The organism is Nonomuraea sp. NPDC049607, assembly GCF_040675375.1.
Lineage (GTDB): Bacteria > Actinomycetota > Actinomycetes > Streptosporangiales > Streptosporangiaceae > Nonomuraea.
On record NZ_JBFAOV010000039.1, the window covers coordinates 1 to 57,671 of the forward strand.

A 57,671-nucleotide genomic window follows, 5' to 3' on the forward strand; every position below is an offset into this window, starting at 1 on the left:
TCCTTGCCGAGGGGTGGTTGCTGTCCGCAGGCGAGCCAGGCCCAGGTGGTCAACGAGGTGCGGTAGATCCGCTGGGATGACTCACCGATCCCCGTCCAGTGACGCACACGACAGGGGATCACGTGCTCCGCGCCAGTGGCTCCTCCCTGGTCTCCGCGTCGATCGCGACGTTGCCGCCGGACAGGATCGCGACCACCGGGCCCGGTGGCAGGTGTGCCTGGTGGGTGAGGTAGGCGGCTGTGGCGGTCGCGCCGCTGGGTTCGGCGTGTTCGCCCAGCTCGCGCCAGAGCAGGTCGGCGGCGGCGTCGATGGCGTCCTCGGTCACGGTGAGCATGTCGTCCACGTGACGGTGGATGTGTTCCCAGGCCAGGGCGCCCAGTACCGGGGCGCGCAGGCCGTCGGCTCGTGTGCGGTAGGTCAGTTCCACCGGCCATGCGGTCCGCGTGCCCGTCCGGAAGCTGGCCGCACCGTCGGCGGCCAGTTCGGGTTCGACGCCGATCACCCGGATCGTCGGGTCGGCGGCCTTGACCGCCACCGCGATCCCGGCCAGCAGGCCGCCGTTGCAGACGGGCACCAGGACGGCCCCCGCGTCCGGCAGGTCCAGGCAGAGTTCGGTCCCGGCGGTGCCGTGCCCGGCGATGACGTCGTACGCGTCGGAGCCGACGACCGTCGCGCCGAACCGGTCGGCCAGAGCGAGGCACGCCTCCTCCCGCAGGGCGGGCGGCACGATCACCACCTCGGCGCCGAGCCGGCGGGCGGCGCGCACCTTCAGGTCCGGGGCCGTGTCCGGCAGGACGACGGTCGCCCGCACCCCGTGTTCGGCGGCGGCGTACGCGATTGCCTGGGCGTGGTTGCCCGACGACTGGACGATCACGTGCCGGACGCCGCGCCCGGCCAGCCGGCCCACGGCGTTGGCCGCGCCGCGCACCTTGAACGAGCGGGTCGGCTGGCGGTTCTCCGGCTTGACCCAGAGCCGTTCGCCGGGCACCCGCAGCAGCGGCGTGCGCCGGACGTACGGCGCGATACGGTCACCGGCGGCCCGGACGTCGGCCGCGGTGACAAGCCCGGTGACAAGCCCGGTGCCGGGCCCGGTGTCGAGCCCGGTGACAAGCCCGGTGTGAGTCGTGCCGTCCGCGCCTTCCGTGGGTTCCGGGTTCATGCGCTCAGCAGCCTCTCCTGGATGGCGTCCAGGTCGGCCGCGGCCTCCGACGGCGGGGCGGCGTCCGGGACGAGGTCCTCCAGGTGATGCAGCGGCCGGTGCCGCAGCCCCACCAAGCCCCACAGCACCAGGAACACGCCGCTGGCGAGCAGCACGACCCCCGCGCCCCCGCCGGGCCCGCCGGCGAACCGTCCGGCCCACTCCGCCAGCGGTCCGGCGGCGAGGAAGCCGATCGGCTGCATGGCCGTGGCGATCATGATGTTCACCGCGAGCACCCGTCCCTGCAGCTCCGGACCCACCTTGACCTGGATGATGGACAGCCAGTGCGCGTTGCCGATGCTCATGCACGCCAGCCGGACGAACAACCCGGCCGCGACCAGCCACACGACCGGCCACACGCCCATCAGCACCACGCCGAGCCCGGACCCGACGACGAAACCGATCATCCCGGTGGCCCGTCGCCGGGTGCCGCCCCACACCAGCACCACGCCGGTGCCCACGGCCGCGCCGACGCCGCCGACGGCGGTCACCAGGCCCAGGTCCGCGGAGGTGCCGATGGCCAGCACGACGGGGGTGACGAGCACCCACATCAGCGCGGTGCAGAAGTTCACGACCGCGAAGTAGAGCGCCATCACCATCAGCGGACGCCGCCTGCGCAGGAACCGCCACCCGCCGGTGAGCGCCGCCGTGAACGTCTCCTCGCGCCGGTGGAACAGCCGGTCGGGGAAGCGCACCAGCAGCAGCGTCAGCACGCCGATCGCGAACGTGGCCACGTCCACGGCCACCACGGCCGACAACCCGAACAGGCCGATCAGCGCGCCGCCCGCGAGCGGCGCGACCACGTTGCCCGCGCCGAAGCCCACGTTCGCCAGCGCGTTGGCCTGCGGCAGGTACGGTTTCGGCACCAGTTGCGCGATCGCCGCCAGCCACGCGGGCTGCTGGAACGCCGACACGACGGAGGTCACGCCCACGATGAGGCAGACGTTCCAGAACTCCAGCCGCCCGGTGGTCAGCAGCAGCACCAGCGCCACCATGGACAGCCCGGACAGCGCGTCGCAGGCCAGCATGATCCTGCGCCGGTCCACCCGGTCGGCCAGCGCGCCGCCCAGCGGGGTGAGCAGCACGGCCGGGATCTGCGCCAGCATCGTGACCAGCGCCAGGTCCAGGATCTCGCCGCTGCGCTGGTAGGCCCACACGCCGAGCGCGAACGAGCTCAGCGCCGTGCCCAGCGCCGAGACGATCTGCCCGCCCGCGACCGTGTAGAAGGGCCGCAGCCTGGCGCGTTCGGGCGGACGCACCGGGTCGGGCAGCGTCCCGGCCGCCCAGCGGGTCAGGTGCGCCAGCACCAGGGCGGCCAGCGGCTCGGCCTGGTGACGCAGGAAGTAGTGCCCGGCCCTGGGCAGCACGGCCCGCTCCACCCGCGGCGCGAACGCCGCCCATTCGGTGTGGCGCTCCTCGTGCAGCTCGGTGGCGCGGTCGCGTTCCCCGACCAGGCTCAGGATCGGGGCGCGCAGCGGCGCACCCTCGCCGGCCAGCTCCTGGCCGAACCACTCCTGCGCCTGGTCGGCGTCGTGCCGCATGGCGCGTACGGCGGTGCGCTTGGCGGCCTCGTCCATGTCGTCGAGCAGCCCGCCGGAGGCGCGCAGCGCGTCCCGGAACATCCGGTCCGACACCCAGCGGTCGCCGCCGAACAGCCGCCTGACCGGACCGGGCAGCCGTGCCGCCGGGAAGCTCGCGGCGGCGATCACGCCCAGCACGGGCACGCCGTCCGCCTCCAGCCGGCGTGCCAGCGCGACGGCGGTCGCGGAGCCCACGCAGTGGCCGTAGACCGCGACGGGACCCGACGCGGTCGCGGCCACCTCGGCGGCCAGCACGTCCACGAGCTGCTCCAGCGGGAGCGGCGGCTCGTCCGGGCGTGCGGGGTCGTGGCCGGGCAGTTCGGCGGAGAGCACCTCGACCCGGTCGCCCAGCGCCTGGGCCAGCGGCTGGTACACCGCCGCCGACCCGCCGCCGTACGGCACGCAGACCAGCGTGAACTCGCCGGCCCGGCCGCCGCCCAGGCGGTGCAGCAGCCCGCCGGTGTCCTCGCGGCCCAGGAACGCGGCCAGCTCGGCCACGGCGGGCCGGGTGAACAGGTCGATCACCCGCAGCCCGCGGCCGATCTCCTTGACCGCGCGCACCGCGGCGAACGAGTCGCCGCCGAGGGCGAAGAAGTCGTCGCCCGCACCCACCCGTTCCACGCCGAGCACCCGGGCGAAGGCCCCGGCGACCAGCTCCTCGTTCGGCGTCGAGGGCGGCGCGTACGCGGCCTGCTCGGCCACCGGCTCGGGCAGCGCGGCCCGGTCGATCTTCCCGTTCGGGTTGAGCGGCAGCCGGTCCAGGGCCATGACGTGCGCCGGCACCATGTAGTCGGGCAGCCGCTCGCGCAGCGCCGACCGTACGGACGCGGCCTCCACGGTCGCGGGCGTCACCCACGCGGCGAGCTGCCTGGCCTTCCCCTCGCCGACGGGCAGCACCACGGCCTCGGCGACCTGGGGCAGCGCCCGCAGCGCGGTGGTGACCTCGCCCAGCTCGACGCGGTAGCCGCGCACCTTGACCTGGTCGTCCACCCGGCCGCGGAACTCGATCCGCCCGTCGGAGGTGACGCGCAGCAGGTCGCCGCTGCGGTAGCAGCGTCCCTCGGCGGTCAGCGGGTCGGGGACGAACCGCTCGGCGGTCAGCTCGGGCCGGCCGATGTAGCCGCGGGTGACGCCGGGGCCGCCGACCACCAGCTCGCCGGGCACGCCGGGCGGCACCGGCCGTAGTGCGGCGTCCACGAGGTGCCCGTACACGCCGGGCAGCGGACGGCCCAGCGGCACGATGCCGGTCCGCCGGTCGGCGGGGATCTCCTCGGTGTCGCAGACCAGGCAGATCATCGTGGACTCGGTGTGGCCGTAGTGGCTCTGGATCCGCAGTCCGGGCCGGGCGGCCCGAGCCCGCTCCACCAGGTCCCACGGGCAGGCCTCGCCCGCCAGGATCAGCAGCTCGCGCGGCAGCACGGCGGCCAGGTCGCCGCCCGAGGCCAGCAGCTCCAGGTGGCTCGGGACACACTTGACGACGTCCACCCGGTGCTCGGCCAGGTAGCCGGCGAACGCGGCCGGGTCCATGGCGGTCTCGCGGGGGACCAGGTGCACCGTCCCGCCCGTGGTCAGCGCGCCGAACACGCAGGTCAGGCCGAAGTCGGCCGCGGGCGTGGAGACCACCGCGAACGACCCGCCGGGCACGCCGATGCGCGGCAGCATGCCGCCCAGGTAGTTCAGGACGCCGCCGTGCTCGGCGGCCACCGCCTTGGGCGTGCCGGTGGACCCCGACGTGAAGATCACGTGGTGCAGGTGCTCCGGCAGCACCTCGACCCGGGGACGGGTGTCCGGCAGGGACGGCGGCCGGTCGAGCGCCAGCACCCGCCGGCCGTCCCCGATCAGCGGCGCGAACTCGCTCACCGTCACCACGGCCCGCACCCCGGCGGCCTCCAGCATCGCGGCGATCCGCGCCGCCGGGTACGCCGGGTCCATCGGCAGGTACCCGCCGCCCGACTTCTGGATGCCGAACAACGCGCACGCCAGGTCCGCGCCCGGCTCCAGCAGCACGCCGACCGGCTCGTCGGCGCCCACCCCGGCCTCCAGCAGCCAGTGCGCGATCCGGTTCGCGGACGCCTCCAGCTCCGCGTACGTCAGGGCGCGGTCGGCGCCCACCACGGCCGGCGCGCCGGGCGTCTCGTCCACCCAGCGCTCGATCAGGTGGTGCACCGCCCCGGCGGGCGGCTCGGGCGGCGGCCCGCCGTCCACGGCGGGGCCGGTCACCGGCTCCAGCGGCACCGCGCCCACCGGCGCGTCCAGGTCGGCGAGCAGCCCGTCGAGCAGGGCCGCGTACCAGCGGGTCAGCTTGGCCGCGGTGCCCGGCTCGAACAGGTCGGTCCGGTAGGCGAGCCCGCCGCGCAGCGGCGCGCCCGGCCCGTCGTCGACGACGTGCCAGCTCAGATCGAACTTGGTGGTCAGCTCCGGCAAGTGGATCTCGGACGCCTCCAGGCCGGGCAGCTCCGGCCCGGCCCCGCCGGGGATGTAGTTGAGCATCACCTGGAACAGCGGCGTGGCCGCCAGGTTCCGCTCCGGCCGCAGCCGGTCCACCACCCGGTCGAACGGCGTGCCCGCGTGCGCGAGCGCGCCCAGCGCGGACTCCCGCGCGCGGGCCAGCAGGTCGCGCCCGGTCGGGTCGCCGCCCACGTCGGTCCGCACGACGACGGTGTTGAGGAAGCAGCCCACCACGCCTTCGGTGTCCGGGTGGTCGCGGCCGGAGACCGGCACGCCGACCGCGACGTCCGCAGTGGCCGACAGCCGGGCCAGCAGCGCCTGCAGTCCGGCCAGCAGCACGATGAACGGCGTGGACCGGTAGGCGGCGGCCACCGCCCTGATCCGCTCGCTCAGCCCGGCCGGCAGCTCCAGGTCGAGCGCGGCCCCGCCCGGGTCGGGCACCGCGGGACGCGGCCGGTCGGTGGGCAGGTCGAGCACCGGCGGCAGGCCGTCCAGGTGCCCGGCCCACCAGTCCAGGTCGGCCGGGTCGGGGACGGGGGACACCTCGGCGTACTGCGCCGGCGGCGGGTCCAGCGGCGGGCGCAGGCCGAGGCGGGCGGCGTACAGGCCGGACAGTTCCGACAGCAGCAGTCCGCGCGTCCAGGCGTCGGTGGCGATGTGGTGGAAGGTGAGCGAGAGCACGTGCTCGTCGTCGGCCCCAGGCTCGCCGACGGTGAGCAGCACCGCCCGCATCGGCGGCTCGCGGTCCAGCGCGAACGGCGTCGCCAGGTGCGCGGCCAGCACGTCCTCGACCTCCGAGCGGTCCACGCGCGTGGTGGACACGGGCACCTCGGCGGCGTCCCGGACCACGATCACCGGCTCGGGGCCGGAGTCGTCGACCACGCCGCGCAGCACGTGGTGCCGCTCGGCCAGGTCGCGTACGGCGTCGAGCAGGGCGTCCGCCCGCAGCGGGCCGCGCAGCCGCAGCGCCACCGGCACGTTGTAGGCGCTGCTGTCCGGTTCGAGCTGGGCCAGGAACCACAGCCTGGCCTGCACGCCGGACAGCGGCACCGGCCCGTCCGCCGGCGCGCGCCGCACGCGAACGGCGTCCGCCGGACGGGGGAGCGCGGCGGCCAGGTCGGCCAGCACCGGGTGCTCGAACAGCAGCCGTACCGGCACCGCCGCGCCCAGCCGCTCCCGCAGCCGCCCTGCCACCCGGGTCGCCGCGAACGAGTGCCCCCCGAGGGCGAAGAAGTCGTCGTCCGCCCAGACCTCGGGGAGCCCGAGCACGTCGGCCCAGACCTCGCCCACCAGGCGCTCCCCGGCGGTGCCCAGCGGCACCCGCACCGCGGGCCCCGCCTCGGGCACGGGCAGCGCCGCCCGGTCCACCTTGCCGTTCGGGGTGAGCGGCAGCGCCTCCAGCACGCCGATCGCGGCCGGCACCATGTAGTCGGGCAGCCGCTCGCGCAGCGCCGCCCGCACCTGGGCCACGTCCACCGGGTCCATCGCGGCCGGCGTCACCCAGGCGGCCAGGCGCCGCTCCAGGCCCTCGCCGACCGGCTGCACGTACGCCTCCGCGACCTGCGGCAGGGCCCGCAGAGCCGCGGCGACCTCGCCCAGCTCGACGCGGAAGCCGCGCACCTTCACCTGGTCGTCGATCCGCCCCAGGAACTCGACCAGCCCGTCCCCGGTCACCCGGACGCGGTCGCCGGTGCGGTACCAGCCGCCGGTGAAACGTTCCGCGGTGAGGTCGGGGCGGCCCAGGTAGCCGCGGGCCACGCTGGGCCCGCCGATCCACAGCTCACCGGGCACGCCGGGCGGCAGCGCCCGTCCGGACGGGTCGGCCACCCGGCACAGCACGTCGGCCAGCGGCCGGCCCAGCGGCGCCCGGCCCGGGCCCAGCCCGGCCAGGGCCTCGGCCGCGTCGCAGGCCAGCACCGACACCGTGGTCTCGGTGGGGCCGTAGTGGATCTGCACCTCCAGGTCCGGCCGCGCCTCCCGGACTCGCGCCACCAGGTCCGCCGGCACCGCCTCGCCGGCCAGGATCAGCAGCTTCCCGGGTAACGCGGCCGTGCCGAGGAGTTCGAGCTGGCTGGGCACCATCTTGATCGCGTCCACCGGGTGCGCCGCCAGGCGGGCGGCGAACGCGGCCGGGTCGGTGGCCGTCTCGTGGTCGATCAGGTGGAGGGTGGCGCCCGTGGTGAGCGCGCACCACACGTTCGTCATGCCGAGGTCGGCGGCGGCGGTGGAGACCAGCGCGAACGACGTCATCCCGGCGGGGACGACCTCGGCCACCGCGCCGAGGTAGTGCGTGATGTGCCGGTGCTCGACCGCGACGCCCTTCGGCCGTCCGGTCGAGCCCGACGTGTAGATCACGTACGCCAGGTGCTCCGGCCGCACCGCCAGGCCGGGACGCTCGCCGGCCGCCTCCGCCGCGGCGGAGAGCTCGGCGTCCGTGAGCACGAACCGCGCACCGGCGTCGGCGATCACCGCCCGGTTGCGCCGCTCCGGATAGACCGGGTCGAGCGGCAGGTAGGCCGCCCCCGCCTTGAGCACGCCGAGCATGGCGACCACCAGCTCGGGACGCCGCTCCAGCAGCACCCCGACCGGCTCCTCCGGACGCACCCCGCTCGCCAGCAGCCAATGGGCCACCTGGTTGGCGCGGCGGTCCAGCTCCGCGTAGCTGAGCGAGCCGACGGCGACCGCGTCCGGGCGGGCGTCGGCCACCCGCTCGACCAGCGTGTGCAGCGGCACGTCCACCGGCAGCGCGGCGTCCCGGCCGCGCAGGTCGTCGCCGGCCGGCAGCCGCACCGGCGCGGCGGGGTCGGTGAGCAGGCCGTCCAGCAGTTCCAGGTACCAGCCGGCCAGCCGGCTCACGGTGGCCTCGTCGAACAGGTCGGTGCGGTACCGCAACTCGCCCGAGAACCGGGTGCCGTCGTCGCCGAGCTCCAGGTTCAGGTCGAACTTGGCGGTCGGCGCGGGCGGCGTCCCGGCCACGACCTCCAGCCCCGGCAGCGACATCGGCGCGTCGGTCTCGTAGACGTTGAGCATCACCTGGAACAGCGGCGTGACCGCGAGGTTCCGCTCCGGCTGCAGGCGCTCCACGACCCGCTCGAACGGGGTGCCGGCGTGCGCGAACGCGTCCAGCGCCGCCGTGCGCGCCCGCGCCAGCAGCTCCGCGCCGGTCGGGTCGCCCGAGGTGTCGCCGCGTACCACCAGCGTGTTGATGAAACAGCCGACGACCCGCTCGGCGTCGGGGTGGTGGCGGCCCGCGTGCGGCACCCCGACGGCGATGTCGTCGACGCCGGACAGGCGGCTCAGCAACGCCTGCAACCCGGCCAGGAACACCATGAACGGCGACGTCCCCGCCACCGCGCGCACCTTCGCCGACAGCGCCTCGGGCACCTCCACCGCGACGGCCGCCCCCTCCCACGTGGGCACGGACGGGCGCGGGCGGGCGAGCGGCAGGTCGAGCACCGGCGGCAGGCCCGCCAGGCGCCCTGCCCACCAGTCGAGGTCGGCGTCCGGCCGTCCGGCCTCCCAGGCGGCCACGTCCGCGTACTGCAGGGCCGGGGGAGCGGGGGGCGGCTCCAGGCCGAGGCGGGCGGCGTACAGGCGGGTGAGGTCGTCCAGCAGCACGCGTTCCGACCAGGCGTCGGTGGCGATGTGGTGCAGGGTGAGCGCGAGCACGCACTCCTCGTCGCCGAGCCGGAACACCGTGGCCCGCAGGGGCGGCTCGGCGTCCAGCCGGAACGGCCGCCAGGAGTGTGCGGCCAGCTCCCGGTCCAGTTCCGTCCCGTCCACGTCCACCACGGGCACCGGGACGGCGGCGACGGGTCGTACGCGTCCCTCGTCGATGACGCCGCGCAGGACCCAGTGCCGTTCGGCCAGGTCCGCCACCGCGCCGGTGAGGGCGGCGACGTCCACCGGGCCGCGCAGCCGCAGCGTCAGCGGCACGTTGTAGGCGGGCGTGTCCGGTTCGAGCTGGGCCAGGAACCACAGCCGTTCCTGCGCCGGCGACAGCGGCATGTCCGCGGCCGACGTCGCCGGGATGCCGGGGGCGGCCTTCTTCTCCTTCTGCTTCAGGGCGGCGTCGATCCTGGACCGGACGAGTTCGGCGATCCGGTCCTCACGTGTCTCGGTCATCCCTCGTCCCCCTCCATCAGGTCGGCGGCCAGCAGCTCTTCGAGCGCGGCGGCGAAGTCGGCGAGCACCGGACGGTCGAACAGCAACCGCACGGGCACGGTGACCTGCAACATCTCGCGCAGGCGGGCGGCCACCCTGGTCGCGGCGAACGAGGCTCCGCCGAGGGCGAAGAAGTCGTCGCCGGCCCAGACCTCGGGCCGTTCGAGCACCTCGGCCCAGACGGCGGCCACCAGCCGCTCGGCGCCGGTGTCCGGCGCGACCCGCGCCGGGTCCGGGCCGGTGTCCGGCTCGGGCAGCGCGTGGCGGTCGACCTTGCCGCTGGGCAGCGTGGGCAGGGCGGGCAGGGCGACCCAGCGGCGCGGCACCATGTGGCCGGGCAGCCGGGACCGGGCGTGCCGCTCGATCGCGGCCAGGTCCGCCGTCTCCGGCGCGACGTAGCCGACCAGGTGGGCGTGCGCGTCCGTCCCCGCGACGGTCACGGCGGCCTCGGTCAGCTCGCGCAGCACGGCCTCGATCTCGCCCAGCTCGATCCGGTATCCGCGGACCTTCACCTGGTGGTCGCGGCGGCCATGGAACTCCAGCGTCCCGTCCGGCCGCCATCGGGCCAGGTCACCGGTGCGGTAGCAGCGGCCGTCCGGCGTGAACGGGTCGGCCACGAAGGCGGTCGCGGTCAGGTCCGGCCGGTTCCGGTAGCCGCGGGCCACCCCGGCGCCGCCCAGCAGCAGTTCGCCGACCGTGCCCGGCGGCACCAGCCGCAGCCGCGCGTCGACCACGTACGCCCGCTCGCCCGGCATCGGCGACCCGATCGGCACCCGGTCGCCCTCGTGCGCGCGCACCCGGTGCAGCGTCGAGGTGACGGTGGTCTCGGTGGGCCCGTAGGCGTTCCACAACTCGCCGACGCGGCGCAGGATCTGCTCGGCCAGCGCCGGGTCCAGCGCCTCCCCGCCCGCGACGGCGCGCAGCGCCGGGCCGCCCGCCCAGCCGGCCGCGATCAGCATCCGGTACGCGGTCGGCACCAGGTCGATCACCGTGGCCGCGCTCGTGCCGATCAGCTCGGCCAGCGCGTGCCCGTCGGTGGCCGTGGCCCTGTCCACCACCACCGACGTGCCGCCGGCGGTCAGGACGCTCCACAGCTCGGAGGCGGAGGCGTCGAAGCTCAGCGGCGCGACCGCGAGTTGCACGTCGGCCGGGCCGAGGCGGAGCGTCAAGATCATCCCGGCCACGAGGGCGGCCAGGCCGCCGTGGGTGACCTCGACCCCCTTGGGGGCGCCGGTGGAGCCGGAGGTGTAGGTGACGTACGCCAGGTCCTCGGAGCGCACCTCGGGCAGGTCCGCGAGCGGGCCGGCCGCGAGCCGGTCCGCGTCGAGCACCACCGGCCGGTGCCCGGCAGGGGTCGCCGGGCCGTTCGGGGCGGGCGTCGCCGGGTGGTGCGGGGCGGGCGTCGCCGGTTCGTTCGTGGTGGACGGCGGGGCTGGGTCGAAGGGGGTGTCGCCGCGCGTGAGCACCACGCGGGCGCCCGCGTCCGCGGCCAGCAGGCGCAGCCGTTCGGCCGGGTGTTCGGGGTCCAGCGGCAGGTACGCCGCCCCCGCCCGCCACACGCCCAGCAGCACCACGGGCAACATCCGGTCCCGCGGCACGTGGACGCCGACCACGTCGCCCCGCGACACCCCGTGCGCCAGCAGCCCGGCCGCGATCCGGTCGGCGCGGTCGTTCAGCTCGGCGTGGCTCAGCGCGGCGCCGTCCGGGCCGACCACCGCCGTGCCCACTGTGCCCGCCCTGCTCGCCGTGCCGGTTCTGTGGGCCGCGAGGGCCCGGGGCACCGGCGGCAGGTCGTCCGGCAGCCGCGGGCCGGCCGCGCGGGCCAGCAGCGCGGCGCGTTCGTCCGGGGTGACCGGCTCGAACGCCGCGATCAGCAGGTCCGGCTCGGCCACCGCGCGCCGCAGCAGCCACAGCAGCCGGTCCAGGTACGCCCCGGCCGCCTCCCGGCCGAGCAGCGCGACCGCGTACTCCAGGTGCAGCTCGGCGCCGGCCGCCGTGCGGTTGACGAGCACGCTGAACTCGTGCACGGCAGCGCCGGAGCCGACCTCGGTCAGCAGTTCGAGGCAGCCCGCGCGCACCGGCACCTCGGCGTGCTGCATGGCCAGCAGCACGGGGGCGCGGGGCAGGTCGGCGGGCGGCGCCTCCTGGTGGACGAGCGCCCGCGTGGTGGCCTCCCCGGCCTGCCTGACCAGGTCGCGGAAGGTCGGCTCGGCGTCCGGCCGCAGCCGCACCGGCACCGTGTCGATCAGCGGCCCGACGACCCGGGCCAGCTCCGGCCTGGCGCGCCGCGCCGCGACCATGCCGACCAGCGTGTCCGGCTCCCCGGCGGCCAGGGCGACGGCGGCCACGTACACCGCGAACGGGGTCGCGCCGCACGCGCGGGCCAGCGCGGCCACGCCGTCCGTGAGCTCTTCGGGCAGCGGCCTGGTCACCCGGCACGTCGTCAGGTCGCGCGGCGGCGGCCCCGCCACCGGCGCCCCCGCCAGCTCGCCGCGCCAGAACTCCCGCAGCCGCGCGAGGTCGGGCCGTTCCTCCTGCTCGCGCACCGCCACGTCGCCGAGCTGCACCGCGGGCTCGGGAACGGGCTCGCCCGCCAGCTCGGCGGCCAGCTCGTCCATGAGCACGCCGACCGAACCGCCGTCGAAGGCGAGGTGGTCGGTCACGAGCACCAGCTCGGCCACGTCGTCCCCGACGGGGCACAGGCTCGCGCGCAGCAGCGGCACCTCGTTCGTCACGTCGAACACGTGCTCCGCCGCGGCCCGGGCCACCTTCACCGGGTCCGCGCCCGCCGGGTGCTCGACCAGCGGGACGGCGACGGGCGGGTGCACGACCGCGTACGGGACGCCGTCCTCGCCGACGGAGACCGTGCTGCGCAGGGCCTCGTGCCGGCGCAGGACCGCGTCGAGTGCCGGGCGCAGCGGCGCGCTCCCGCTCAGGCCGCGCACGCGCAGCCGGACCGACACGGTGGTGACCGGGCTGTGCGGGTGGAGCTGGCGCAACGTCCAGAACTCGCGTTGCGCGGCGGTGAGCGGGTGCCGGGTCCGGCCGGTCCGCCGCACCGGCGCCGATCCCGGCTCGCGCAGCCGGGCCGCCAGCCCGGCCGCGGTCGGCTCGGTCAGGAACGACGCCAGGGGCACGGTGTGCCCGAGCCGCCGTGACAGCTCGGTCACCACCCGGGCGGCGGCCAGCGAGTGCCCGCCCAGGTCGGCGAACCGGTCGTGCACGCCCACCTCCGGCAGGCCCAGCACGTCCGCGATCACCTCGGCCACCTGGCGTTCGTCGTCCGTGCGCGGCGCGACCGGGGCCGCGTTCCCCGTCCGGGCGGCGCCCAGCTTGGGCAGGGCCGCGCGGTCCACCTTGCCGGTGGGGCCGATCGGCAGGTCGCCGGTCACGCCGATCCTGGCCGGGACCAGGTGGTCGGGCAGGCGGTCGCGCAGCCAGTCGCGCAGGTCGGGCTCGGTCACGCCGGAGGCGGCCACGTGCGCGGCGAGGTAGGCGATGCCGTCGTCGTCGGTGTGGGCCAGCACGACCGCGCGGCGCACCGCGGGGTGGCGGTCCAGCGCCGACTCGACCTCGCCCAGCTCCACCCGGTAGCCGCGGATCTTGACCTGGTCGTCGGCGCGGCCCACGTACCGCAGCTCGCCGTCCACCCGTCGGACCAGGTCGCCGCTGCGGTAGACGCGGGTGCCGTCGGGCTCGGTGCGGAAGGCCTGCGACTCGTGGCCGAGGTAGCCGCGGGTCACGCCGGGGCCGCCGATCCACAACTCGCCGGTCTCTCCGTCCGGGACCGGCCTGCCCGCGTCGTCGCGCACGCTGAGCAGCGCGCCCGCCATCGGCTCGCCCAGCGGCGGTTCGCCCTGGTGGTCGCGGGTCACCTCGAACATGGTGGAGCCGGTGGTGCACTCGGTGGGGCCGTACATGTTGAGCACCCGGCGTACGCCCGGGTTGGCGAACATGCGCGCGACCAGGGCCGCGGTCAGCCGTTCGCCGCCCGACAGCACCATGCGGACGCCGTCCGGCAGCGGCTCGCGCAGCAGCACCGACAGCGCGGACGGGACGCCGAAGACCGTGCGCACCTCGTCGCGGGCCGGCAGCGTCGGCAGCGCCAGCACGGTGTCCGCCATGATCACGGTTCCGCCGGCGAACAGCGGCGTGAAGATCTGGGTGATGGAGGCGTCGAAGCAGATGGAGGAGCCGGCCAGCATGCCGCTCAACTCCTCGGCGGTGTAGGCGGCCGCCTCCCAGCGCACCAGGTTCAGGGTGTTGCGATGCTCCACGACCACACCCTTGGGGCGGCCGGTCGAGCCGGAGGTGTAGATGACGTACGCGGCGTCGCCCGGCTCGCCGGGCACCTCGGGCCCGGACGCTGCGGGCGTCACGTCGTCGACGAGCACCGTGGCGGCGCCGGTCAGCGACGCGGTGTCGCGCCGCGCGGCCGAGGTGACCACCGCGCTCACGGCGGCGTCCTCGGCCATGAAACGTAACCGTTCCGCCGGGTAGGCCGGGTCCAGCGGGACGTAGGCCGCCCCCGCCTTCAGCACCCCGATCAGCGCGGGCACCAGCCACTCGCCGCGGTCCAGGCAGATCCCCGCCAGGTCGCCGCGTCCGACGCCGCGCGCGGCCAGGGCGTGGGCGACCCCGTTGGCCCTGCGGTCGAGCTCGGCGTAGGTCAGCCGGCTCGTGCCCGCGACGACGGCGAGGCGATCGGGCGTCCGCCGGCACTGCGCCTCCAGGGCCTGGTGGAGGCGGCTGGGCGAGTCTGTGAGAGGGCGGTTCGCGCCCGTCACATCCGTATTCATGTGTCCTCTTTCCAGCAAAGATCGAACGTGCCCGGGTGGGCGGTCTCGAACGGGCCCGCTCCTCCGGGACGGCACGCGGGCCCGGGCGAGGTCGTCGCTGGGCGCGCGGGGGGTCGTGCGGGCGGCTGTCGCATGGCCGGCGGGGCCGGCGGGGGCGGCGGGGAGTGTCTTCTACGGTCACCTGCTCCCTTCACCGAAGACCGGGTCCTCCGCACAGCAGCATCGGTGACCCGGCTTGCCGCTGACTTGGAACCTGCCGTGATCTTGCTTGCAGCAGGGCAACGTCGACGGCCGATCGGCTCGGGACGGCTCGGCGGGCGGTCAGGGACCTCGGCGCGCGGCGTGGGCCAACACGCGCAAACCTCCTGGACCGGCACCGGGCTGATCGTGCGGCTCCGGACCTGGGCGAGGCGTGCGGCCTTCTCTCCACTGCTCCGGGGCGCCGGGACACCGTGATCCTCTCGGCCGGGGCCGTCCCGCAAACGGGCCTCCCCAGGGGAAAAGGACTGGACGCGACGACGGCCGGGCTTGTAGCTTGCAGGCGACCGTGACACCGCCCGAGGAGGTGAGCCCCATGAACGCAGTTCCGCTGTGGGTGCTCCCCCATTCCGTCACGGCCGGGCGGCTGACGTAGGCGTCGCCGGGAGCGCCTCCGACAAGGCACTCCCGAAAGGCAACGCCATGCACTCTCCGCACGCCAACGCCACAGAGCCGCCGTCGAACGCCGGCGCCGACCGCGTGCCCCTCGCGTACGACGTGATCATCGCCGGATGCGGGCCGACCGGCGCGATGCTGGCCGCCGAACTGCGGCTGCACGACGTACGGGTACTCGTCCTGGAGAAGGAGACCGAGCCCAAGTCGTTCGTCCGCATAGTCGGGCTGCATATTCGCAGCCTTGAGATCATGGCGATGCGCGGCTTGCTGGAACGCGTTCTCGAACACGGAAGACGGCGTCCGGCCGCCGGTTTCTTCGCCGCCATCGACAAACCCGTGCCCAAGGGCCTGGATTCCGCGCACGCCTATTTGCTGGGCATTCCGCAGCCGGTCATCGAGCGCCTGCTCGAAGAGCACGCGATCGACCTCGGAGCGCAGATCCGCCGCGGTCGCGCGGTGACCGCCCTCGAACAGGACGACGAAGGCGTGACCGTCGAACTGGCCGACGGGGAACGGCTGCGCGCACGCTTTCTCGTCGGCTGCGACGGCGCACGCAGTACGGTGCGCAAACTGCTCGGCGTCGGCTTCCCCGGCGAGCCGTCGCGTACCGAGACGCTGATGGGCGAGATGGAAGCGGGCGTGCCGCAGGAGGAGATCACCGCCAGGGCGGCCGAGCTCCACGAGCCCCACAGGCCGTTCTGGATCCGGCCCTTCGGCAACGGGGTCTACAGCGTCGTCGTCCCGGCCGTCGGAACAGGCGACCGCGCGGAACCGCCGACCCTTGAGGACTTCCGGCAGGCGCTGCGCGCCCTCGCCGGAACCGATTTCGGCGTGCACTCGCCGCGCTGGTTGTCCCGCTTCGGCGACGCCACCCGGCTGGCCGAACGTTATCGGCTCGGGCGGGTGCTGCTGGCCGGCGACGCGGCGCACATCCACCCACCCATCGGCGGACAGGGCCTCAACCTCGGCGTCCAGGACGCGTTCAACCTCGGCTGGAAGCTGGCCGCGCAGGTCCGCGGCTGGGCGCCGGCCACACTGCTGGACACCTACGAGGCCGAACGCCACCCGGTCGCCGCGGACGTGCTGGACAACACCCGCGCCCAGAAGGAGCTGCTGTCCCCCGAACCGGGCCCGCGGGCCGTGCGCAGGCTGCTCACCGAACTCATGGACATCGACGAGGTGAACCGCCACCTGATCGAGAAGATCACCGCGGTCGGCGTCCGCTACGACTTCGGCGAGGGCCCCGACCTGCTCGGCCGCCGCCTGCCCGACCTCGACGTGAAGGAGGGCCGCCTCTACGGCCTGCTGCGTCACGGCCGCGGCCTGCTGCTGGACCGCACCGAACGCCTGACCGCCGGCGGCTGGTCGGACCGGGTCGACCACGTGGCGGATCGCACCGCGGCCCTGGACGTCCCGTGCGTCCTGCTGCGCCCCGACGGCCACGTGGCCTGGGCCGGCGACGACCAGCACGACCTGGACGCCCATCTCTCCCGCTGGTTCGGCCCGCCCGCGAGCCGATGAAGGCGCGGCCCTGTCGGGGATGAAGAGGTTCGGGTGATCACGACGCCGCCGCCGTCGTGAACCGGGACGACGGCGGCGCCGTCAAGATCGTGCAGGGGGGCGCCGTGTTCGTATAGGGATGGCGTCAAAACGTCCCCGGTCACGGGCGCGGGGGGTGAGGCTGGGGGCGTCAACGATGCGGACGAAAGCGACACATGCCTACCAATCCCACTCCTCAACAGCCCCCCACCCCGTACGACGTGGAGATCGAGCGCGCCCGGCTCAGGGAGATCAGGTCCCGGCTCCCCGACGCCGTCCGGCCGCTCGGCGGCGTGCTGCCGAGCCTGGCCGGGCTCACGGTGGCGGAGTCCGCCTTCACGTCCTTCACCTATTCGCTCGCCCTGGCCTACAACGAGGTCGAGGCGTTCACGATGGTGGAGGCGCGCCATCGGGTCGAGGACGTGGCACGCATCCAGGACGGCCTGACCGCGTCCATCGCGACCTGGGAGAGCGCCGAGCGTGCCAGTTCCGTGAGCCGGTGGTGAACCTCGCGGCCCTGGGGAGGCACGGCCTCATGGTGGGCACGGGCGCGGCGCTGACGCTGTCGGCCCTGGGCGTTCCGGCGGCCTGGCCGTTCATCGGCAAGATGTACGTCCACCAGTACGACCCGCAGGCGTTCTTCGACGCCGCCACCACCTGGTCGTCGGTCCACGACGACGTCGTCGCCGCCCGGCTGGACGTCGAGGCCCTCGTCGCCGGGGTGGCCGCGACGAGCTGGCGCAGCGAGGACGGACGCGCCTTCCAGCGCCGCATGGACGCCTACCTGGCCGACCTCCGCGGCATCGAGCTCCGCGCGCTGGTCACCGCGCTCACCCTGTTCACGGCGGGGGCCGCACTGGCGGCGATGGTGCTGTTCCAGTTCCTGGTCGCGGCGGCCATGGCGGCGGTGGCGTTGTGGACGCTGACCGCGGCCGTCACGCCGCTCAGCCTGGCCTCGGCCCGGCTCCTGGCCATGCAGTGCCTGATCAAGCTCTTCGAGGGCTACCAGGCGGTGGAGTCGATGCTCGACGCGCTGCTGCACGGCTGCGCCGCCGCCCTGACCGCGGCGGTGGCGGCCGACCTGGGCGTCCGGACCGTCCGCGGTGACCGCGACGGCCTGAACGACCTCGCCGCGGCGACCTTCGCCCAGGGGCCCATGCTGGTCTGGGGCACGGCCGACCGGATCGAGCGCGACCTGACCGCGCACGGCCTCAGCGGCCGGTTCCCGTCCTCCGGCCCCTGGTCGGGCGGGCGGGCGGGCGCGGCTCTGCCGCCAGGACTGCCGCAGGCGGCGGGCGGCAAGGCGGTCAACGATCTCATGACCGGCGGCCAGACGCTGACCGGCCGCCTCACGCCGGAGCAGAACGCCGACGGCTCGTACCTCTTCCCCTGGGAGTGACCAATGGGAGCGTCCATGAACTTCGAGGACGAGCTCGGGATCGACCCCGAGCGGCTCGCGGCCGACGCCGACCGCCTCTTCGGCCTGCTGGGACGGCCGCCCGGCGAGGCCGCGACGGCACGGGCCGAGTCCCGGGACGGCTGGGTGAGCGTCGAGTACAGCTGCGCGGCGGGCGTGCTGGACCTGCGCCTCGACCCGCGGGCCATGCGGCTGGACTCCGGCCGGCTCGCCGGGACGATCCTCGACCTGATCCAGCAGGCGCGGGAACGGGCCGAAGCCGAGGAACGTGCCAGAACCGAGGCCCTTCTCGGCGGCAACGCGCTTCTGGCCGACCGCCGGCTCGTCGCCGAGCACCTGCGCGCCGCGAACGGCGCCCTCCAGGAGAACCTGGAACGCGCCGCCGCGACCATCGACCGGGTACGCGCCCTGCTCCGCCCCTGACCGGGCGGCGGCACGTCCGCGGTCAGGGTCTGAAGCGGTAACCCATCCCGGGTTCGGTGATCAGATGGACCGGCCGGGACGGGTCCCGTTCGAGCTTGCGGCGGATCTGCGCCATGTACTGGCGCAGGTAGTGGGTCTCCTTGACGAACGTCGCGCCCCACACCTCGGTGAGGACCCGGCGCTGGCTGATCAGCTTGCCGGGGTGGCGCAGCAGCAGGTCGAGGATGTGCCACTCCGTCGGCGTCAGCCGGACGTCGCCGGAGATCGTCTTGTTCGTCAGGTCGATGACGTGGTCGCCGATCCGGATGCTCGCCAGCTCGGCCTCCTGGATGGCGGTGCGCCGGGTCACGGCCCGCACCCGGGCCAGCAGCTCGTCGATGCCGAACGGTTTCGTCACGTAGTCGTCGGCGCCGGCGTCCAGGGCCTCGATCTTGTCCTGGTTCCCGGCCCGGCCGGACAGCACGATGATCGGGATGCCGCTCCAGCCGCGCAGGCCGTGGATCACCTCCACGCCGTCCAGGTCAGGCAGGCCCAGGTCGAGGATGACCAGGTCCGGGGCGGCGTCGACGGCGGCCCTGAGCGCGGACGCGCCGTCGGCCGCGACGGTGACGTCGTAGTGCCGGGCGACCAGGTTGATGCGCAGGGCGCGCAGGATCTGCGGCTCGTCGTCCACGACGAGGATGCGGGTCACCGGGTCGTCCTCCGCGGGGTGGCGACGGGCAGGGTGAGGATCATGGTCAGACCGCCCCCAGGCGTCTCTTCGGGTACGAGCGTGCCGCCCATGGCCTCGGCGAGCCCGCGTGACAGGGCGAGCCCGAGCCCGACGCCGGAGTGGTTGTCGCGGTCGCCGAGCCGCTGGAACGGCTGGAAGACCCGGTCGTGCGCCTCCGGCGGGATGCCCGGGCCGCGATCGATCACCCGGATCTCGACGTGGTCGCCGTGCCCGCTGGCGGTGATCAGCACGGTCCGGCCGGGCGGGCTGTAGCGCACGGCGTTGGACATGAGATTGACCAGGACGCGTTCGAGCAGCGCGGGGTCGGCCAGGACGTCGGGCAGCTCGACGGAGACGTCGCCGTCGATGCGCTCCTGGAGCGGGCCCAGGTCGTCGATGGCCCGCGGCACGATCTCCTCAAGTGCCAGGGGCTGCGCGCTCACCCCGAGCACGCCCGCCTGCAACCGGCTCATGTCCAGCAGGTTCGCCACCAGCCGGTCCAGCTTGTCCAGCGACTCCTCCGCGGTGGCCAGCAGCTCCGAGCGGTCCCGTTCCGACCAGGCGATCTCGGTGCTGCCCAGGCTCTCGACGGCGGCCTTGGCCGAGGCGAGCGGCGTGCGCAGGTCGTGGCTGACGGCGGCCAGCAGCGCGGTGCGCATGCGGTCGGCCTCGGCCAGTGGGCGGGCGTGTTCGGCCGCCTCCTGGAGGCGTTCCTGGCGCAGCGCGACGGCGGCCTCGGCGGCAAACGCCTCCAGCACCGCGCGGTCGGAGGCCTCCAGCGGGCCGCCCTTGGCCGCCAGGACCAGGTCCTCGCCGATGACGACGTCGGTGTCGGACTGGCCGGGGCAGGTGGAGGGGGCGCCGCCGGAGGTGGCGACGATCCGCCAGACGTCCGGGTCTGACTGGTCGTCGGGGGTGTGGGCGGCGTCGGGCCGGCGTTCCAGCAGGGTGACCGAGCTCAGGCCGAACGTCTCGCGGGTGCGTTCCAGCAGGGACGGCACGGCGGCCTCGCCGCGCAGCACGTGCCCGGCCAGCGTGGACAGCAGTTCGGCGTCGGCGCTCGCGCGGGCGGCCTGCCGGGTGCGGCGGGCCGCGATGTCCACGATCGTGCTCACCGCCGCCGCCACCAGCAGGAACACGACCAGCGCGAACAGGTTCTCCGGGGCGGCGATGGTGAACTCCCCGACCGGCGGCGTGAAGAACCAGTTGAGCAGCAGCGACCCGCCGACGGCCGCGGTGATGGCCGGCCACATGCCGCCGGCCAGCGCCACGCCCACGGTCAGGCAGAGGAAGAACAGGATCTCGCTGGGCAGCGACAGCAGGTCCCGGAACGGCCACAGCGCGGCCGTCAGCAGCGGCATCCCGGCCACCGCGAGCACCCAGCCGGTCGTGCGGCGGGCGCGGGTGAGCGCGGCGCGCGAGCGGCCCGGCCGCCGGCCCTTCTTGGCCTCCTCGTGCGTGATCATGTGCACGTCGATCGAGCCGGACCGGGCGGTGGTCTCCACGCCGACGCCGCGGGAGAAGATCTGCGCGAACCGCCCCCTGCGCGAGGCGCCGAGGACGAGCTGGGTGGCGTTGACGCCGCGGGCGAAGTCGAGCAGCGCCCGCGGGACGTCGTCGCCGACGACCTGGTGGTAGGTGCCGCCCATGTCCTCCACCAGTGTGCGCTGGCGGGCCAGGCTGCCCGGGTCGGCCCCGGCCAGCCCGTCGGCGCTGGTCACGTGCACCGCGAGCAGGTCGGCGCCCTTGGTGCGGGCGGCGATGCGGGCGGCCCGCCGGACCAGCGTGTCGCCCTCGGGGCCGCCGGTCAGGGCGACGACGACGCGTTCGCGGGTCTCCCACGTGGTCGCGATGCCGTGGTCGGCGCGGTAGCGGTCGAGCTGGTCGTCCACCTTGCCGGCCACCCACAGCAGCGCCAGCTCGCGCAGCGCGGTGAGGTTGCCGACGCGGAAGTAGTTCGACAGCGCCGCGTTCACCTTCTCGGGGGCGTACACGTTGCCGTGGGCCATCCGCCTGCGCAGCGCCTCGGGCGACATGTCCACCAGCTCGATCTGGTCGGCCCGGCGCACGACCTCGTCGGGCACGGTCTCGCGCTGCGGCACACCGGTGATCTCCTGAACGACGTCGTTGACCGACTCCAGGTGCTGGATGTTCACCGTGGAGATCACGTCGATGCCGGCGTCCAGGATGTCGTCGATGTCCTGCCAGCGCTTGGCGTTCTTCGAGCCGGGCACGTTGGTGTGGGCCAGCTCGTCGATCAGCGCCACCCGCGGCCGGCGGGCGATCACGGCGTCGGTGTCCAGCTCGGTGAAGGTGGCGCCGCGGTGGACGAGCGTCCGGCGGGGGACGATCTCCATGCCCTCCAGCAGGGCGGCGGTCCGGGCCCGGCCGTGGGTCTCGACGAACCCCACGACCACGTCCCGGCCGCGCTCGTGGGCCCTGCGGCCCTCGCCGAGCATCGCGTACGTCTTGCCGACCCCGGGCGCCGCCCCGAGGTAGACCCGCAGCCGGCCCCTCACCTCACGCCCTGTCGAGCGCGAGGTTGAGTTCGAGCACGTTGACCGCGGGCTCGCCCATGAAGCCGAGGACGCGGCCGGTGGTGTGCTCGCCGATCAGCCCCTTGACCCGGGCGAGGTCGAGGCCGCGCTCCCTGGCCACGCGGGGCGCCTGGAGCTCGGCGTAGGCGACCGAGATGTGCGGGTCGAGGCCGGAACCGCTGGCCGTGACCGCGTCGGCGGGGACGACCGCCCTGGCGTTCCCCCTGACGGGCACGGTTCGCCCGGCGGAGTAGTCCTCGCCCGGCCTGCCGCACTCGACCGTGACGCCCTGGTAGGAGGCGACGAACGGGACGGCGGGGCACGCCTGGTTGACGCTGACGACCCGGCCGGGGAAGACCTTCAGCACCGCGCCGACCCCGTCGGCCGTGCAGTACGGGCGGGCGCCGCTGACGCCCTCCAGCTCGCCGGCCGCCCTGGAACGGGCGCAGACCCGGGTGAGCAGCGACTGCCTGCCCTCCCCGCCCGCGCCCGGCAGCGTGTCCACGACGTCCTCAGGACCGAGGTTGCTCGCCCCCGACGAGGTCGGGTCGTAGCCGTCGCCGGCGGCCGAGGGACGGGACTGGAAGTACGTCCTGACCGGGTTGCCGTCCTTGTCGGTGAAGGACTGGCCGATCAGGGCGCTGCCGTGGCCGCCGTCGACGATCGAGCCGTTGGCCCGGCCGTTGAACAGCGCCTGGGCGACGCCGGTGGTGACCAGCGGGTAGACGACGCCGAGCAGCGCGGTCAGGACGGCGACGGCGCGCAGGGCGGCGAGGTGCTGGCGGACCCAGCTTGGCAGGCGTTCCATTTATGACATCCCCGGAAGGAACTGGATCAGCAGGTCAATGAGCTTGATGCCGGCGAAGGGGGCGACGATGCCGCCCAGGCCGTAGACGTACAGGTTGCGGGAGAGCAGTTTGGAGGCGCTGGAGGGCCGGTAGCGCACTCCGCGCAGGGCCAGCGGGATGAGCGCGACGATGACCAGCGCGTTGAAGACGACCGCCGACAGGATGGCCGACTGGGGGCTGGCCAGGCGCATGACGTTGAGCGCGTCCAGGCCCGGGTAGACGGCGGCGAACATGGCCGGGATGATCGCGAAGTACTTGGCGATGTCGTTGGCGATCGAGAACGTGGTCAGCGCGCCCCGGGTGATCAGCAACTGCTTGCCGATCTCGACGATCTCGATGAGCTTGGTCGGGTTGGAGTCCAGGTCCACCATGTTCCCGGCCTCCTTGGCGGCCGAGGTGCCGGTGTTCATGGCCACGCCGACGTCCGACTGGGCCAGGGCGGGGGCGTCGTTGGTGCCGTCGCCGGTCATCGCGACCAGGCGGCCGCCCTCCTGCTCCTTCCTGATCAGGGCGAGCTTGTCCTCGGGGGTGGCCTCGGCCAGGAAGTCGTCCACGCCGGCCTCGTCGGCGATGGCCTTGGCGGTGAGCGGATTGTCGCCGGTGATCATGACGGTGCGGATGCCCATGCGGCGCATCTCGTCGAAGCGTTCGCGCATGCCCTGCTTGACGACGTCCTTGAGGTGGATGACGCCGAGCACGCGGCCCCGCTCGGCCACGACCAGCGGGGTGCCGCCGGAGGCGGAGATGCCGTCCACGATGTGGCCGACGTCGTCGGTGGGGTGGCCGCCGTTGTCGCGCACCCACTTCATGACCGCGGTGGCCGCGCCCTTGCGGACCTCGCGGCCGTCCAGGTTCACGCCGGACATGCGGGTCTGCGCGGTGAACTGCACCCATTCGGCGCCGTGGATCTCGCGCTCGCGCAGGCCGTACCGCTCCTTGGCGAACACCACGATCGAGCGGCCCTCGGGGGTCTCGTCGGCGAGGCTGGAGAGCTGGGCGGCCTCGGCGAGCTCCTGCTCGCCGATCCCCTTCACGGGGACGAACTCGGCCGCCTGCCGGTTGCCCAGCGTGATCGTGCCGGTCTTGTCCAGCAGCAGCGTGGACACGTCGCCCGCGGCCTCGACCGCGCGTCCCGACATGGCCAGGACGTTGCGCTGGACCAGGCGGTCCATGCCGGCGATGCCGATGGCCGACAGCAGCGCCCCGATCGTCGTCGGGATCAGGCAGACCAGCAGCGACACCAGCACGATGCCGGTGACGCCGTTCGCGTCGAGCGCGACCGAGTCGGGGACGCCGGGGTTGATCTGCTTGGAGTAGATCGCCAGCGGCTGCATGGTCACGGTGGCGACGAGGAAGACGATCGTCAGGGCGGCCAGCAGGATGTTGAGCGCGATCTCGTTCGGCGTCTTCTGCCGGTTCGCGCCCTCGACCAGGGCGATCATGCGGTCGATGAAGCTCTCGCCGGGCTTCTGGGTGATCTTGACGACGATCCGGTCGGAGAGCACCTTCGTGCCGCCGGTCACCGCCGAGCGGTCGCCGCCCGACTCGCGGATGACGGGCGCGGACTCGCCGGTGATGGCCGACTCGTCCACCGAGGCGATGCCCTCGACCACGTCGCCGTCGCCGGGGATGACCTCGCCGGCCTCGACCACCACCAGGTCGCCCTGCCGCAGGTCGGGCGCGCCGACCCGGTCCCACTCGGTCCCGCCGTCGGCGCGCAGGCGGCGGGCCTGGGTGTCGGTCTTGGCCTTGCGCAGCGTGGCCGCCTGCGCCTTGCCGCGCCCTTCGGCGACGGCCTCGGCCAGGTTGGCGAAGACCACGGTCAGCCACAGCCACACGACGGTCGCCCAGGCGAAGAACGACGGCTCGACGACCGCCAGGACGGTGGTGAACACCGCGCCGACCTCGACGATCAGCATGACGGGGTTGCGCCACAACGTGGCCGGGTTCAGCTTCCTGACCGCGTCGGGGAAGGACCTGACGAGCTGCCGGGGATCCAGCAGGCCGCCGCCCACGCGGCCGTCCCGGCGTGCGGGGGAGGGTTTGTCCAGTACGGGGGTTGACATGTCAGGACAGTCCTTCTGCGATCGGGCCGAGCGCGAGTGCCGGGAGGAAGGTGAGGGCGACGAGGACGACCGTCACGCCGACGACCATGCCGACGAACTGCGGCCGGTGCGTGGGCAGCGTGCCGGCGCCCTCCGGGACGGGCGACTGCGCCGCCAGCGAGCCGGCCAGGGCCAGCACCAGGATGATCGGCAGGAACCGGCCGAAGGCCATGCACAGGCCGAGCGCCACGTCGTACCAGGGGGTGTTGACGGTCAGGCCGGCGAAGGCCGAGCCGTTGTTGTTGGAGGCGCTGGTGAAGGCGTAGAGGACCTCCGACAGGCCGTGCGGGCCGCCGTTGAGCATGCCCGCGCGCTGCTCCGCCGAGCCCATCGCGGCGGCGGTGCCGATGAGCACCAGGGCCGGGGTGACCAGGAAGTACAGGGAGGCGAGCTTGATCTCGCGGGCGCCGATACGCTTGCCCAGGTACTCGGGGGTGCGGCCGACCATCAGGCCCGCCACGAAGACGGTGATCACGGCGAGGATGAGCATGCCGTACAGGCCCGCGCCGACGCCGCCGGGCGCGACCTCGCCGAGCATCATGTTGACCATCGTCATCATGCCGCCGAACGGCGTGTAGGAGTCGTGGAAGGAGTTCACCGCCCCGGTCGAGGTGAGCGTGGTCGCCGCGCCGAAGGTGGCCGAGTTGGACACCCCGAAGCGCAGCTCCTTGCCCTCCATCGCCGCGCCCACGGCCTGCGGGACGGTGGCGTTCCCGGACAGCTCGAAGACGTTGGTGAGGATCACGCTGGTCAGCGCGAGGACGCCCATCACGGCGAGGATGGCGTACCCCTGGCGGACCTGGCCGACCAGCCGGCCGAAGGTACGGGTGAGCGAGAACGGGATCACCAGGATCAGGAAGATCTCGAACCAGTTCGTCCAGCTCGTGGCGTTCTCGAACGGGTGGGAGGAGTTGGCGTTGTAGAAGCCGCCGCCGTTGGTGCCCAGTTCCTTGATGACCTCCTGGGAGGCCACCGGGCCGCCGGTGATGCCCTGCGTGCCGCCGGTCAGCGTGGTCAGCTCGTGCACGCCGGAGAAGTTCTGCACCAGGCCGCCCGCGACCAGCACCAGCGCCCCGACGAACGCGATCGGCAGCAGGATGCGCAGCGTGCCGCGGACCAGGTCCACCCAGAAGTTGCCGATCGTGCCGGACCTGCGGCGGGCGAACCCGCGGACGAGGGCGACCGCGACCGCCATGCCGACGGCCGCCGAGACGAAGTTCTGCACGGCAAGGGCGGCCATCTGGGTCAGGTGGCCCATCGTGGACTCGCCCGAGTACGCCTGCCAGTTGGTGTTGGTGACGAAGCTGATCGCGGTGTTCCAGGCGATGTGGTCGGTGACCGGTTCCATGCCGAGGCTGAGCGGCAGCTTGTCCTGAAGGCGCTGGAGGCCGTACACGACCAGGACGGAGACGACCGAGAAGGCGAGCAGGCCGCGCGCGTAGACCGGCCAGCTCTGCTCGGCGTCGGCGCGCACCCCGAGCAGCCGGTAGATCCCGCGCTCGACCGCGTTGTGCCTGGTCGTGGAGTAGACGCGGTACATGTGGTCGCCGAGCGGCTTGTGCACCAGCGCGAGCGCGGCGATCAGCGAGGCTATGAAGATCATTCCTGCGACGGTCGTGCTCATCAGAACCGCTCCGGGAACAGCAGGGCGGCGACCATGAAGATCACCAGGGCCGCGGCCACCACGAGACCGGTGGCGTTGATCGCGCTCACAGGCGCTCCACCGCCTTCACCACGAGCCCGAAGACCACGAAGACCGCGATCGTCAGGGCGACGAAGATGACGTCTGCCATCCCCACTCCTCAGCTCTGGAACATTTCCTTACCGCCCGGAATGAGCGGTTCCAGACCAAGGAAAACCCGGGAAAAGCCCTGTTTGGCGTTTCTTGACGGCTTCCCTACGGCGGCGGCCCGATTCTTCACGCGATCCATACGCGGACCCCTCCGCGAGGCGCGTCAGCCCACGTGGACGTGCGGGCGGCGCTCCAGGCCCGGCTCCGCCTGGCGCAGCACCTCCCGGGTCAGCGGCGGCACGTCCCCGCCGCCGAAGACCAGGTAGCGCAGCATCGCCACGACCGGGTTGCCCTCGGTCCAGTGGAAGTAGATGTGCGGCACCGAGCCGGTCCGGTCGCGCAGGTGGAGCAGGAGCGCGGCCAGCGAGTTGGGCACGGCCGAGCTCTCGATGGTGAGGATCCGGTGCCCGTACCGCTCCTCGCCCCTGACGTGCAGCTCGGTCTCGAACTCGGACGCGTCCGGCACCGAGACCTCCACGAACAGCACCGGCTCCGAGCTGCGCAGCCGGTGGTTGAGCCAGGTCTCGCGTAGTTTGTCGTGGTACTCGTCCTGGTCGCGCTGGTGGGGCTCGTTCGCGATCAGGTGGAGGTCTCCGCAGGCGTCGTTGACGTACTGCTCGGCCAGCGCGTCCAGGCGCACCTCGGTCACCCGCAACTCCGTGGAGCGGGTGGCGCGGGAGATCAGCGAGGTGACGACGATGGCCGCGATGAAGAACGAGGCGATCTTCACGCCGTCCGGCCGCTCGATCACGTTGTCGACCAGCGTGTAGACGAGCACAGCCGTGATCACGGAGAAGCCGGCCGTGGCCCCGCGCTGCCCCTTCTTGTACGCCGACAGGGTCACCGCGACCGCCGCCGACAACATGAGCACCAGCACGCCCGTGGCGTACGCGCCTCCCTGGGCCTCCACGTCCGCGTCGAAGATGATCGTGATGGCGAACGCGATCACGGAGAACACCAGGACCAGCGGACGGACCGCGCCGGTCCACTCCGGGGCCATGCCGTAGCGGGGCAGGTAGCGCGGCACCAGGTTGATCAGCCCCGCCATGGCCGACGCCCCCGCGAACCACAGGATCGTGATGGTGGAGACGTCGTAGACGGTGCCGAACCAGTCGCCCAGGTAGCCGTGCGCCAGATAGGCCAGGGCCCGGCCGCTCGCCCTGCCGCCCTCCTCGAACTCCTCGTGCGGGATCAGCACGGTGGTGACGAAGCTGGAACAGATCAGGAACACGCTCATGATGGACGCCGCGACCGTGAGCATCCGCTTGGTGCCCTTGATCCGCTGCCCGACCTCGCCCTTGACCACCGGCATCACCGCCACGCCGGTCTCGAACCCAGACAGGCCGAGCGCCAGCTTGGGCATCACCAGCAACGACAGCCCGATCATGGTGAGCGGGCTGCTGAAGTCGAGGCTCAGGGCACGCTGCCAGTCCACGACCACCTGCGGCGCCTGGACGACCCGGGTGAGGGCGGTGGCGACGACGACCGCGTTCAGAGCGAGGTAGACGAGGACGAGCAGCACCGCGATGCCGATCGCCTCGCTGAAGCCCATCAGGAACACCCCGCCGAGCGCGGCCAGCAGCACGAGGGTGACGATCACCCGCCGCCCGGCCAGGAAGTCGGGCACGAAGGGGTTCTCCAGGATGTGCGCCGTGGCGTCGGCCGCCGACAGCGTCATGGTGATGACGAAGTCGGTGGCCGCGAACCCGAGCAGTGCCAGGACGAAGATCTTGCCCCACCACTGCGGGGCGAGCTTCTCCAGCATCGCGATCGAGCCCTGGCCGTACGGGCTCTCGGCGGCGACCCGGCGGTAGACCGGCAGCGCGCCCAGCAGGGTGAGCGCGACCAGGAACAGGGTGGCCAGGGGCGACAGGAACCCGGCCGCCAGGGCCGCGATGCCGGGCTGGTAGCCCAGGGTGGAGAAGTAGTCGACGCCGGTCAGGCACATGACCCGCCACCACGGGTGCTTCACATGGGGGCCGTGCTCGATCTGCCCCCGGTCGGTCTGCAGGCCCTGGAGGAGCCAGGAACGCAGCGTTCCTTCCGTAGCCGCCGGCCGTTTCGCCAGCACCATTTCCGGTCATCCCCCCGTCAAGGCCGCGTAAATACGCATCGCACCCTAGCGACGGTTTGAGGGGGTTTGGCCGAGTCAGGGCGTCAAGAAAACGTATGGATGCGTATGGAGACGGGGGCCGTTCGGCCTGGAGTTTCAGCGCTCGGGGACGACCGGAGGAACCAGCCCATGGCCCCGGCGGCCAGGCCCGTGGCCAGGCTGCGGGACCAGAGCGAGTAGGCCAGGACCGCGGCCCCCATCACCGCGACCCGCAGCGCCTTCGCCATGACGTCGATACGGGTTCCGTACGCCTTCCGACGCGATGTTGACGCTTCGCCGATCGCCGATCGCCGATCGCCGTCGCCGGTCGGGGGTCAGGCGTCCCAGGCGACCGGGAGGCTCTTCATCCCGTAGATGTCGGCGGTCTCCGGGCGCAGGGCGACCTCCTCGGCCTGTACGGCCAGCCTCAGCGTGGGGAAGCGGTTGAGCAGGGCGGGGAAGGCGACCCGCATCTCGACGCGGGCGAGCTGCTGCCCCAGGCACTGGTGGATGCCGTGGCTGAAGGCCAGGTGGCCGCCGTCCTGCCGGCGCAGGTCGAGCGTGTGCGGGTCGGGGAAGCGCTCGGGGTCGCGGTTGGCGGTGCTGAGGGACAGGATGACGGTCGAACCGGCCTTGACGGTGTGGCCGACCAGCTCGACGTCCTCCAGCGCGACCCGGTGGAACTGCTTGGCGACGCTCAGGTACCGCAGCAGCTCCTCCACGGCGTCGTCCACGAGCCCGGGGTCGTCGCGCAGCGCGGCGAGCTGGTCCGGGTTCTGCAGCAGCGCGAACGTGCCCAGCGCCAGCATGTTCGCGGTCGTGTCGAACCCGGCCGACAGCAGGATCAGGGCCATCCCCTGCAGCTCCTCGTCGGTGAGGTCGCTGTCGAGCAGGTCGCTGAGCACGTCGTCGGTCGGGTTGGCGCGCTTGGCGGCGACGAGCTGGGCGAGGTACTGCTGGGTCGCGAGGTAGGCGGCGATCAGCTCGTCGTCGCCGACCTCCCCGCCGAGGAACTTGTCGATGTTCTCCTGGAAGAAGCCCCGGTCCTCGTACGGAACCCCGAGCAGCTCGCAGATGACGACGGCGGGGATGGGCTTGGCGAACGCGGTCACCAGGTCCGCCTGGGTGCCGGCCTTCTCCATGGCGTCCAGGTGCTCGGCGGTGACCTGCTCGACGCGTTCGGTCAGCAGGCGCATGCGGCGGACGGTGAACTTGCCGACCAGCGGCTTGCGGTACCGGCTGTGCTGCGGCTCGTCCATGAGCAGGAACTCGCCGGGCGGCGCCGGGGGCACCTCGATGTCGCCGTAGTCGATCAGCGGGTGCTGGACCATGAGCTCCTTGCGGGAGCTGAAACGCGGGTCGGCCAGGACCGACCGGGCCAGGTCGTAGCCGGTGACCAGCCAGCCCTCGTGGCCGCTGGGGAAGGTGAAGCGGCTGATCGGGCCGTGCTCGCGGGCCTCGACCAGGGCCTCGGGCGGGTCGAACGGGCAGCCGCGGCGGCGCTCGGTCGGCATGGAGGCGAGGGTGTGGAGGGAGTCGGTCATGGTCGTTCCTTCACGTCCTAGGAGATCTTGCGGCGGTAGGTGTTCATGGCGAAGAAGTAGGCGACGACGAGGATGCCGACGCACCAGGCCAGGGCGATCCAGATGTCGTTGCCGACCGGCTGCTCGCTGAACAGGGCGCGGACGGCGTTGACGATGGAGGTCACCGGCTGGTTCTCGGCGAAGACCCGCACCACGGTGGGCATGGTGTCGGTGGGCACGAACGCCGAGCTGAGGAACGGCAGGAAGATGAGCGGGTAGGAGAACGCGCTCGCGCCCTCCATGGTCTTGGCCGACAGGCCGGAGATGACGGCGATCCAGGTCAGCGCCACGGTGAACAGGATCAGGATGCCCGCGACCGCCAGCCACGCAAGCGGTCCGGCCCCCGAGCGGAAGCCCATGAGCAGGGCGACGAGCACCACGACCACGAGGGAGATCAGGTTGGCGATCAGCGAGGTCAGCACGTGCGCCCACAGCACGGACGAGCGCGCGGTCGGCATCGACTGGAAACGCTCGAAGATGCCGCCCTTCATGTCCATGAACAGCCGGTACGCGGTGTAGGCGATGCCCGAGGCGACCGTGATGAGCAGGATGCCGGGCAGCATGTAGTTCACATACGAGTCCGACCCTGTTCTGATCGCGCCGCCGAAGACGTAGACGAACATGAGCATCATGGCGATCGGCATGATCGCGGTCGTGATGATGGTGTCCGGGCTGCGCGTGATGTGGCGCAGTGACCGTCCCAGCAGGACGGTGGTGTCACCGAAGAAGTGCTTGCTCATCGTGGTTGTCCTTAGGCTTTCGTGCCGACGAGGGTGAGGAAGACGTCCTCCAGGGTCGGCTGCTTCTCGACGTACTCGACCTTGGCGGGCGGGAGGAGCTGCTTGAGCTCGGCGAGGGTGCCGTTGACGATGATCCGGCCCTCGTGCAGGATCGCGATCCGGTCCGCGAGCTGTTCGGCCTCGTCCAGGTACTGGGTGGTGAGCAGCACCGTCGTGCCGCGTCCGGCGAGCTCCTTGACGGCCTGCCACACCTCGATGCGGGCCTGGGGGTCGAGCCCCGTCGTGGGCTCGTCGAGGAAGATGACCGGTGGGTCGCCGATGAGGCTCATCGCGATGTCGAGGCGGCGTCGCATGCCGCCCGAGTACGTCGCCACCTTCCGCCCGCCCGCCTCGGTCAGCGAGAACCGGGTGAGCAGATCGTCGGCGATCTTCCCCGGGTTCTTCAGGTGCCGCAGCCGGGCGACCAGCACCAGGTTCTCCCGCCCGCTGAGGATCTCGTCCACGGCGGCGAACTGGCCGGTCAGGCTGATGGACTCGCGCACGTCCGCGGCCTGCTTGGCGACGTCGAGGCCGTTGACGGTGGCCGTGCCGGCGTCGGCTTTGAGCAGCGTGGCCAGGATCTTCACCATCGTGGTCTTGCCGGCTCCGTTGGAGCCGAGCAGGGCGAAGATGCTGCCCCGCGCCACCTCGAAGTCCACGCCGCGCAGGACGTGCAGCTCCTTGTACGACTTCTCCAGGCCCCGCACGCGGATCGCCTGGACCGGCTGTGCCGTCATCGGACGGTCCCTCCTTCTTCTCCGGTTCGCCATCTACCTAGCACTGCTGAGTACTGCTACATAGTGACACGGACTAGCGGTACTTAGCAACGCTGAATAGCCGAGGCCGATGCGCGAGTGCCGTGTCCGGTGAGCTGTTCATGCGTAGAGCATCGTCGGGCGCGCTGACACGGCGCCGACGTCGTGCTGACACGGCACCGCCACGGACCCGCCGGATGTCAGGACGAAATGAACCTTTCACCGCCTCCGAGACGTTCGCGCTGGTCGCCGCGGTCCGTCGAGGGCCGATCTTGCGGTGGGGGCGAGCCCTGTCGTGCAATTCACGGTGATCGCTTCTCACACCTTCACGAGGGGAGAGCTGGTGCGTCGCAGAATCACCGCCTTGGCGCTTGTCGCGGTCACTGCCCTGGCGCCTGTCCTGGCCACGAGTACGCCGGCACACGCCACATCCACGCTCCAGGTCGTCTACACCAACCTGCCCTACGACATCTGCCTCTCCTTCGGCCGCTCGGGCCAGGAGAACGGACGCTGGCAGACCTGGTGGTGCAGCACGCACTATCCGCAGAGCTACCCGGGCTCCTCCACCTACGACCTGTGGGCGTACGTGGACTGACGCCTTCTCCCCGGGCTCGTGGCCGTCGGCCGAGCTCGGGGGGTGGGGTGTTCGGGTGGATATTTAGTCAAAAAGTTGCGCACATGGGCAATTAGGCCCGAATCTATGATCTCGGGGTCGGGTGGCACAGAGATCATGAGGGCACATGGGGACCAAACGGGGCGCGGGGGCAGCCATCGGCTGGGCGGCGCTGTCGATCGTGATTCCGGGCGCGGCCCATCTGCGGGCCGGGTACCGCGTGCTCGGGCTGGCGCTGCTGGGGCTGTTCCTGGCCGCGGGCGTCGCGGTGGCCGCCGTGACGATCTCGGCGGGCGGCTGGGCCGTGGCGACGCAGGCGACCTGGGCCAAGGCGATCGGCGGCGGCGCGATCGGCGTCGGCGTCGCGTGGGGGCTGCTGGTGGTCGCCTCGTACACCGTGCTGCGGCCGCGGCGGCGGCTGATCTGGTCGGACGGCCTGGCGCTGCTGCTGGTCGTGGCCGTGGTGTCGCCGTTCGTGGTGGCCTCGCAGACGGTGTCGCAGATGGACGCCGCGCTGACCGACGTGTTCGACGCCCCGGAGCCCACCCCCATCAACCACGAAGACCCCTGGGCCGGACGTACCAGGGTGAACATCCTGCTGCTCGGCGGCGACGGCGCACGCGGCCGCACCGGGACGAGCATCCGCACCGACAGCCTCAACGTGGCCAGCATCGACGTCAGGACCGGCGAGACCGTGCTGTTCGCGCTGCCCAGGGAGATGGAGAACGCGCCCTTCCCCAAGGACAGCGTGATGGGCAGGCTGTTCCCGCCGCCCAAGGGCTTCTACGTCCAGGGGGCGGGCCGCGGGTCGGAGGACCTGCTGAACGGCGTCTGGGCCTACGCCGACACCCATCCCGCGCTGTTCCACAACGCCCCCACCCGGGCGCCGGAGGCCGTCAAGGGCGCGGTCGGCCAGATCCTCGGCCTCAAGATCGACTACTACGTGCTGGTGAACATGTGGGGCGTGGCCCGGCTGATCGACGCGCTCGGCGGCGTGCGCATCCACGTCGAGCAGGACATCTGCTACGGCGTCGGCCGCAGCGACGGCGGCGTCATCAAGGCGGGCACCCGCCGGCTGAACGGCAACGACGCGCTCTGGTACGGCAGGGCACGCGACCACGACGGCTCCAGCTGCGCCGGCGGCGACAACCACGCCCGGATGCGGCGCCAGCACTGCGTCATCTCCGCCATGCTCGACCAGCTCGACCCGGCCACCGTGCTGCTGAAGTTCAAGCAGCTGGCCGGCGCGGCCCGGCAGACGTTCAGGACCGACATCCCGCGCGGGCTGTTGCAGGACCTGGTGCCGCTGGCCGACAAGGTCAAGGGCGGGCGGGTCGGGACGTTGTCCATCGTCCCGCCACGCTACAACCCGGCGTATCCGGACTTCCCGCGCATCCGCGCCGACGTCCGCAAGGCCATCGCCCGCTCGCACCGCGCCCCCGTCGCCATGGGCACGCCGTCCGCGGGACCGTCGAGCACGCCGTCCGGTACGCCGTCCGCCAGGCCCACCAGGACGGCGATGGCGTCGTCGGGGAAGTTGTCGGACTCCTGCGCGGCCTAGTCGATCCAGGCCCACAGGCAGACGTCGAGCACGCACACCAGCGCCCACACGATGAGCGCGGCGACCCTCCGATGCTCCCCTGCACGCATGTGTTCGCCCTAGCGGTCCGGCCCGGCATGACGGTTGCTACATTGCGCAACTCTACAACTGTCTGCGGCGGTTCAGTACGGCGAGCACCCCGCCGTACAGGACGGCCACGAGCGCCAGCCACAGACAGCTCGTGACGGACAGGGCGGTCAGGCCGACGGGAGCGGCCAGCGGCGAGAGCGGCAGCAGCAACGCGATCGCCGCGAGCGACCCCGCGGCCAGCCACAGCGGCGGGGAGACCGGGGCGACGGGCCGCAGCAGCAGCATGATCACGGCCTGGGTGAGCAGATTCTCGATGAACCAGCCCGTGTGGAAGGACCGCTCGTCGACCACGCCGACGACCTGGGTCAGGACGGTGAAGGTGGCCAGGTCCACGCCGGCGTTGAGCGCCCCGAAACCGGCGATGAACCCGAGGATGCCGCGCGGACGCAGCCCGAACGGCCCCCGCAGGACGGCCGGCGCGGCCCGGTCGAAGGCGAAGGCGAGCTGGGCGACGTCGAAGCAGACGTTCTGCAGCAGCACCTGGACCGGCAACATCGGCAGGAACGGCAGCGCCAGCCCGGCCGCCAGCATCGCGATCACGTTCCCGAGGTTGGACGACAGCGCGATGCGCAGATAGGTGACGATGTTGCCGGTGCTCCGCCGTCCGGCGACGATCGCGTGGTCGATCGCCGACAGGTCCTTGCCGGCCAGCACGACGTCGGCGGTCTCGCGGGTGACGTCCACGGCGGCGCGCGGGCAGATGCCGACGTCGGCGGCGCGCATGGCGGGCGAGTCGTTGACGCCGTCGCCGAGGAAGCCGACCGTGTGCCCGGCCTCGCGCAGCACCCGGACGACGCGGGCCTTGTCGTCCGGGGTGCAGCGGGCGATCACCGTGGCCCGTTCGGCGGCGGCGGGGGTGAGGTCGGCCGCCTCGATCACCGCCCCCACGTCGAGGCCCAGCTCCCGGCACGTCCGGGCGGCGGTGGCCGGGTGGTCGCCGGTCAGCACCTTCAGGGCGATGCCCCTGCGGGCCAGCAGCGCCAGCGCGGCGGCGGCGTCCGGCGACGGCTCGTCGACGAGGGTGAGGAATCCGGTGAGCCTCAGCCCGCCCTCCGCGACGGGATCGCCGGGGGAGTGCCCGGCGGAGTGCCCGGCGGAGTGCTCGGCGTGCTGATCGGCGGAGTGCTCGGCGTGCTGATCGGCGTGCTGATCGGCAACGGCGACCGCGAGCACCCGCGCACCGGCTTCGGCCAGGGCTCGGGCGACCTCGCCCGCCCGCAGGCGATCACCCGGGCTCATCGCGCACCGGCCGAGCACCGCCTCCACGGCGCCCTTGACCACGACGACGTTCGCGCCGCCGTCCCGGACCACCGCGCGGGAGAGCCGCTGGGCGGGATCGAAGGGGGTGGCCTCCAGCCCTTCGGTGCCGCCCAGGTCGGGCGCGCACTCCAGGATCGCCTCGTCCAGCGGGTCGGGGATCGGGGGATCGGTCAGGTGCAGCGTCCAGAAGCTGTTGACGGCCGCCCAGCGCAGCACCTCGGGATCCGGCGCGCCGCCGGGGCCGACGGACGCGCTGAGCACGGGCCGGTCCCGCGTCAGGGTGCCGGTCTTGTCCATGCACAGGACGTCGATCGCCCCCACGTCGTGCAGCGCGGGCAGCCGCTTGACGATCACGCCCCGGTGGGCCAGCAGCGCCGCTCCCCGGGCGAGCGCCGTGGTCACCACGACCGGCAACATCTCGGGCGTCAGCCCCACGGCCACCGCCACCGCGAACGGCAGCGCCTCCAGCCCCTTGCCGCGCAGGACCGCGCCGGCCACCAGCGCCACGGGCGGGATGACCAGCATGAGCCGGACCAGGATCCAGGAGATGCCGTTCACCGACTGGTCGAAGGCCGAACGCCCGCGCGCCGGAGCGTGGTGGGCGCCGGCGAACAGGGTGCCGCCTCCCGTGGCCGTCACCACCGCGAGCGCGCTGCCGGACGCCACGCTGCTGCCCTGCCAGCACAGATGGTCGTCCCCCTCGGGCAGGTCGCGCGCCCGCTTGGGCACGGGCGCGGACTCGCCGGTCAGCGCCGCCTGGTGCACGGTCAGGCCGGCGGCCCGTAACAGCCGTACGTCGGCGGGGACCAGGTCGCCCGGCCCCAGCTTGATCACGTCGCCGGGGACGAGCTGGTCGACGGGGATCTCCCGCTCCCGCGGCTCGCCTCCGTCGCGGGAGCGCCGTCTCACGGTGGCCGTGGTGGCCACGAGCCTGCGCAGGGCCGCGGTCGAGCGGTCGGCGCGGAACTCGCCGTTGGAGCGCAGCAGGCAACTGGCCGCCACCAGCAGGACGATGACGCCCGCCGTCCCCCAGGAGGTGATCGCGGCGGAGACGAGCCCCAGCGCGAGCAGCGTCATGGTGAACGGGTCACGCAGGCTGCGGGCCAGGCGGCGCGGCCAGGACACCGGCCGCTGGGCGGGGATCGTGTTCTCGCCGCGTTCCAGCAGGCGGGCCTCGGCCTGCGCCTCCGTCAGGCCGCGTGGCCCGGTGTCGAGCAGGCGCAGGGTCTGGAGCTGGCTCAGCGTGGCCGGACCGCCGGCCCTGGTCGGCGCGTCAGGCGCCCAGACCATGGACGCGTCCTCCGGAGGCGCCGGCCCGTTGCGAGAGCCGCCCGACGAGGCCGCGCACGGTGGCCACGACGTCCTCGTCGTCGATCAGGTAGACGACCCTGCGGCCCTCGCGGCGGGAGCGGACCAGGCCGGCCAGTTTCAGCTTGGCCAGGTGCTGGCTGACCGCGGGCAGCGCGCCGCCCACCCGTTCGGCCAGCCCGGACACGTCGCACTCGCCCTGCGCCAGCGCCCACACGATGTGCAGCCTGGGCGGCGAGGCCAGCAGCGCGAAGGCGGCCGCGGCCTCGGCCAGCACCTCGGCGGGCGGGTCAGGGGTCGTTGTGCCGGCCACCTTCACTCCTTTTTCGGACAGGTGACAAGTCTAGGCGCGCGGCGGCCGGCGCCCCGGCCGCTACCGGCCCTCGCAGAGGTCGGCGGGCGGTCTGCCGACGGCCAGCCGGAGGGCGCTCTCGATGAACCGGCTGCTCTGCTTCTTGGTCACCATCTCCGACTGGGTGAGGGAGCCGGTCACCGCCACCCGCTTCTTCGGCACGTAGACCTGGAACGCGCCGAAGAAGCCGCTGTGCCCGTAGGCCGCGTCGCCCGTCGCCGTCAGCCGGGCGATGCCCAGCCCGTACGGCGAGCCGGCCTTGACGCTCTGCGGGGTGCTGCGCAACATCGTCCGGAGCGTCGCCGGGCGCTTGAAGACCTTGCCCTCGAACAGGCCGCGCATGAACCGGTTGAGGTCGGCCCCCGTGGAGACCAGGCCGCCCCCGCCGAACGTGTCGAACGTCGGGTTGAAGTCGTAGGTGTCACGCTCACCGAGGTAGTTGTGGGCGCGCGGGCCGCGGGGCGCCTCCGGGTGTTCGAGGTAGGTGCGGTCCATCTTCAGCGGACGCAGCAACATCGACCGGTACACCTGGTGCAGCGGCTTGCGGGCGGCCTTCTCGATGACCAGCCCGGCCAGGACGTAGCCCGTGTCGGAGTAGTGGTAGCCCTTGGCGGGCGCGAAGTAGGGCTTGCCCGAGCGCAGCGCCCAGTCCACCAGTTCCAGGGGCTTCCAGGTCTTGTCCGGGTGGTCGAGCACGTACTGGAACCATTTCTCGTCCCCGACGTAGTCGTACAGGCCGGCGGTGTGGTCCAGGAGCTGCCGGACGGTGATGCGCGACCCGTACGGGATGCGCGCGACCAGCTTCCGGTCCAGGTACCTGCCGATGGGGGCGTCCAGGCGCAGGTCGCCGCGTTCGGCGAGCTGGAGGGCGACGGCCGCGGTCATCGTCTTGGTGACGCTGGCCGCCCGGAAGGCGTCGGAGGGGCGCAGGGGGCGTCCGCCGAGCTCGTACACGCCGGCCGCGCCGTCGAAGCTGCGGCCGGGGCCGGTCACGGTGAGGATCGCGCCGGGCACGGGCGGCTTGACGACGCCGTCCAGTAAGCAGCGGAGCTGCTCGTCGGTGGCGTCCTGGGCCGCGGCGGGGACGCGGGCCGTCCGGGCGAGGGCCGGGGCGGCGAGCCCGCTGCTGAGCACCACGCCGGCCAGGACGGCGGCGAACAGGCGAGATTTCTGAACCTGGTGGCGAATTTTTGACCGCATGGCCAGGATTTAATCCAGATGGTATGAGTGAGACAAGAGGTTCGCCCGGATTCTGCGGTTTCCCGTACCGAGGAGGTGCCGCCATGCCCGAGGCTTCCGGCTGGGACGATTCCCTGCTCCCCCGAGAGCGCGAGGTGCTTGCCCTGATGGCCGAGGGCTGGTCCAACACCGGCATCGCCGACCGGCTCTTCGTGTCGCTGAGCGCGGTGGAGAAGCACGTCACCGCGGTGTTCGCCAAGCTGGGGCTGCCCGCGTCGGCGGCCGGCAACCGGCGGGTGCTGGCGGTGCTGCACTACCTGGCGGCGACCGGCCGGCCCGGGGAGGAACGCGGAACCGTGCCGGGTGGGGGAAACCGCACAGTCGGCGGCCGGGGCTTGCCGCGCGACGCCCGTCAGGCTTGAATCCTGGCCATGCGGTCAAAAATCGATCAGGACAGCCAGAAGAAGGCCTCGTTCATCGAGGAGGCCCGGCGACGGCAGATCGTGGAGGGCGCCATCTCCACCATCGCCAGCACCGGGTTGCCCCAGGCGTCGCTGGCCCGGATCGCCCAGGACGTCGGCGTCAGCAGAGGCGTGATCTCCTACCATTTCGCCGGCAAGGACGAACTGATCCAGCAGGTCGTCAATGCCCTGTTCGCCGAGACCAACCGGTTCATCAAGGCCCGGGTGGACCGGGCGCCGGACGCCCCGCACCGGTTGCGCGCCTTCATCGAGGCCAGTTTCGAGTTCATGGCGGCCAACCGCGCCAACTTCGTCGCGCTGGTGGACATCTGGGGCAGCTTCGGATCGCCGGAGGCCAAACGCCGCTTCAACGCCGACATGTACGACCCGTGCCGCCGCCACCTGGAGGGCATCCTGCGGCGCGGCCAGGACAGCGGCGACTTCCGCGACTTCTCGCCGCGCACGCTGGCCGCCACCGTGCAGGGCGCGATCGACGGCGTGATGCTCCAGTGGGTCTTCGACGAGGAGGCCATCGACCTGGCCGACTGCGCGGCCGAGCTGGCGATGATGTTCGACATGGCCACCCGGCGGCGGGCGTGACCGCCGCGCCGCCGCCCGGTGGGGGAGCTGCCGGGAACGTCGCCGGGGGGCTCGGTGGGGGAGTGGCCGGGCATGTCGCGGGGGGCCTGGGTGGGTTGCTCCGGGAGCGGGCCGTCGCCCACGGTGACCGCGTGCTGTTCCGCTTCGCCGGGGTCGAGACCACCGTCGCGCAGGTGGAGGACCGCACCGACCGGCTGGCGGCCGTGCTGGCCGCGCACGGCGTCCGCCGGGGCGACCGGGTCGCGGTGATGCTGGACAACGGCGTCGGGTTCCCGGTCGCCTGGCTGGCGATCGCCAGGCTCGGCGCGGTGATCGTCCCGCTGAACCCGGGCTACCGCAGCGCCGACCTGGCTCACATCGTCAAGGACTCCGGCCCGGTGCTGGCCCTGGCCGGCTCGGCCGCCGCGGCGCAGGCGCTGCTCGCGCTGGACTTCGGCGAGGTCGGACTGCTCGATCCCGCCGACGCCGGGCCCGCACCCGACCCCGTACAGGCCGGCGCCTTCGACGCGGGCGCCGAGGCGGCCGTCGCGGCCGGCTTACGCGACCTGCCCGACGTCGGCTGGGACGACCTCCTCAACCTCCAGTACACCTCGGGCACGACCGGCTTTCCCAAAGGCTGCATGCTCACCCACCGCTACTGGCTCCACCTGGCCGAGCTCGCGGCCGACGTCGCCGCCGTCACGCCGGACGACGTGGACCTCACCGCGCAGCCCTTCCACTACATGGACCCGCAGTGGAACACGGTGCTGTGCCTGCTGACCGGCATCCCGCTGGTGATCCTGCCGCGCTTCTCCGCCTCGGGCTTCTGGCCGTCGGTCCGCGAGCACGGCGCCACCTTCTTCTACGTCCTCGGCACGATGCCGCTGCTGCTGCTCAAGCAGCCGCCCGACGCCGGACTGGACCGCTCCCACCGCGTCCGGCTCGTCCTGTGCTCGGGGATCACACCCGCCCTGCACGCCACGATCGAGGAGCGTTGGGGCGCGCCCTGGCGGGAGGCGTACGGCAGCACCGAGGCTGGGGTGGTGCTGGCCGTCCGGCCCGAGGACACCGCGTGCGTCGGCACCGGCGCGATGGGGTCGCCCGTTCCCGGTAAGGAGGCCAAGGTCGTCCGGGAGGACGGAACCGACGCCGCGGACGGCGAGGTCGGCGAGATCGTGGCCCGCGGCGCGCCGATGCTGACCGGCTACTGGAACCGGGACGAGCCGCTGCTGCGCGACGGCTGGTACCCCATGGGCGACCTCGGTTACCGGGACGCGCGCGGCCACTACCACCTGGTCGGGCGGCTCAAGGACATGATCAGGCGCGGCAGCGAGAACATCGCCGCCGCCGAGGTGGAGGCGGTCCTGACCGGCCACCCGGCCGTGCGCGCCGCCGCCGTGGTCCCGGTGCCGGACGAGCTGTTCGGCGAGGAGGTCAAGGCGTTCGTCCAGGTCGCCGAGCCCGTCGAGCCGCGCGAGCTGGTGGCCTACGTCCGCGCGCGGCTGGCCGCCTTCAAGACGCCGAGGTACGTGGAGTTCGTCGAGGCGTTCCCGATGACGCCGTCCGAGCGCGTCGCCAAACACCTGCTGCCCGCCGGACGCGGCGGCGCCTACGACTCCCGGGAGGAAGACCGATGAGCACCGATCTGCGGGTGCGCCGCGCCGGCTCGGCCCTGGTGGTCGCCTTCGACCGGCCCGAGGTGCTCAACGCCTTCCGGCAGCGCACCTACGGCGAGCTGGTCGCCGTCCTGGACGAAGCCGCCCGCGACGACGCGGTGGGCGCGGTCGTGCTCACCGGCACCGGCCGCGCCTTCTCGGCCGGCACCGACCTGAAGGAGGCCGGCGCGCAACTGGCCGCCGGGTCCGACGCCGACCTGGTCGAACGGATCGCCGCGCTCCAGGACCTCACCCGCCGCTTCACCGCCCACCCCAAGGTGATCATCTCCGCGGTCAACGGGATCGCGGTCGGCGTCGGCGTGGAGCTGGCCATCGCCAGCGACCTGCGGCTGGCCGGCCACGCCGCCTCGTTCGCCTTCAAGGAGGTGCACCGCGGCCTGTTCCCGAGCAACGGCGTCCTGTACGCCCTGCCCCGCCTGATCGGCCACGGCCGCGCGGTGGACCTGCTGCTGTCGGGCGAGACCGTCGACGCCGCCGAGGCGTACCGGGCCGGGCTGGTCAGCCGCCTGGTCCCCGACGCCGACCTGCTCGACACGGCGTTGGAGCTGGCCGAACGCGTCGCCGCCGCCGCGCCCACCCCGGTACGCCTGATCAAGAAGGCCATGCGGCGGGTCTGGGAGCTGGACCTGGAACAGGTGCTCGACCTGGAGACCGAAGGGCTGCTGGCCTGCCTGCGCGGCCAGGACGTGCTCGAAGGCGTCCGGTCCTTCGTCGAGCGGCGTCCCGCCGTCTACCGCGGAAACTGACCGTCCTCGCGATCAATGAGACCCCGGCCCGCCCATGGGCCGGGGTCCGACCTCCCCTTTCCGAGAACAGCAGGGAGCCGAACGCCAATGACCGGGCACGACAGCGGAGGATCGCTCCACCGCGGACTCAGACGACGGCACATGACCATGATCGGGCTCGGCGGCGTCATCAGCGCCGGCCTGTTCGTCAGCAGCGGCAAGGTGATCGCCGACACCGGCCCGGCGGCGCTGGTCGCCTACGCCCTGGGCGGCCTGATCGTCATCCTGGTGATGCGGATGCTCGGCGAGATGGCCGCCGCCCGGCCCTCGGCGGGCTCGTTCGCCGACTACGCCCGTACCGCACTCGGCCCGCGCGCCGGGTTCCTGGTGGGCTGGTGCTACTGGCTGTTCGCCATCGTCGCGGTGGCGTTCGAGGGGGTGGCGGGGGCCAAGCTGCTGCACTCCCTGTCCGGCGGCATCCCGGTGCTGCCGACGGCCGTCGCGCTGCTGGCCGCGCTCACCGCGGCCAACCTGGTCTCGGTGCGGCTGTTCGGCGAGACCGAGTTCTGGCTGGCCTCGGTCAAGGTCGTGGTGATCGTGGCGTTCCTCGCCGCCGGGGCGCTGTACGTCCTGGGCCTGTGGCCGTCCGCCGGGGCCGGGGCCGGGCTCGCCACGCTGACCGGGCACGGCGGGTTCGCCCCCAAGGGCTGGGGCGCGGTCCTCACCGCCCTCGTCACCGTGCTGTTCTCCTACTTCGGCGCGGAGATCGTCACCATCGCGGCCGCAGAGTCGGCCGAACCGGCCAAGGAGGTCGCGCGGGCCACCCTGCGGGTGGTCTGGCGGGTGCTGATCTTCTACGTCGGCTCGGTGCTGGTCATCCTGGCGGTCGTGCCGTGGGACCGGGTCCCGGCCAACGGCGCCGACAGCCCGTTCGCGACCGCCATCGCCGCGCTCGGCGTCCCCGGCGCGGCGACGCTGATGACCTGGGTCGTCCTGGTCGCGGTCGTGTCGGTGATGAACGCCGCGCTGTACGCCGCCTCGCGCGTCCTGCGTGCCATGGCCGCCCGCGGCGACGCCCCCGCCGCGGCGGGCCGGGTGCGCGCGTCCGGCGTCCCCGCGCCCGCGCTGCTCGGCGGCGCCGTGCTCGCGCTGGCCCTGATGGCCGGTGCGAGCGCGGCCGGTGACGACGCCTTCGACCTGCTGATCAACACCGCCGGGTTGCTGGTGTTGTTGCTCTACGTCTTCGTCGCGCTCAGCCAGCTCCGGCTGCGCCGCCGTATGGAGGCCGAGTCGCCCGAGCTGCTCAGGCTGCGGATGTGGGGCTTCCCCTGGCTGAGCCGGGTCGTGGTGGCGCTGCTGGTCCTGGCGTTCGCCGCGGTCGCCTCCTCCGCGGAGGCGCTGCCGGTCGTCGGCGCGGTCGCCGTGGCCGTCGGCGGCACCCTGCTCGCCTACGAGATCAGGTCACGCCGCAAGGAGCCCGCCGACGCCGCCGCGGTGGCGCGACGTCCAGGCGTCTGACCCCCCTGATCACCGCCGGTTCCCTCTGTACGAGCCCCGAGCGGGCCAGTATAGAAGTTGCGAAGATTCGCAATTTGTTGAACACTAATGTCCGAAAGGCTGGTGCGGAGTCGCGCCGGACGTCGGCAGAAGGCGGGGACCAGGGGTGAGCGAGGCGTTCGCTGCGGCGATCCGGCGCCGGGTGGATGAGGCGGCCGGCGCGCTGCACGCGGCCGAACAGGACGGCGACGCCGACGCGGCGCTGGCGGCCGCCGGAGGGCTGGACGAGGTGCTGCGGATGGCCCGCGCACACGGGGTGGACACGGACCGGAGCCCCGATCCCGCCCCGGCCCGCCAGGCCGCGGAGGGAGAGGAGTCGCGCTGATGTCCGTCCCTCTGTACGAGGCCAAGGCCGAGCTGTTCCGCCTGCTGGGGCATCCGGTGCGCATCCGCGTCCTGGAGCTGCTCCAGGACGGGCCGATGCCGGTGCGCGACCTGCTGGCCGAGATCGAGGTGGAGCCCGCCGGCCTGTCGCAACATCTGGCGGTGCTGCGCCGCTCGGAGCTGGTCACCGCGCGCCGCGACGGATCGACCGTCGTCTACGCGCTGTCCGGCGGGGACGTCGCGGAGCTGCTGCGCGCCGCCCGTCACCTGCTCCAGGCCAAGCTCTCGGGCCGGCACGCGCTGCTGAACGAGCTGCTCGAGTCGGAGGCCGGCGAACGGTGACCTCAGTGCTCCGGGCGGGCTGGGCCCGTCTGCGCCCCGTTCTGCCCGCCCGGGCCGATCTGGCCGCCTTCGGCCGTCATCCGCGCCGTGACCTGCTGGCCGGGCTGACCGTGGCGATCGTGGCGCTGCCGCTGGCGCTCGGCTTCGGCATCTCCAGCGGGCTGGGCGCGCAGGCGGGGCTGGCCACCGCGGTGGTGGCCGGCGCGCTGGCCGCCGTCTTCGGCGGCTCCGCGCTGCAGGTGTCCGGGCCGACCGGGGCGATGACGGTGGTGCTGGTGCCGATCATGCACGCGTACGGCGCCTCCGGCGTGCTGACGGTGGGGGTGCTGGCCGGGCTGCTGCTGCTCGGCCTGGCCCTGGCGCGGGCGGGCCGGTTCATGATGCTGGTGCCCGCGCCGGTGGTGGAGGGGTTCACCCTGGGCATCGCCTGTGTGATCGGCATGCAGCAGGTGCCCGCCGCGCTCGGCGTTCCCACACCCGAGGGCGACAAGGTGCTGGCCGTGGCCTGGCAGGCGATACGCGACTTCGCCGCCCGTCCGAACTGGGCCGCCCTCGCCATGACCGCGGCGGTGGCGGCGCTGATCCTGGTCGGCGGGCGTCTCCGGCCCTCGGTGCCGTTCTCGCTGCTGGCCGTCGTCGCCGCCACCCTCGTCGCGGAGCTGGTGAACCTGCCGGTGGCGCGCATCGACGCCCTGCCCGCGGGGCTGCCCGCGCCGTCCCTGGAGTTCCTGGACGTGGCCGCGCTGAGCTCCCTCGTCGCCCCCGCGTTCGCCGTGGCCGCGCTGGCCGCGCTGGAGTCGTTGTTGTCGGCCGCGGTCGCCGACGGCATGAGCGTCAACCATCGGCACGACCCCGACCGCGAACTGTTCGGCCAGGGCGTGGCCAACCTGATCGCCCCGCTGTTCGGCGGGGTCCCGGCCACCGGCGCGATCGCCCGTACGGCGGTCAACGTGCGCGCGGGCGCCTCCTCCCGGCTGGCCGCGCTCGCTCACGCCGCGATCCTGGGCGTGATCGTGTTCACCGCCGCCGGCCTGGTGGCCCGCATCCCGCTGGCGGCCCTGGCGGGCGTGCTGCTGGCCACCGCGGCGCGGATGGTCGAGGTCGGCTCGGTGCGCGCGATGTTGCGGTCCACCCGCGCCGACGCCGTCGTCCTGGCCTCGACCGCGATCGCCACGCTCGTCCTGGACCTGGTCACCGCCGTCATCCTCGGCCTGATCGTGGCCGGGGCGCTCGCGCTGCGCGCCATCGCCCGCGACGTCCGCCTGGACACCGTGCCCCTGCGGGCCGACCTGCCGGACGACCACGACGCCGAAGAGCACGAGCTGCTGGCCGAGCACATCGTCGCCTACCGGCTGGACGGGCCGCTGTTCTTCGCCGCGGCGCACCGCTTCCTGCTGGAGCTGTCGGAGGTCGCCGACGTCTCGGTGATCATCCTGCGCATGTCCCGCATCACCACGATCGACGCCAGCGGCGCCCTGGTGCTCGGCGACGCCATCACCCGCCTGGAACGACGCGGCATCATCGTGTACGTCTCCGGCATCCGGGACGGCCATCACCGGCCACTGCGCGCCCTGGGCACGATCGCCCGGCTGGACGAGGCGGGGCAGGTGTTCGCCTCCACGCCGGAGGCCATCGCGGCGGCCCGCCGCCATCTCCACCGGACCGGCGTCCTGCCCTCCGCCACCGGCTGAACCCCGCCGGCATCTGCGGACCAGGTGGCATGAACCTGACTTTTCCGTCACTCGGGTTGGCGTGATGATGACGGGGTGCGCCGTATGGGCAAGCAGGGGAAGTTACCGTTCATCGGCCTTGCCGCACTCCTGGTGGCGCTCGTCGCCTGGGGCGTCCTGGCGGGCTGGTGGTCGTTCGTGGGTGACAAGAACAATGTGCCCTGGGCGGAACCCGTGGGCTGGCTGGCCGGCATCGGAGGCTCTGTCGCCGGAGTCGTCAGCCTGTTCGTCACCCTGGCCGGGGACAAGAAGGAACGGGCGCGGCGTACGTCCGTGGAGCCGGAACAACGGCGGGAGCCCGAACGGCCCCCCACGACCGGGGGCCGGTCTCCGCGAACCATTCACCGAAGCGCCATCATCGATCGCAAGGACGAGCAGGCCCTTCTCCTGACCCGGCTGACTCAGGGGCCGTGGGGCGTCGTCGTCGTGACGGGAGAACGGGGAGTCGGTAAGACGATGCTCGTGGACCGGGTGGTGGACGAGTTGGCGGGCGCATCGGCCGGTCCGCTGCCGACGATCTTCCGCCACGAGGCCGTTCCCGGCCTGGGCCTCGACGCCAGGACGCTGATCGCCGACCTCGAAGCGCTGCAGGGCGACGGGGTGGTGCGATGGTCCGAGGTCGGCGACGCGCCGCCCGCCGATCACGTGCGAGCGTGCCTGGAGAGGATCGGCAACACTCCGGCGGTGATCGTCGTCGAGCGCGCGGAGAACCTGCTCGACCCGGCCACCCGGCAGCTCGCCGATCCCGAGCTGAGCTCGGTGTTCGAGGTGCTCGCCGCTGACGAGGGCCATCGCGTCGCCGTGGTGCTCGTGACGCGGGTACCGCCGAAGACCGCAGGACCAGGCCGATGGGCGGCTCACGCGCCGATCAAGGTGGGCGGGCTGGAGCGGACGTTCTTCCTCACCTTCATCGGCGACCGGACCAACCAGAAACGCACGATGCTCCGGGCGGCGGACAAGTACTACGACTTGTTCGGAGGCAACCTCCGCCTGGCGGAGCTGGCCTGCGTCGTCGCCCAGTCGCCGCAGGACGACACCACCCAGCTGTTCAAGAAGCTGGACGAGAAGACCCGGAGAATGCCCGAATTCCTCATCGAGAGGCTCATGCGGGGCCTGGACCCGGGAGAGCGCGCGATCCTCGAAGCGCTCGACGCCTTCGGGACCGCCGTGGACGCGGAGGCGGTGCGCGAACTGCTCGGCCAGGCGGAGGGCGGGACCCGGCTCCGGCTCGGCGACGTGCGGGACATCCTGGCGGGGCTGGTGGACAAACGCGTGGCGGACAGGACGCGCGACGGGGAGTACTGCCTGGCCCTGTCGGAGGAGGAGCGGGCCTGGGCCGGGCTGCCCGGCGAGGACGGACCCGTCGGGGCGAGGCAGAAGAAGCTGCTGACCGACGCCGGTGGCGTGCTCGCCGGCCGCCGCGTGTCGTCCCCGCGGACGGTCGAGCACCTGCGCCTGCACCTCGCCGGGATGCGCGCCTACATCCGGGCGGGCAGCCCGCAGTCCGCCTACAACCGGATCGAGGTCGTCGATCGCGAGCTGCGCAAGCGGCACTGCGCGTTCCTGCTGCGCGAGCCACGGGAGAGGCTGCGGGGCAGGCTCGTCGATGGGAACGCCGAGCGGGAGCTGGAGAACGACACCGCGCTCGGGGACATCTACGCCTCCGGCGGCGATTTCGACAAGGCGAGCGAGGCGTACGGCAGAGCGCTCCAGCAAGCCGACGACCGGCACGACGTGCCCGGCCGCATGCGGGTCCGGGCCAACTTCGCGACAGCGTACTGGTGGAACCGGGACGCGAAGAACGCCGGCGAACACTACAAGGGCGTGCTTCACGAACACGACAAGCTGGCCCAGAGCGGCCGGCAGGAACACCTCGCCCTGCTGCCGGTCCGGATGAGCGCGCTGGAAGGGCTGGCGGACTGCCATCGTCAATGGGGCGACTACGACAGGGCCATCCAGTACGCCGAAGAAGCACGCGCCGTGCCCGGAACGACCGGATATCCCGACACCGACGACGCCCTCGCCCTGTCGGGAAGCGTCTCCATCGACCTGAAGCTGGCCCGCTGGCACGCCGAGCTCGGCGATCTGGCGGCCGCGGAAGGTGCCCTCATGGCCGTCGAGCAGAGGCTGACCGGACACGACGAGGACTGGTTGCACAGCCGCTACCAGGACGGGATCGCCCAGGCACGGCTCGGACACGACGACGATGAGGCGATGCGGGCGGCGCAGAAGGCGGTGGAGCTCGCCCGGCGGTACAACGATCCGATCATCCTGTTGCGGGCGCGCACGACCCTCTGCCAGATCCACCTGGCCCGGCACGACCTCGCCGACGCCTTCCAGCAGATCGAGAGCGCCGCCCAATACCGCTATGTCGGCCGTCCGCTGCTCACCCCGGCCCTGCGGGCGCTGGTCTCGCTCGCCCGGTCCGGCCAGGCCGGCGACGCGGTCAGGCTGTTCCGCGAGCTTCTGGACGAGACGAACCGGCGCATCGAACGAGACGAGGACGACGTCACCGCTTGGAACTTCAAGGGCTTCGCTCTCTGCGGCCTCCACCTGAACAGCGAGGACACCCTGGCCGGGGCCATGCACGCGTTCCTCGTGGCGCGCGACAGGACGTCACGCGCCACCCCGGGGCTGGTGGGCCGCCTGCTGTTCCTGCTGAAGCAGCTCGACGGGTACGGCCGGACCCCCGGACGGTTGCAACCGGTCTGCGATGTCCTGACCTTCGAGGAGCCGTCCGCCTGAGCCGGGCCGCTCAGCGCCGTACCCGGCCGGGCCCGGTGCCGAGGTCTTCTGAGAGGCCCGTCCCCGCGCCGAACCACCCCTGTTCCTGTGCCCGGACGATCGCCTGGACGCGGGTGGCGACGCCCATCTCCTGGTAGAGGGCCTGGAGGAGCCGGAACATGGCGCGTTCGGAGTAGCCGGCCCGTCCGGCGAGCTGCGCCACGGTCGAGCCTTCCGCGAGCTGCCGCAGCCAGGACAACTGCCGGGGACTCGGCGGCTTCGTGTCCCCGCCCGTCCGGTGTGCGCCGGTGGCTAGGGCCGTGGCCACGACCGCGGGCAGCACCGCCTGCCCCTCGGCGGTCGCCTCCACCGTACGCCTGAGCACGCCCGCCGCCACGTCGCGCGTCAGCACCGACCGGGCGCCGGCCCGTACCGCCCGCGTCCCCAGTACGGCGGGCTCCTCGCCGATCAGCGCGATCACGGCGTGCGTCGCGGCCACGTCACGCAGCCGGCCGAGGACGTCCCAGTCCCGCTCGTGCTCCAGGGTCAGCAGCACCACGCCGCGCTGGACCTGCCGTACCCAGGCCAGCACCTCCGCCGGAGCCTCGACGCGATGACCCGCCGCGGACAGGACTGCGGCGACCCCCTCGCGGTACATGGGCAGGGGGTCGACGACCGCGACATGGAGGGCCACCGGTGGCAGGAATTCCCTTCTCGACGGCTGTCGCGGTCGCTCATGGCCGGTGGACGCGCGACGGGCCGGCGCGAACGCGCTTCAGCCTGGATATCAGCCCTGTCAATGGCCCGGGACCGGCGACGCGGTCCGGCGGCTTCGCGCGGCCCGGTGTCAGGTTCCCGCCGGTGATTGTTCGTGGACCCGCCCCCGAGGCGCTTCCTACCGTCGAGGGCACCCCACGCTAGGAGGTCTTCATGGACGACACCGGCGCGCCGACATTCCACTTCATCGTGACCGATCAGCCGACCGCCCATCGCGCGCTCAGGGTGCGCTACTCCAAGGGCCGGCTTCCGGATCTGCCGAGGGGCGCCGTGCCGACGATCCGGGAGATCGCGAACGAGGACGCGAGACGGACCCCGGAGGAGGTCGCGGCCGCGTTCGGGAAACGGGAGCCCGAGATGGTCAGGGACATCGGGCGCAAGGTGCTGGTGCACCTGGTCGAGCTGGTGACCGGCAGGCAGGCGAACTGACGCGGCGCTCCCGCCCGCGCCACCGGCGGGTGCCGGGGCGCGGGCGGGGCGGCGTGTCCCCCGGTCAGTAGCAGTACCAGGAGAAGGCGTTGCGCTCGTCGTGGAACGCGGCGTGCGACAGGCCCGCGCCGTGCTGCCAGCGGCAGGCGTCGTGCATGTTGATGCCGTGCATGGTGCCGTCCACTCCGACGCAGCGCCAGCTCCAGACCGACTTGGGGTTCTGGGCCACCGAGTTGAGGTGGCCCAGGCTCTGGCAGTACGCGTGCAGCCGGTCCAGGCCCGGCTGGCCGGCCGCCCGGGCCGGGGGCGCGGCCGTGGCGAGAGCGGCGAGCCCGAGCCCGGCGGTGAGCGCGGCGGCGGCGAGGGCCGCCGTGATCGTCCTGGTCAGGCCGCGCGGTGCGCTGGATGCGTCCATGCTTCTCCTTCGGTGCGGGCGGCCCGGTCGGCTGCCTCGCGAACCACGGAAGCGGGCCCGCCGGGGTGTCCAACAGCAGGTCGGACGGACCCGGACGAACTCGTCTGGCCCATTAGGGCGGCGTCAGCGAGGCGGTCAGCCCGGCCTCACTCCTGGACCTGTTCCAGCAGGCCCCGGGCCAGCCGGCGAACGGCGTCGCCCAGCTCGCGCGGCGACCGGATCGTGAACGGGAAGCCGAGCCCGGCGAGCATGGCGGCCATGCCGTCCAGCGACTCGGCGCGCATCCGCAGGAGGGTCCCGTCCGGGGCGCCGGTGAGCGTGGCCACCGACGGCGGGATGCGACGGGCCGCCTCGGCCAGGGGGACGTGCAGAAGGACCTCGACCGCGTGCGCGTACGGCACCCGCGCCAGCGACGCGGTGACCTGCCGCACCGGGTCGGACTCCTCGGGGATCTCATAGGACGCCGTCCCGGGGACGACGGACGAGATCCGGTCGAGGCGGAAGGTGCGGATCTCGCCGGACAGGTGGTCGAGGCCGGTGACGTACCAGCGGCCGGAGTGGAGGACCAGGCCGTGGCCGTCCAGTTCGCGTTCGGTTCGTGAGCCCTTCCAGGAGCGATAGGCCAGCGTGACCCGGCGGCGGTCGCGGATCGCGGCGGCCAGGGTCAGCACGGCCCGGCTCGCGGGCGTCGGCGTCGCGCGCTCGGCGAGGGTGAAGTCCAGGGTCTCCTCCAGCGCGCCGGCCTGCTCCCGCAGCGTGGCCGGCAGCACCCGCCGGATCTTGGCCAGGGCGGCTTCGGTGGCCTCGGCGGCCAGGCCCAGGCGGCGTCCGGCGAGCAGGCCGAGGACCACGGCGGTGGCCTCGTCGTCGGTGAGCATCAGCGGCGGCAGCTTGTAGCCGGGCATCAGCCGGTAGCCGCCGTAGCGGCCGCGCTCGGCGGCGACCGGGATGCCCAGGTCGGCGAGCCGGGCGGCGTAGCGCCGGACGGTCCGCTCGTCCACGCCGAGCCGCTGCGCCAGGTCCCTGCCGCCCAGGACGTGGTGCGCCTGGAGGAGTTCGAGCATCGCCAGCATCCGGGTCGCCGGATATGACACAGGTCACCCACTTGATCCGGGCGGATTCTGTCCGCTTTCGGCTTTAGCGTAGCGACATCGGCTCACTGGAAGGACGAAGAGATGGCGAACTACGTACTGGTGCCCGGACTCTGGCTCGGCGCCTGGGCCTGGGACCAGGTGGCGGAGAGGCTGCGCGCCGCCGGGCACCGGGTGCGGGCGGTCACGCTGACGGGGGTGGCCGAGCGGGCCGCGGAACTGTCGCCGGAGGTCGGCGTGGAGACGCATGTCGCCGACATCCTCGCCGCGATGGACGGATGGGAGGAGGTCGTCCTGGTCGGGCACAGCGGCGCGAACGTCCCGGTGACCGCGGTCGCCGACCGGCACCCCGAGCGGATCGCCCGGATCGTGTACGTCGACACCGCGTCGCTGCCGTCCGGCGTGGCGGTGATCGACTTCAACGACGAGGTCACCCAGAAGGCCTGGCGCGCCCAGGTCGGCGACGGCTATGCGCTCGACGTGCCCGCCTACGAGCGGGGGGCGGGCAGGTTCGACGGACTGACCGAGGAGGACTGGGAGCGCGTCCGCGAGAGGGCGACGCCGCACCCGTGGGGCGCGGTCACCCAGCCGATCGAACGGCCTCAGGACATCCCGGCGACGCCGAAGACCATGGTCGCCTCGACGATGCCGGTGGCGCTGATCCACGAGCTGATCGCCTCGGGGAACCCGGCGTTCGCCCCGCTCGGCACGCCCGAATGGACCTTCGTCGAGCTGCCGACCGGCCACTGGCCGATGTTCTCGCGCCCGGACGACCTCGCCGCGCTGCTCTGACGACCCGGCCGGGCCGCCGGGTGCGGCCTGGTCAGCGCCGCGTCCCCCGGACGGGGTCCGGCTCGGCCGGAGGGGAGGTGCCGTCCAGGTAGGCGAGCACGGCCCGGACGCGGCGGTGGCCGGAGTCGTCCGGGGCCAGGCCGAGCTTGGCGAAGACGTTGCCGATGTGCTTGTGGACGGCGTTGTCGGAGATGCGCATCCGCTCGGCGATGGTGGCGTTGTCGTGCCCCTGCGCCATGAGCGCCAGGGACTCCCGCTCGCGGGCGGTGAGGGCGGCGAGGGGGTCGTCGGGGCGGCGGGCGAAGAGCTGGGCGATCACCTCGGGGTCCATGGCGGTGCCGCCGGCCGCGACGCGGCGCAGGGCGTCGACGAACTCGGCCACCCGGCCGATCCGGTCCTTGAGCAGGTAACCGATGCCGCCGCGGCCGTCGGAGAGCAGCTCGCCGGCGTACTCGCGCTCGACGTACTGCGAGAGCACCAGGATCGGCAGCGCGCCGTGCTCACGGCGGGCCCGCAGCGCGGCGTGGATCCCCTCGTCGCGGAACGACGGCGGCAGCCGCACGTCCACGATGGCGATGTCGGGGCGATGTTCGGCGACGGCGTCGAGGAACGCCTCCCCGTCGCCGACGACCGCCACGACCTCGCAGCCCTTCGCCGCCAGCAGCAGCTTCAGCCCGCTGGACAGCAGAACGTTGTCCTCGGCGATCACGACCCGCACGGAACCTCCTGAAACGATCACAATGCGCACGGCATCCGGACGGCGAGCGTGGTGGGGCCGCCCGCGGGGCTGTCGAGGCGGACCACGCCGTCGAGGGCGGCGACCCGCCGGCGGATCCCGGGGATCCCGGTGCCGCGCGCCTCGTCGGCGCCGCCCTTCCCGTCGTCGGTGACCTCGATGGACAGCACGTCGCCGGACCGCTCGACCCGCAGGGCCGCCCGGGTGGCGGCGGCGTGCTTGGCCACGTTCGTCAGCGCCTCGGCGATCACGTAGTAGGCCACCGTCTCCACGGACGCCGGGAGCACGCCCAGCTCGGCGAGCTCGATGTGGACCGGCACGCCCGACCGGGCGGCCAGCGCCGTCAGCGCGCCGTCGAGCCCGCGGTCGGCCAGGATCGGCGGGTAGATCGTCTGGAGCACCGTGCGCAGTTCGGCCATCGCCTCCTCGGCCGTCTCGTGCGCCTGCCGGAGCAGCGCCGCGACCGTCTCCGGGTCGTCGGCGAGCGACTCCCGGGCCAGGCCCAGATGCATGGCGATGGTCACCAGGCGCGCCTGCGTCCCGTCGTGGAGATCGCGTTCGATGCGCTGGAGCTCCGCGCCGTGGGCGTCGACCACGCCGACGCGGCTCCTGGTCAGCACGTCGACCCGCTCGGTGAGCCGTTCGCGGGCCGACGGCGTGAGCAGCGCCAGGCACAGCCGGGCGTGCAGCCGCGCCAGCACCGGCAGCCCCCACCAGGCCGCCGCGCCGAGGACGGCGATCTGCGCGGCGCCCCCGACCAGCGCGGTCACCCAGTCGCCCACCTGGACGTCGTAGAAGGAGAACAACGTGGGCCGCACGCCGACGGGGAACGCCCACCACAGGGACATCGCCACCGCGGCGACCACGATGTTGCCCAGGCACAGCAGGGCGGCCAGCCCGAGCGGGAACCCGACGGCGACGTGCGCGAGGGCCCAGGGGAGATCCCGCCGCCCGCCCGGCCGCCCGTCGGCCGGGACGCCGAGCAGCCCGCCGGCCCGCCGGCGGTGCCAGGCCGCCCAGCCCCGCCCGGCCGCCGGCGCGAGCAGCACCGGCAGGGCGAGCGCCGTGGCCACGGCGGTGGCCAGCGTGCCCAGCAGGTAGATCGAGCCGGAGAACGCACGGTCACGCATGCGCACCTCCTCACGACTCCGTACGGATCCCAGTATTTGTCACCATGTCCCGCCGGACACTACAGCGGGCTGTACCAAGGCGCGTGCGGCCGGCTGTATCGTGCCGGGCCTGCGGCCGCAATAGCGTCCCCGGCCATGAAACCGACACGTGCGAGACGCCTGGTCCCGGTCGCCGCCCTGACCGCCCTGACCGCCTTGATCGCCCTGTCCGCCTTCGCGCCCCCGGCCGGCGCCGACGCCGTCGCGCCCCCGTCGCTCGACTGGAAGCCGTGCGCCCAGGGCTCCGACGACGCCGTGGGCAAGGAGCTCGACCGGGCGGGCGCACGCTGCGCGACGCTCACCGTCCCGCTCGACCACTCCAGGCCGGGCGGCCGCACGATCGAACTCGCGCTGTCCCGCATCCCCGCCGCCGACCGCGCCCACCGCATCGGCACCCTGGTGCTCAACAGCGGCGGCCCCGGCGAGAGCACGCTGGACATGCCCCTGCGGACCCGCGCGGCCATGAAGGACGTCGCCGCCCGGTACGACATCGTCGGGCTGGACCCGCGTTTCGTCGGGCGCAGCACGCCGCTCGACTGCGGCTGGCCCATCGGCCTGTGGGTCCGCTCGGCCGGCGCGACCCGCGCCCGGTTCGATCACCAGGTGGCGGTGCAGCGCGACCTGGCCGAGCGCTGCGCCGAGCGTCACGCCGACGTGCTCCCGTACGCCAACACCCGCGACACGGCCCGCGACCTCGACCTCGTGCGCCGCGCCCTCGGGGAGCGCCGGATCTCCTTCCTCGGCTACTCCTACGGCAGTTACCTGGGCGCGGTCTACACCCAGCTGTTCCCCGGCCGCACCGACCGCGTGGTCCTGGACAGCGCGGGCGACCCGGACAAGTGGGGCCCCAGGGCGATGCGGGGCAGCGAGGACGAGGCGGACCGCGCGCTGCGCGGCTGGGCGTCCTGGGCCGCCGCCCGTCACGGCGCCTACGGCCTCGGCGCCACCACCGCCGGTGTGCTCGCCACCGTGGACACGATCGTCGCCGCCGCCGAGGACGGCCCGCTGCGCGTCGGCCGGTACGAGGTGGACGACCAGGCGGTCCCGTACATCCTGTCCGTCGGCTCCGCCAACGACCGCCCGGAGGCCCGCGCCGAGTTCGCCGCAACCGTCCGGACCCTGAACGAGGCCGCGCACGGCCGCCCGGCCGAACCGGGCGCCGAACTCGCCGGCTTCCTCGCGTTCGTCCTGACCGGCGTCGGCTCCCCGCTCGCCGGTCCGGCCGCCGCCATCACCTGCGGCGACCGGGCCGCGCCGCGCGACCCCGACGTCTACTGGGACGACGTCCAGCGCAGCCGTGTGCGCCACCCGCTCTTCGGCCCGGTCAAGAACAACATCTGGCCCTGCGCGTTCTGGCCGACGCGGCCGCGCGAGCGCCTCACGCGCGTCGCCAACGCCACCCCCGCGCTGATCGTGTCCGCCACCGGCGACACCGCCACCACCTACCAGGGCAGCAAGGCCATGCACCGGGCGCTGACCGGCTCCCGCCTGCTCACCCTGCGCGGCGTCACCGCCCACGGCATCTACGGCGAGTACGGCGACGCCTGCGTGGACGCCAAGGTCAACGCCTACCTGGCCACCGGCGCCCTCCCCGCCACCGACCAGACCTGCCGCCCCTGACCCGCCCGCCGCCGTCACACGCGTCGGCGCCGACCGCCGCGCACCCGCACGGCGATCGGCGCGCTGTGGTCCGCCGTCTCGCTAGCGGCCTCTCACCCGTACCTCTGCCAGGGCCAGGGGGTTGGTGGCCGAGGAGAGCTGGATGCGCACGTGCCGCCCGGTCGTGCCGGCGGGCAGCCTGATCGTGCTGGGCCGCCCGGCCTGCTCCTGCACGTGCACGGCGGTCACGCCCGGTGTCGTGCGGGCCGCTTCCAGGCCGTCCGCGGTGATCGGCTGCTCGGAGGACATCACCCAGTAGTCCCGCAGCCGGTCGGCGCAGCAGTCGGTGCGGTTCCAGATCTCGACGCTGTCCAGGTCGGCCGAGGCTCCCAGATCGACCTGCCACCAGGCTTCCTTGGCCGGTTCCGCGGTGTGGGTGACCGAACCGCTCCAGAAGCTCCCGTCGGTGTTGCCGTCCACGGCCCGCGAGGCCGGGGCGTCGTAGCCGGTGCTCTGCTGGGTGGCCGGCTTGCCCTCGGCCAGGTTGGGCAGGACCACCGAGACGGGCATCGAGTACGGCGCGCGGAGGCGTCCGGACTTGAGCGTCGCCTGGATCGCCAGCGCCGCGGGCTGGGCACCGGCCGGCACGGTCACGGTGACGGGCACCTCGGCGCTCGCCCCGGCCGCCAGGTGGCCGATCCGGCTGGTCGCCGGGGTCACCGTCCAGCCCTCGGGCGCGGTGAGGGCCAGCGAGGCCGCGCGCAGGGTCGTGGCGCCGGGGTTGGTGACGGTCACCTTGCCGGTGACGGTCTCACCGGCCTGCACCTGCTCGGGCAGGTCGGTGCCGAAGCGCGGCAGGGCCGACACGCCGGGCGTCTCGATCTTGAAGGAGTAGGCGTACTGCCCGGTCTCGGCGGGGGTGGTGACGACCACCCGGCCCTGCTCGTCGCGCTGCCACGGCAGCGGGCCGCCGTCGGAGCCGAGCAGCGTGATCCGCGTTCCGGGGCCCGCCGGGACGTCCGCGCCCAGGGTGAGCTGCTCACCCGGCCACTTCAGCGCGGTCGCGTAGAGCACGCCGTCCTTGACGGTGTACCGGAGGTCGTCCGGGCCGCCCTTCTCCTCGGCCCGGTTCCAGTACGTGGTGCCGTACATGGCCTCGCCGTTGACCTTCAGCCAGGAGCCCATGTCCAGCAGCCGTTCGCGCTGCACCTCGGGGATGGTGCCGTCGGCCTTCGGGCCCACGTCCAGCAGCAGGTTGCCGTTCTTGCTGACGATGTCCACGAAGGAGTCCACGAGCTGGTCGGAGGTCAGGTAGTCCTCGATGGGCTCGTTCTGGTTGTAGCCGTAGGAGTGGGCGATGCCGCGGCTGGACTCCCACTTGACGGGGTCGATGTCCGGCTTGACGGAGTACTCGGGCGTCTGGAAGTCCAGCTCGTGGCTCTCCAGCGCGCCGCTCTCGATCTTGCACCGGTTGGCGACCGCCACCTCCTTGCCCTTCTTGGCCGCCTGGTTGTAGTAGTCGGCGATCACCCCCGCGGTCTGCCACTGGGCGGCCGAACGGTCCCACTGGCCGTCGCACCACAGGATGTCGGGGTCGTAGCCGTCGATCAGCTCGCGCATCTGCGGGAGCATGTAGTCCTTGACGTAGTCGCCGCTCTGCGGAGCCCCGGTGTACGGCACGGGCTGACCGGTGTACGGGTTGGTCGCCGGCTGACCGGTGAACAGCGGGTTGTACCACTCCATGAGCGAGTAGTAGAAGCCCGCGCGCAGCTTCCCGTCGGCGCGGGCCGCGGTGAACAGCTCCTTGGCCAGGTCCCGCTTCGGGCCCATCGCCATCGTGTCGCGCTCGCTCACCTTGCTGTCCCACAGGGCGACGCCCTCGTGGTGCTTGGAGGTGAGGACGAAGTACTTGGCCCCGGCGTCGTTGAAGAGCTTGACCCAGTCGGCGGCGTCGAACTTCTCCGCCTTCCACTGCTCGGCGAAGCGGTCGTAGGAGAAGTCCTGGCCGTAGGTGTCCCGGTGGTAGCTGTTGGTCGCGTTGCCGGGGGAGTTCATGTAGTACCAGTACCACTCGGCGTAACTGCCGCGCGGGCCCCAGGCCGGGACGGAGTACGCCCCCCAGTGGAGGAAGATGCCGAACTTGTCGTTGTTGAACCATTTCGGGGTCGGATGACTGTTCAACGATTCGACGGTCGGCTCATAGGGGCCGTCTGTCGCTGCCTGGGCGGGAGCAGGCAGACATCCGATGATGCTGAGCATGGAGACGGCGAGAAGTCGACGTAAGCGGGCCATGGCCACTCCAAAGCGGGGGAGAGATTGGAGGAAACGTAGCCCGATCTCCGTGGCATCGGCAAGAGCTGTGCGCAGATTCATCCGATGTCTGTCCTGAAGGGCGAGACGGCGTCACGACCCGGCTCCACCCGACGCCGTGGTCCACCGCCACGGCGGGACGTCGGTGCTGGACAGCGTCTGCCCGCCGGAGGCCACCGCGTAGAGCCGCTCCAGGACGGTGTTGGCGGCCAGCCCGGCCGCGCCGGTGATCGACCCGCGTTCCTTCAGCGTCGAGGGCACGATCGGCGGCGCCGGCCGTACCGTGCACAGGGCCTCGACGTGCCGGCGGAGCGGCTCCAGGAAGGTGTCGCCGGCACGCGCGTTGCCGCCGCCGACCACGACGATCTCGGGGTCGATCGCGAGCACGAGCGCGGCGATGCCGATCGC

At 73.1% G+C, this 57,671-nt stretch carries 40 protein-coding genes and 1 pseudogene (1 of these 41 running past the window's edge); 18 read left to right on the forward strand and 23 right to left on the reverse strand.

The features are described 5' to 3' along the window. Positions 1-118: 118 nt before the first annotated feature. From AB0J97_RS43310 to AB0J97_RS43320, 3 genes are read right to left on the reverse strand one after another with little or no spacing between them, the layout of a single operon-like run. Positions 119-1,159 (reverse strand): pyridoxal-phosphate dependent enzyme, encoded by a 1,041-nt coding sequence (locus AB0J97_RS43310; protein WP_364100774.1) that lies wholly within the window; start codon positions 1,157-1,159, stop codon positions 119-121. Further along, the gene (locus tag AB0J97_RS43315; protein ID WP_364100777.1) at positions 1,156-9,351 is read right to left on the reverse strand and encodes an amino acid adenylation domain-containing protein; all 8,196 of its coding nucleotides are present in this window, start codon (positions 9,349-9,351) and stop codon (positions 1,156-1,158) included. Before AB0J97_RS43315 ends, AB0J97_RS43310 begins: the two co-directional genes overlap by 4 nt. Further along, complete coding sequence (locus AB0J97_RS43320; protein WP_364100780.1) at positions 9,348-14,189, reverse strand: amino acid adenylation domain-containing protein; 4,842 nt, start codon at positions 14,187-14,189, stop codon at positions 9,348-9,350. The genes AB0J97_RS43315 and AB0J97_RS43320 overlap by 4 nt, the downstream gene beginning before the upstream one ends. Positions 14,190-14,870: 681 nt before the next feature. Here AB0J97_RS43320 and rox point away from each other — a divergent pair. From rox to AB0J97_RS43340, 4 genes are all read left to right on the forward strand, one after another. After that, positions 14,871-16,364, forward strand: coding sequence for a rifampin monooxygenase (gene rox / locus AB0J97_RS43325; RefSeq protein WP_364100783.1), 1,494 nt, complete (start codon positions 14,871-14,873; stop codon positions 16,362-16,364). 239 nt (positions 16,365-16,603) lie between these two features. Further along, entirely contained in the window at positions 16,604-16,888 is a 285-nt protein-coding gene (locus tag AB0J97_RS43330; protein ID WP_364100786.1) for a hypothetical protein, read from the forward strand. After that, a complete protein-coding gene (locus AB0J97_RS43335; protein ID WP_364100788.1) occupies positions 16,882-17,781 on the forward strand; it encodes a hypothetical protein in 900 nt (299 codons plus the stop codon). Before AB0J97_RS43330 ends, AB0J97_RS43335 begins: the two co-directional genes overlap by 7 nt. 15 nt (positions 17,782-17,796) lie before the next feature. Further along, on the forward strand, positions 17,797-18,222 hold the full coding sequence (locus AB0J97_RS43340; RefSeq protein ID WP_364100791.1) for a YbaB/EbfC family nucleoid-associated protein: 426 nt from the start codon (positions 17,797-17,799) through the stop codon (positions 18,220-18,222). A gap of 22 nt (positions 18,223-18,244) precedes the next feature. On the opposite strand, the gene AB0J97_RS43345 is transcribed toward AB0J97_RS43340, so the two are convergent. The 10 genes from AB0J97_RS43345 to AB0J97_RS43390 all read right to left on the reverse strand — a co-directional run bounded on the left by AB0J97_RS43345 (position 18,245) and on the right by AB0J97_RS43390 (position 31,407). Then, positions 18,245-18,913: a response regulator gene (locus AB0J97_RS43345; RefSeq protein ID WP_357700417.1), complete on the reverse strand. Its 669-nt coding sequence runs from the start codon at positions 18,911-18,913 to the stop codon at positions 18,245-18,247. Continuing rightward, complete coding sequence (locus AB0J97_RS43350) at positions 18,910-21,453, reverse strand: sensor histidine kinase KdpD (protein WP_364100795.1); 2,544 nt, start codon at positions 21,451-21,453, stop codon at positions 18,910-18,912. The genes AB0J97_RS43345 and AB0J97_RS43350 overlap by 4 nt, the downstream gene beginning before the upstream one ends. 1 nt (position 21,454) lies before the next feature. Continuing rightward, positions 21,455-22,279, reverse strand: coding sequence for a potassium-transporting ATPase subunit C (locus AB0J97_RS43355; protein ID WP_357700423.1), 825 nt, complete (start codon positions 22,277-22,279; stop codon positions 21,455-21,457). Then, the gene (gene kdpB, locus AB0J97_RS43360) at positions 22,280-24,385 is read right to left on the reverse strand and encodes a potassium-transporting ATPase subunit KdpB (RefSeq protein ID WP_364100799.1); all 2,106 of its coding nucleotides are present in this window, start codon (positions 24,383-24,385) and stop codon (positions 22,280-22,282) included. It lies immediately after the preceding gene. Between the two features lies 1 nt (position 24,386). Beyond that, positions 24,387-26,048, reverse strand: coding sequence for a potassium-transporting ATPase subunit KdpA (kdpA, locus tag AB0J97_RS43365; protein ID WP_364100802.1), 1,662 nt, complete (start codon positions 26,046-26,048; stop codon positions 24,387-24,389). Further along, positions 26,048-26,137, reverse strand: coding sequence for a K(+)-transporting ATPase subunit F (gene kdpF, locus AB0J97_RS43370; protein ID WP_357700429.1), 90 nt, complete (start codon positions 26,135-26,137; stop codon positions 26,048-26,050). The genes kdpA and kdpF overlap by 1 nt, the downstream gene beginning before the upstream one ends. 242 nt (positions 26,138-26,379) lie before the next feature. After that, positions 26,380-28,290, reverse strand: a complete 1,911-nt coding sequence (locus AB0J97_RS43375; RefSeq protein ID WP_364100807.1) for an amino acid transporter — start codon at positions 28,288-28,290, stop codon at positions 26,380-26,382. Between the two features lie 353 nt (positions 28,291-28,643). Next, positions 28,644-29,852: a cytochrome P450 gene (locus tag AB0J97_RS43380; protein ID WP_364100810.1), complete on the reverse strand. Its 1,209-nt coding sequence runs from the start codon at positions 29,850-29,852 to the stop codon at positions 28,644-28,646. Between the two features lie 17 nt (positions 29,853-29,869). After that, on the reverse strand, positions 29,870-30,631 hold the full coding sequence (locus AB0J97_RS43385) for an ABC transporter permease (protein WP_364100813.1): 762 nt from the start codon (positions 30,629-30,631) through the stop codon (positions 29,870-29,872). Between the two features lie 11 nt (positions 30,632-30,642). Beyond that, a complete protein-coding gene (locus tag AB0J97_RS43390) occupies positions 30,643-31,407 on the reverse strand; it encodes an ATP-binding cassette domain-containing protein (RefSeq protein WP_357700437.1) in 765 nt (254 codons plus the stop codon). Positions 31,408-31,789: 382 nt separating this feature from the next. Between AB0J97_RS43390 and AB0J97_RS43395 the strand changes: the two genes are divergently transcribed. Beyond that, on the forward strand, positions 31,790-32,020 hold the full coding sequence (locus tag AB0J97_RS43395; protein WP_364100816.1) for a hypothetical protein: 231 nt from the start codon (positions 31,790-31,792) through the stop codon (positions 32,018-32,020). Between the two features lie 145 nt (positions 32,021-32,165). Next, the gene (locus AB0J97_RS43400; protein ID WP_357700441.1) at positions 32,166-33,599 is read left to right on the forward strand and encodes an LCP family protein; all 1,434 of its coding nucleotides are present in this window, start codon (positions 32,166-32,168) and stop codon (positions 33,597-33,599) included. Positions 33,600-33,740: 141 nt separating this feature from the next. On the opposite strand, the gene mgtA is transcribed toward AB0J97_RS43400, so the two are convergent. Genes mgtA through AB0J97_RS43415 form a run of 3 tightly spaced genes read right to left on the reverse strand, consistent with a single transcriptional unit; the run spans position 33,741 to position 37,848 of the window. Continuing rightward, positions 33,741-36,278: a magnesium-translocating P-type ATPase gene (gene mgtA, locus AB0J97_RS43405; protein WP_364100820.1), complete on the reverse strand. Its 2,538-nt coding sequence runs from the start codon at positions 36,276-36,278 to the stop codon at positions 33,741-33,743. Next, on the reverse strand, positions 36,262-36,609 hold the full coding sequence (locus AB0J97_RS43410) for a metalloregulator ArsR/SmtB family transcription factor (protein WP_357700445.1): 348 nt from the start codon (positions 36,607-36,609) through the stop codon (positions 36,262-36,264). Before AB0J97_RS43410 ends, mgtA begins: the two co-directional genes overlap by 17 nt. A 60-nt stretch (positions 36,610-36,669) precedes the next feature. Then, positions 36,670-37,848, reverse strand: a complete 1,179-nt coding sequence (locus AB0J97_RS43415) for a serine hydrolase domain-containing protein (protein ID WP_364100824.1) — start codon at positions 37,846-37,848, stop codon at positions 36,670-36,672. Positions 37,849-37,961: 113 nt separating this feature from the next. On the opposite strand from AB0J97_RS43415, the pseudogene AB0J97_RS43420 reads away from it, so the two are divergent. From AB0J97_RS43420 to AB0J97_RS43460, 9 genes and pseudogenes are all read left to right on the forward strand, one after another. Continuing rightward, positions 37,962-38,249: pseudogene (locus AB0J97_RS43420) on the forward strand (helix-turn-helix transcriptional regulator); the annotation flags it as partial. 9 nt (positions 38,250-38,258) lie between these two features. Beyond that, on the forward strand, positions 38,259-38,888 hold the full coding sequence (locus AB0J97_RS43425; protein ID WP_364100827.1) for a TetR/AcrR family transcriptional regulator: 630 nt from the start codon (positions 38,259-38,261) through the stop codon (positions 38,886-38,888). A 62-nt stretch (positions 38,889-38,950) separates the two neighbouring features. Continuing rightward, positions 38,951-40,504, forward strand: coding sequence for an AMP-binding protein (locus tag AB0J97_RS43430; RefSeq protein WP_364100925.1), 1,554 nt, complete (start codon positions 38,951-38,953; stop codon positions 40,502-40,504). Further along, positions 40,501-41,289 (forward strand): enoyl-CoA hydratase/isomerase family protein, encoded by a 789-nt coding sequence (locus tag AB0J97_RS43435; RefSeq protein ID WP_364100830.1) that lies wholly within the window; start codon positions 40,501-40,503, stop codon positions 41,287-41,289. The genes AB0J97_RS43430 and AB0J97_RS43435 overlap by 4 nt, the downstream gene beginning before the upstream one ends. 141 nt (positions 41,290-41,430) lie before the next feature. After that, positions 41,431-42,786, forward strand: coding sequence for an amino acid permease (locus AB0J97_RS43440; RefSeq protein WP_364100832.1), 1,356 nt, complete (start codon positions 41,431-41,433; stop codon positions 42,784-42,786). A gap of 145 nt (positions 42,787-42,931) precedes the next feature. After that, the gene (locus tag AB0J97_RS43445) at positions 42,932-43,150 is read left to right on the forward strand and encodes a hypothetical protein (protein WP_357700457.1); all 219 of its coding nucleotides are present in this window, start codon (positions 42,932-42,934) and stop codon (positions 43,148-43,150) included. Beyond that, positions 43,150-43,491 carry a metalloregulator ArsR/SmtB family transcription factor gene (locus AB0J97_RS43450; RefSeq protein ID WP_357700459.1) on the forward strand — a complete coding sequence of 114 codons (342 nt, stop codon included), beginning with the start codon at positions 43,150-43,152 and terminating at the stop codon, positions 43,489-43,491. Before AB0J97_RS43445 ends, AB0J97_RS43450 begins: the two co-directional genes overlap by 1 nt. Next, entirely contained in the window at positions 43,488-45,182 is a 1,695-nt protein-coding gene (locus AB0J97_RS43455) for a SulP family inorganic anion transporter (RefSeq protein ID WP_364100836.1), read from the forward strand. Before AB0J97_RS43450 ends, AB0J97_RS43455 begins: the two co-directional genes overlap by 4 nt. An 84-nt stretch (positions 45,183-45,266) precedes the next feature. Continuing rightward, positions 45,267-47,966: a hypothetical protein gene (locus AB0J97_RS43460; protein WP_364100839.1), complete on the forward strand. Its 2,700-nt coding sequence runs from the start codon at positions 45,267-45,269 to the stop codon at positions 47,964-47,966. A 10-nt stretch (positions 47,967-47,976) separates the two neighbouring features. On the opposite strand, the gene AB0J97_RS43465 is transcribed toward AB0J97_RS43460, so the two are convergent. Then, positions 47,977-48,639 carry a hypothetical protein gene (locus tag AB0J97_RS43465; protein ID WP_364100842.1) on the reverse strand — a complete coding sequence of 221 codons (663 nt, stop codon included), beginning with the start codon at positions 48,637-48,639 and terminating at the stop codon, positions 47,977-47,979. Positions 48,640-48,875: 236 nt separating this feature from the next. Between AB0J97_RS43465 and AB0J97_RS43470 the strand changes: the two genes are divergently transcribed. Continuing rightward, on the forward strand, positions 48,876-49,151 hold the full coding sequence (locus AB0J97_RS43470) for a hypothetical protein (protein ID WP_357700467.1): 276 nt from the start codon (positions 48,876-48,878) through the stop codon (positions 49,149-49,151). 64 nt (positions 49,152-49,215) lie between these two features. Here the strand turns inward: AB0J97_RS43470 and AB0J97_RS43475 are convergent, their stop codons facing one another. Then, a complete protein-coding gene (locus AB0J97_RS43475) occupies positions 49,216-49,566 on the reverse strand; it encodes a hypothetical protein (RefSeq protein WP_364100845.1) in 351 nt (116 codons plus the stop codon). Positions 49,567-49,712: 146 nt separating this feature from the next. Then, on the reverse strand, positions 49,713-50,660 hold the full coding sequence (locus AB0J97_RS43480; RefSeq protein WP_364100848.1) for a YafY family protein: 948 nt from the start codon (positions 50,658-50,660) through the stop codon (positions 49,713-49,715). 81 nt (positions 50,661-50,741) lie between these two features. On the opposite strand from AB0J97_RS43480, the gene AB0J97_RS43485 reads away from it, so the two are divergent. Continuing rightward, complete coding sequence (locus AB0J97_RS43485; RefSeq protein WP_364100856.1) at positions 50,742-51,449, forward strand: alpha/beta hydrolase; 708 nt, start codon at positions 50,742-50,744, stop codon at positions 51,447-51,449. Positions 51,450-51,480: 31 nt separating this feature from the next. Here the strand turns inward: AB0J97_RS43485 and AB0J97_RS43490 are convergent, their stop codons facing one another. Together AB0J97_RS43490 and AB0J97_RS43495 are read right to left on the reverse strand one after the other, a co-directional pair. Then, a complete protein-coding gene (locus AB0J97_RS43490; RefSeq protein ID WP_364100860.1) occupies positions 51,481-52,167 on the reverse strand; it encodes a response regulator transcription factor in 687 nt (228 codons plus the stop codon). Between the two features lie 17 nt (positions 52,168-52,184). After that, a complete protein-coding gene (locus AB0J97_RS43495) occupies positions 52,185-53,315 on the reverse strand; it encodes a histidine kinase (RefSeq protein WP_364100863.1) in 1,131 nt (376 codons plus the stop codon). 135 nt (positions 53,316-53,450) lie between these two features. Here AB0J97_RS43495 and AB0J97_RS43500 point away from each other — a divergent pair, with 135 nt between their 5' ends. Further along, complete coding sequence (locus tag AB0J97_RS43500) at positions 53,451-54,974, forward strand: alpha/beta hydrolase (RefSeq protein ID WP_364100866.1); 1,524 nt, start codon at positions 53,451-53,453, stop codon at positions 54,972-54,974. 81 nt (positions 54,975-55,055) lie between these two features. Here AB0J97_RS43500 and AB0J97_RS43505 read toward each other — a convergent pair whose 3' ends face one another. Together AB0J97_RS43505 and AB0J97_RS43510 are read right to left on the reverse strand one after the other, a co-directional pair. Further along, positions 55,056-57,326 carry an alpha-L-fucosidase gene (locus AB0J97_RS43505; protein WP_364100869.1) on the reverse strand — a complete coding sequence of 757 codons (2,271 nt, stop codon included), beginning with the start codon at positions 57,324-57,326 and terminating at the stop codon, positions 55,056-55,058. Between the two features lie 30 nt (positions 57,327-57,356). Next, a protein-coding gene (locus AB0J97_RS43510; protein WP_364100872.1) for an ROK family protein crosses the window boundary here: on the reverse strand, positions 57,357-57,671 show its final stretch. The gene runs 906 nt beyond the window's last position; 315 of the gene's 1,221 nt are visible here — the last part of the coding sequence; its start codon lies off the right edge, out of view — the gene reads right to left on this strand; the stop codon is at positions 57,357-57,359.

Excerpts from the sequence above, each read along its gene's own strand:
- AB0J97_RS43355 (WP_357700423.1), bottom strand. The coding sequence starts at position 22,279 with ATGGAACGCCTGCCAAGCTGGGTCCGCCAGCACCTCGCCGCCCTGCGC.
- rox (WP_364100783.1), top strand. The coding sequence starts at position 14,871 with ATGCACTCTCCGCACGCCAACGCCACAGAGCCGCCGTCGAACGCCGGC.
- AB0J97_RS43470 (WP_357700467.1), top strand. The coding sequence starts at position 48,876 with ATGGACGACACCGGCGCGCCGACATTCCACTTCATCGTGACCGATCAG.
- AB0J97_RS43340 (WP_364100791.1), top strand. The coding sequence starts at position 17,797 with ATGAACTTCGAGGACGAGCTCGGGATCGACCCCGAGCGGCTCGCGGCC.
- mgtA (WP_364100820.1), bottom strand. The coding sequence starts at position 36,278 with ATGGTCTGGGCGCCTGACGCGCCGACCAGGGCCGGCGGTCCGGCCACG.
- AB0J97_RS43500 (WP_364100866.1), top strand. The coding sequence starts at position 53,451 with ATGAAACCGACACGTGCGAGACGCCTGGTCCCGGTCGCCGCCCTGACC.
- AB0J97_RS43380 (WP_364100810.1), bottom strand. The coding sequence starts at position 29,852 with ATGACCGACTCCCTCCACACCCTCGCCTCCATGCCGACCGAGCGCCGC.
- AB0J97_RS43425 (WP_364100827.1), top strand. The coding sequence starts at position 38,259 with ATGCGGTCAAAAATCGATCAGGACAGCCAGAAGAAGGCCTCGTTCATC.
- AB0J97_RS43505 (WP_364100869.1), bottom strand. The coding sequence starts at position 57,326 with ATGAATCTGCGCACAGCTCTTGCCGATGCCACGGAGATCGGGCTACGT.
- AB0J97_RS43415 (WP_364100824.1), bottom strand. The coding sequence starts at position 37,848 with ATGCGGTCAAAAATTCGCCACCAGGTTCAGAAATCTCGCCTGTTCGCC.
- AB0J97_RS43485 (WP_364100856.1), top strand. The coding sequence starts at position 50,742 with ATGGCGAACTACGTACTGGTGCCCGGACTCTGGCTCGGCGCCTGGGCC.
- AB0J97_RS43435 (WP_364100830.1), top strand. The coding sequence starts at position 40,501 with ATGAGCACCGATCTGCGGGTGCGCCGCGCCGGCTCGGCCCTGGTGGTC.
- AB0J97_RS43460 (WP_364100839.1), top strand. The coding sequence starts at position 45,267 with ATGGGCAAGCAGGGGAAGTTACCGTTCATCGGCCTTGCCGCACTCCTG.
- AB0J97_RS43475 (WP_364100845.1), bottom strand. The coding sequence starts at position 49,566 with ATGGACGCATCCAGCGCACCGCGCGGCCTGACCAGGACGATCACGGCG.
- AB0J97_RS43320 (WP_364100780.1), bottom strand. The coding sequence starts at position 14,189 with ATGAATACGGATGTGACGGGCGCGAACCGCCCTCTCACAGACTCGCCC.
- kdpB (WP_364100799.1), bottom strand. The coding sequence starts at position 24,385 with ATGTCAACCCCCGTACTGGACAAACCCTCCCCCGCACGCCGGGACGGC.
- AB0J97_RS43400 (WP_357700441.1), top strand. The coding sequence starts at position 32,166 with ATGGGGACCAAACGGGGCGCGGGGGCAGCCATCGGCTGGGCGGCGCTG.
- AB0J97_RS43385 (WP_364100813.1), bottom strand. The coding sequence starts at position 30,631 with ATGAGCAAGCACTTCTTCGGTGACACCACCGTCCTGCTGGGACGGTCA.
- AB0J97_RS43495 (WP_364100863.1), bottom strand. The coding sequence starts at position 53,315 with ATGCGTGACCGTGCGTTCTCCGGCTCGATCTACCTGCTGGGCACGCTG.
- AB0J97_RS43390 (WP_357700437.1), bottom strand. The coding sequence starts at position 31,407 with ATGACGGCACAGCCGGTCCAGGCGATCCGCGTGCGGGGCCTGGAGAAG.
- AB0J97_RS43450 (WP_357700459.1), top strand. The coding sequence starts at position 43,150 with ATGTCCGTCCCTCTGTACGAGGCCAAGGCCGAGCTGTTCCGCCTGCTG.
- AB0J97_RS43440 (WP_364100832.1), top strand. The coding sequence starts at position 41,431 with ATGACCATGATCGGGCTCGGCGGCGTCATCAGCGCCGGCCTGTTCGTC.
- kdpA (WP_364100802.1), bottom strand. The coding sequence starts at position 26,048 with ATGAGCACGACCGTCGCAGGAATGATCTTCATAGCCTCGCTGATCGCC.
- AB0J97_RS43315 (WP_364100777.1), bottom strand. The coding sequence starts at position 9,351 with ATGACCGAGACACGTGAGGACCGGATCGCCGAACTCGTCCGGTCCAGG.
- AB0J97_RS43310 (WP_364100774.1), bottom strand. The coding sequence starts at position 1,159 with ATGAACCCGGAACCCACGGAAGGCGCGGACGGCACGACTCACACCGGG.
- AB0J97_RS43375 (WP_364100807.1), bottom strand. The coding sequence starts at position 28,290 with ATGGTGCTGGCGAAACGGCCGGCGGCTACGGAAGGAACGCTGCGTTCC.